At 59.8% G+C, this 55,628-nt stretch carries 55 protein-coding genes and 1 pseudogene (2 of these 56 cut by a window edge); 26 read left to right on the top strand and 30 right to left on the bottom strand.

The window, feature by feature from the left end:
* The 3 genes and pseudogenes from preA to ACXHRN_RS03295 form a co-directional block, all read left to right on the top strand.
* Positions 1 to 752, top strand: the 3' portion of a protein-coding gene (gene preA / locus ACXHRN_RS03305) for an NAD-dependent dihydropyrimidine dehydrogenase subunit PreA (protein ID WP_488639924.1). 562 nt of this gene lie to the left of the window's left edge; only the last 752 of its 1,314 coding nucleotides appear in the window; its start codon lies beyond the left edge, outside the window; the stop codon is at positions 750 to 752.
* A gap of 89 nt (positions 753 to 841) precedes the next feature.
* Positions 842 to 1,081 carry a FitA-like ribbon-helix-helix domain-containing protein gene (locus ACXHRN_RS03300; RefSeq protein ID WP_488639923.1) on the top strand — a complete coding sequence of 80 codons (240 nt, stop codon included), beginning with the start codon at positions 842 to 844 and terminating at the stop codon, positions 1,079 to 1,081.
* Positions 1,078 to 1,487 (top strand): annotated as a pseudogene (locus tag ACXHRN_RS03295) (PIN domain-containing protein). Before ACXHRN_RS03300 ends, ACXHRN_RS03295 begins: the two are co-directional and overlap by 4 nt.
* Positions 1,488 to 1,500: 13 nt before the next feature.
* On the opposite strand, the gene ACXHRN_RS03290 reads toward ACXHRN_RS03295, so the two are convergent.
* Positions 1,501 to 2,358, bottom strand: coding sequence for a haloalkane dehalogenase (locus ACXHRN_RS03290; RefSeq protein WP_488639922.1), 858 nt, complete (start codon positions 2,356 to 2,358; stop codon positions 1,501 to 1,503).
* A gap of 45 nt (positions 2,359 to 2,403) precedes the next feature.
* On the opposite strand from ACXHRN_RS03290, the gene ACXHRN_RS03285 reads away from it, so the two are divergent.
* Positions 2,404 to 2,886, top strand: a complete 483-nt coding sequence (locus ACXHRN_RS03285) for a MarR family winged helix-turn-helix transcriptional regulator (RefSeq protein ID WP_488639921.1) — start codon at positions 2,404 to 2,406, stop codon at positions 2,884 to 2,886.
* 117 nt (positions 2,887 to 3,003) lie between these two features.
* Entirely contained in the window at positions 3,004 to 3,486 is a 483-nt protein-coding gene (greA, locus tag ACXHRN_RS03280) for a transcription elongation factor GreA (protein WP_488639920.1), read from the top strand.
* Between the two features lie 8 nt (positions 3,487 to 3,494).
* Here the strand turns inward: greA and ACXHRN_RS03275 are convergent, their stop codons facing one another.
* From ACXHRN_RS03275 to ACXHRN_RS03250, 6 genes are all read right to left on the bottom strand, one after another.
* Positions 3,495 to 5,096: a cisplatin damage response ATP-dependent DNA ligase gene (locus ACXHRN_RS03275; RefSeq protein WP_488639919.1), complete on the bottom strand. Its 1,602-nt coding sequence runs from the start codon at positions 5,094 to 5,096 to the stop codon at positions 3,495 to 3,497.
* Positions 5,093 to 6,103, bottom strand: a complete 1,011-nt coding sequence (locus ACXHRN_RS03270) for a ligase-associated DNA damage response exonuclease (RefSeq protein ID WP_488639918.1) — start codon at positions 6,101 to 6,103, stop codon at positions 5,093 to 5,095. The genes ACXHRN_RS03275 and ACXHRN_RS03270 overlap by 4 nt, the downstream gene beginning before the upstream one ends.
* 86 nt (positions 6,104 to 6,189) lie before the next feature.
* On the bottom strand, positions 6,190 to 6,582 hold the full coding sequence (locus ACXHRN_RS03265; protein ID WP_488639917.1) for a PIN domain-containing protein: 393 nt from the start codon (positions 6,580 to 6,582) through the stop codon (positions 6,190 to 6,192).
* On the bottom strand, positions 6,579 to 6,821 hold the full coding sequence (locus ACXHRN_RS03260; protein ID WP_488639916.1) for an antitoxin: 243 nt from the start codon (positions 6,819 to 6,821) through the stop codon (positions 6,579 to 6,581). The genes ACXHRN_RS03265 and ACXHRN_RS03260 overlap by 4 nt, the downstream gene beginning before the upstream one ends.
* Positions 6,822 to 6,883: 62 nt before the next feature.
* Positions 6,884 to 7,495, bottom strand: a complete 612-nt coding sequence (locus ACXHRN_RS03255; RefSeq protein WP_488639915.1) for a LysE family translocator — start codon at positions 7,493 to 7,495, stop codon at positions 6,884 to 6,886.
* A 77-nt stretch (positions 7,496 to 7,572) separates the two neighbouring features.
* Positions 7,573 to 8,376: an AraC family transcriptional regulator gene (locus ACXHRN_RS03250; protein WP_488639914.1), complete on the bottom strand. Its 804-nt coding sequence runs from the start codon at positions 8,374 to 8,376 to the stop codon at positions 7,573 to 7,575.
* Positions 8,377 to 8,686: 310 nt separating this feature from the next.
* Between ACXHRN_RS03250 and ACXHRN_RS03245 the strand changes: the two genes are divergently transcribed.
* On the top strand, positions 8,687 to 9,058 hold the full coding sequence (locus ACXHRN_RS03245) for a VOC family protein (protein WP_488639913.1): 372 nt from the start codon (positions 8,687 to 8,689) through the stop codon (positions 9,056 to 9,058).
* Here ACXHRN_RS03245 and ACXHRN_RS03240 read toward each other — a convergent pair whose 3' ends face one another.
* Both ACXHRN_RS03240 and ACXHRN_RS03235 read right to left on the bottom strand, forming a co-directional pair.
* Complete coding sequence (locus ACXHRN_RS03240) at positions 9,059 to 9,850, bottom strand: TSUP family transporter (RefSeq protein ID WP_488639912.1); 792 nt, start codon at positions 9,848 to 9,850, stop codon at positions 9,059 to 9,061. It abuts the gene before it with no gap.
* 42 nt (positions 9,851 to 9,892) lie between these two features.
* Complete coding sequence (locus ACXHRN_RS03235) at positions 9,893 to 10,234, bottom strand: potassium channel family protein (RefSeq protein WP_488641812.1); 342 nt, start codon at positions 10,232 to 10,234, stop codon at positions 9,893 to 9,895.
* Between the two features lie 137 nt (positions 10,235 to 10,371).
* On the opposite strand from ACXHRN_RS03235, the gene ACXHRN_RS03230 reads away from it, so the two are divergent.
* Positions 10,372 to 10,701, top strand: coding sequence for an SMR family transporter (locus ACXHRN_RS03230; protein ID WP_488639911.1), 330 nt, complete (start codon positions 10,372 to 10,374; stop codon positions 10,699 to 10,701).
* Between the two features lie 49 nt (positions 10,702 to 10,750).
* Here ACXHRN_RS03230 and ACXHRN_RS03225 read toward each other — a convergent pair whose 3' ends face one another.
* The gene (locus ACXHRN_RS03225) at positions 10,751 to 11,050 is read right to left on the bottom strand and encodes a hypothetical protein (protein ID WP_488639910.1); all 300 of its coding nucleotides are present in this window, start codon (positions 11,048 to 11,050) and stop codon (positions 10,751 to 10,753) included.
* A 573-nt stretch (positions 11,051 to 11,623) separates the two neighbouring features.
* Between ACXHRN_RS03225 and ACXHRN_RS03220 the strand changes: the two genes are divergently transcribed.
* Positions 11,624 to 13,987 (top strand): methyl-accepting chemotaxis protein, encoded by a 2,364-nt coding sequence (locus ACXHRN_RS03220; RefSeq protein WP_488639909.1) that lies wholly within the window; start codon positions 11,624 to 11,626, stop codon positions 13,985 to 13,987.
* 47 nt (positions 13,988 to 14,034) lie between these two features.
* Here the strand turns inward: ACXHRN_RS03220 and ACXHRN_RS03215 are convergent, their stop codons facing one another.
* A complete protein-coding gene (locus ACXHRN_RS03215; protein ID WP_488639908.1) occupies positions 14,035 to 14,676 on the bottom strand; it encodes a TetR family transcriptional regulator C-terminal domain-containing protein in 642 nt (213 codons plus the stop codon).
* A gap of 252 nt (positions 14,677 to 14,928) precedes the next feature.
* Between ACXHRN_RS03215 and ACXHRN_RS03210 the strand changes: the two genes are divergently transcribed.
* From ACXHRN_RS03210 to ACXHRN_RS03195, 4 genes are read left to right on the top strand one after another with little or no spacing between them, the layout of a single operon-like run.
* A complete protein-coding gene (locus tag ACXHRN_RS03210) occupies positions 14,929 to 16,182 on the top strand; it encodes a Zn-dependent hydrolase (RefSeq protein WP_488641811.1) in 1,254 nt (417 codons plus the stop codon).
* Positions 16,183 to 16,186: 4 nt separating this feature from the next.
* Entirely contained in the window at positions 16,187 to 16,843 is a 657-nt protein-coding gene (locus ACXHRN_RS03205; protein WP_488639907.1) for an endonuclease domain-containing protein, read from the top strand.
* The gene (hydA, locus tag ACXHRN_RS03200) at positions 16,840 to 18,294 is read left to right on the top strand and encodes a dihydropyrimidinase (protein WP_488639906.1); all 1,455 of its coding nucleotides are present in this window, start codon (positions 16,840 to 16,842) and stop codon (positions 18,292 to 18,294) included. The genes ACXHRN_RS03205 and hydA overlap by 4 nt, the downstream gene beginning before the upstream one ends.
* 3 nt (positions 18,295 to 18,297) lie before the next feature.
* A complete protein-coding gene (locus ACXHRN_RS03195; protein ID WP_488639905.1) occupies positions 18,298 to 18,672 on the top strand; it encodes a hypothetical protein in 375 nt (124 codons plus the stop codon).
* 2 nt (positions 18,673 to 18,674) lie between these two features.
* On the opposite strand, the gene ACXHRN_RS03190 is transcribed toward ACXHRN_RS03195, so the two are convergent.
* A complete protein-coding gene (locus ACXHRN_RS03190) occupies positions 18,675 to 19,088 on the bottom strand; it encodes a cupin domain-containing protein (RefSeq protein ID WP_488639904.1) in 414 nt (137 codons plus the stop codon).
* 80 nt (positions 19,089 to 19,168) lie between these two features.
* On the opposite strand from ACXHRN_RS03190, the gene ACXHRN_RS03185 reads away from it, so the two are divergent.
* The 5 genes from ACXHRN_RS03185 to ACXHRN_RS03165 are packed head-to-tail and all read left to right on the top strand — an operon-like array spanning position 19,169 to position 23,330.
* Positions 19,169 to 19,966 carry an ABC transporter ATP-binding protein gene (locus ACXHRN_RS03185; RefSeq protein ID WP_488639903.1) on the top strand — a complete coding sequence of 266 codons (798 nt, stop codon included), beginning with the start codon at positions 19,169 to 19,171 and terminating at the stop codon, positions 19,964 to 19,966.
* A gap of 30 nt (positions 19,967 to 19,996) precedes the next feature.
* Positions 19,997 to 20,332: a hypothetical protein gene (locus ACXHRN_RS03180; RefSeq protein WP_488639902.1), complete on the top strand. Its 336-nt coding sequence runs from the start codon at positions 19,997 to 19,999 to the stop codon at positions 20,330 to 20,332.
* A 1-nt stretch (position 20,333) separates the two neighbouring features.
* Positions 20,334 to 21,221: an ABC transporter permease gene (locus ACXHRN_RS03175; protein WP_488639901.1), complete on the top strand. Its 888-nt coding sequence runs from the start codon at positions 20,334 to 20,336 to the stop codon at positions 21,219 to 21,221.
* Entirely contained in the window at positions 21,218 to 22,324 is a 1,107-nt protein-coding gene (locus ACXHRN_RS03170; protein ID WP_488639900.1) for an ABC transporter permease, read from the top strand. The genes ACXHRN_RS03175 and ACXHRN_RS03170 overlap by 4 nt, the downstream gene beginning before the upstream one ends.
* A gap of 46 nt (positions 22,325 to 22,370) precedes the next feature.
* Entirely contained in the window at positions 22,371 to 23,330 is a 960-nt protein-coding gene (locus ACXHRN_RS03165; RefSeq protein ID WP_488639899.1) for an ABC transporter substrate-binding protein, read from the top strand.
* A gap of 871 nt (positions 23,331 to 24,201) precedes the next feature.
* Here ACXHRN_RS03165 and ACXHRN_RS03160 read toward each other — a convergent pair.
* The 11 genes from ACXHRN_RS03160 to ACXHRN_RS03110 all read right to left on the bottom strand — a co-directional run bounded on the left by ACXHRN_RS03160 (position 24,202) and on the right by ACXHRN_RS03110 (position 37,916).
* Positions 24,202 to 25,326, bottom strand: a complete 1,125-nt coding sequence (locus ACXHRN_RS03160) for a branched-chain amino acid ABC transporter substrate-binding protein (RefSeq protein WP_488639898.1) — start codon at positions 25,324 to 25,326, stop codon at positions 24,202 to 24,204.
* 113 nt (positions 25,327 to 25,439) lie between these two features.
* On the bottom strand, positions 25,440 to 25,793 hold the full coding sequence (locus ACXHRN_RS03155) for a DUF6867 family protein (RefSeq protein ID WP_488639897.1): 354 nt from the start codon (positions 25,791 to 25,793) through the stop codon (positions 25,440 to 25,442).
* A 67-nt stretch (positions 25,794 to 25,860) separates the two neighbouring features.
* A complete protein-coding gene (locus ACXHRN_RS03150) occupies positions 25,861 to 26,586 on the bottom strand; it encodes an ABC transporter ATP-binding protein (RefSeq protein WP_488639896.1) in 726 nt (241 codons plus the stop codon).
* Entirely contained in the window at positions 26,586 to 27,422 is an 837-nt protein-coding gene (locus tag ACXHRN_RS03145) for an ABC transporter ATP-binding protein (protein WP_488639895.1), read from the bottom strand. Before ACXHRN_RS03145 ends, ACXHRN_RS03150 begins: the two co-directional genes overlap by 1 nt.
* A 19-nt stretch (positions 27,423 to 27,441) precedes the next feature.
* A complete protein-coding gene (gene livM / locus ACXHRN_RS03140; protein WP_488639894.1) occupies positions 27,442 to 29,001 on the bottom strand; it encodes a high-affinity branched-chain amino acid ABC transporter permease LivM in 1,560 nt (519 codons plus the stop codon).
* A gap of 4 nt (positions 29,002 to 29,005) precedes the next feature.
* Positions 29,006 to 29,908, bottom strand: a complete 903-nt coding sequence (locus ACXHRN_RS03135; protein ID WP_488639893.1) for a branched-chain amino acid ABC transporter permease — start codon at positions 29,906 to 29,908, stop codon at positions 29,006 to 29,008.
* A gap of 297 nt (positions 29,909 to 30,205) precedes the next feature.
* Positions 30,206 to 32,632, bottom strand: a complete 2,427-nt coding sequence (locus ACXHRN_RS03130) for a GcvT family protein (RefSeq protein WP_488639892.1) — start codon at positions 32,630 to 32,632, stop codon at positions 30,206 to 30,208.
* Positions 32,633 to 32,871: 239 nt separating this feature from the next.
* Positions 32,872 to 33,423 (bottom strand): sarcosine oxidase subunit gamma, encoded by a 552-nt coding sequence (locus tag ACXHRN_RS03125; RefSeq protein ID WP_488639891.1) that lies wholly within the window; start codon positions 33,421 to 33,423, stop codon positions 32,872 to 32,874.
* Complete coding sequence (locus ACXHRN_RS03120) at positions 33,416 to 36,376, bottom strand: sarcosine oxidase subunit alpha family protein (RefSeq protein WP_488639890.1); 2,961 nt, start codon at positions 36,374 to 36,376, stop codon at positions 33,416 to 33,418. The genes ACXHRN_RS03125 and ACXHRN_RS03120 overlap by 8 nt, the downstream gene beginning before the upstream one ends.
* Positions 36,373 to 36,651, bottom strand: coding sequence for a sarcosine oxidase subunit delta (locus tag ACXHRN_RS03115; protein ID WP_488639889.1), 279 nt, complete (start codon positions 36,649 to 36,651; stop codon positions 36,373 to 36,375). The genes ACXHRN_RS03120 and ACXHRN_RS03115 overlap by 4 nt, the downstream gene beginning before the upstream one ends.
* A gap of 14 nt (positions 36,652 to 36,665) precedes the next feature.
* A complete protein-coding gene (locus tag ACXHRN_RS03110) occupies positions 36,666 to 37,916 on the bottom strand; it encodes a sarcosine oxidase subunit beta family protein (RefSeq protein ID WP_488639888.1) in 1,251 nt (416 codons plus the stop codon).
* Positions 37,917 to 38,276: 360 nt separating this feature from the next.
* Here ACXHRN_RS03110 and cysD point away from each other — a divergent pair, with 360 nt between their 5' ends.
* Genes cysD through cysQ form a run of 3 tightly spaced genes read left to right on the top strand, consistent with a single transcriptional unit; the run spans position 38,277 to position 41,852 of the window.
* Complete coding sequence (gene cysD / locus ACXHRN_RS03105; protein ID WP_488639887.1) at positions 38,277 to 39,176, top strand: sulfate adenylyltransferase subunit CysD; 900 nt, start codon at positions 38,277 to 38,279, stop codon at positions 39,174 to 39,176.
* Complete coding sequence (gene nodQ / locus ACXHRN_RS03100; RefSeq protein ID WP_488639886.1) at positions 39,176 to 41,068, top strand: bifunctional sulfate adenylyltransferase/adenylyl-sulfate kinase NodQ; 1,893 nt, start codon at positions 39,176 to 39,178, stop codon at positions 41,066 to 41,068. The genes cysD and nodQ overlap by 1 nt, the downstream gene beginning before the upstream one ends.
* Before the next feature lie 4 nt (positions 41,069 to 41,072).
* A complete protein-coding gene (gene cysQ, locus ACXHRN_RS03095; protein WP_488639885.1) occupies positions 41,073 to 41,852 on the top strand; it encodes a 3'(2'),5'-bisphosphate nucleotidase CysQ in 780 nt (259 codons plus the stop codon).
* Between the two features lie 74 nt (positions 41,853 to 41,926).
* On the opposite strand, the gene ACXHRN_RS03090 is transcribed toward cysQ, so the two are convergent.
* The 3 genes from ACXHRN_RS03090 to ACXHRN_RS03080 all read right to left on the bottom strand — a co-directional run bounded on the left by ACXHRN_RS03090 (position 41,927) and on the right by ACXHRN_RS03080 (position 46,960).
* Entirely contained in the window at positions 41,927 to 43,360 is a 1,434-nt protein-coding gene (locus ACXHRN_RS03090; protein WP_488639884.1) for a capsular polysaccharide export protein, LipB/KpsS family, read from the bottom strand.
* A gap of 305 nt (positions 43,361 to 43,665) precedes the next feature.
* Positions 43,666 to 45,693: a capsule polysaccharide biogenesis protein gene (locus tag ACXHRN_RS03085; RefSeq protein ID WP_488639883.1), complete on the bottom strand. Its 2,028-nt coding sequence runs from the start codon at positions 45,691 to 45,693 to the stop codon at positions 43,666 to 43,668.
* A 34-nt stretch (positions 45,694 to 45,727) separates the two neighbouring features.
* Positions 45,728 to 46,960 (bottom strand): polysaccharide biosynthesis/export family protein, encoded by a 1,233-nt coding sequence (locus ACXHRN_RS03080; protein WP_488639882.1) that lies wholly within the window; start codon positions 46,958 to 46,960, stop codon positions 45,728 to 45,730.
* Positions 46,961 to 46,992: 32 nt separating this feature from the next.
* On the opposite strand from ACXHRN_RS03080, the gene ACXHRN_RS03075 reads away from it, so the two are divergent.
* Positions 46,993 to 47,226: a hypothetical protein gene (locus ACXHRN_RS03075; protein WP_488639881.1), complete on the top strand. Its 234-nt coding sequence runs from the start codon at positions 46,993 to 46,995 to the stop codon at positions 47,224 to 47,226.
* 27 nt (positions 47,227 to 47,253) lie between these two features.
* On the opposite strand, the gene ACXHRN_RS03070 is transcribed toward ACXHRN_RS03075, so the two are convergent.
* Positions 47,254 to 47,436, bottom strand: a complete 183-nt coding sequence (locus ACXHRN_RS03070; RefSeq protein ID WP_488639880.1) for a hypothetical protein — start codon at positions 47,434 to 47,436, stop codon at positions 47,254 to 47,256.
* Between the two features lie 177 nt (positions 47,437 to 47,613).
* Entirely contained in the window at positions 47,614 to 48,471 is an 858-nt protein-coding gene (locus tag ACXHRN_RS03065) for a uracil-DNA glycosylase (RefSeq protein ID WP_488639879.1), read from the bottom strand.
* A gap of 196 nt (positions 48,472 to 48,667) precedes the next feature.
* Between ACXHRN_RS03065 and galE the strand changes: the two genes are divergently transcribed.
* Positions 48,668 to 49,660: a UDP-glucose 4-epimerase GalE gene (gene galE / locus ACXHRN_RS03060; protein ID WP_488639878.1), complete on the top strand. Its 993-nt coding sequence runs from the start codon at positions 48,668 to 48,670 to the stop codon at positions 49,658 to 49,660.
* Positions 49,661 to 49,677: 17 nt separating this feature from the next.
* The gene (locus ACXHRN_RS03055; protein WP_488639877.1) at positions 49,678 to 50,061 is read left to right on the top strand and encodes an ACT domain-containing protein; all 384 of its coding nucleotides are present in this window, start codon (positions 49,678 to 49,680) and stop codon (positions 50,059 to 50,061) included.
* Here ACXHRN_RS03055 and ACXHRN_RS03050 read toward each other — a convergent pair whose 3' ends face one another.
* Positions 50,062 to 50,511 carry a paraquat-inducible protein A gene (locus ACXHRN_RS03050; RefSeq protein WP_488639876.1) on the bottom strand — a complete coding sequence of 150 codons (450 nt, stop codon included), beginning with the start codon at positions 50,509 to 50,511 and terminating at the stop codon, positions 50,062 to 50,064. It lies immediately after the preceding gene.
* Positions 50,508 to 51,392: a DMT family transporter gene (locus tag ACXHRN_RS03045; RefSeq protein WP_488639875.1), complete on the bottom strand. Its 885-nt coding sequence runs from the start codon at positions 51,390 to 51,392 to the stop codon at positions 50,508 to 50,510. Before ACXHRN_RS03045 ends, ACXHRN_RS03050 begins: the two co-directional genes overlap by 4 nt.
* A 177-nt stretch (positions 51,393 to 51,569) precedes the next feature.
* On the opposite strand from ACXHRN_RS03045, the gene ACXHRN_RS03040 reads away from it, so the two are divergent.
* The 3 genes in view from ACXHRN_RS03040 to ACXHRN_RS03030 are tightly spaced (at most 51 nt apart) and all read left to right on the top strand, a layout consistent with a single transcriptional unit that may run on beyond the window.
* Positions 51,570 to 52,868 carry an adenylosuccinate synthase gene (locus ACXHRN_RS03040; RefSeq protein WP_488639874.1) on the top strand — a complete coding sequence of 433 codons (1,299 nt, stop codon included), beginning with the start codon at positions 51,570 to 51,572 and terminating at the stop codon, positions 52,866 to 52,868.
* A gap of 51 nt (positions 52,869 to 52,919) precedes the next feature.
* Positions 52,920 to 55,049 carry a hypothetical protein gene (locus ACXHRN_RS03035; RefSeq protein ID WP_488639873.1) on the top strand — a complete coding sequence of 710 codons (2,130 nt, stop codon included), beginning with the start codon at positions 52,920 to 52,922 and terminating at the stop codon, positions 55,047 to 55,049.
* Between the two features lie 24 nt (positions 55,050 to 55,073).
* Positions 55,074 to 55,628, top strand: partial view of an HAD family hydrolase gene (locus ACXHRN_RS03030; RefSeq protein WP_488639872.1) — the 5' portion only. 114 nt of this gene lie beyond the right edge of the window; only the first 555 of its 669 coding nucleotides appear in the window; the start codon lies at positions 55,074 to 55,076; the stop codon falls past the right edge of the window.

The raw sequence follows: 55,628 nt of genomic DNA, 5'->3' as shown, positions 1-55,628 counted from the left end.
CGGCCCGCGCCGCCCACAACGGCGGCACCGATGCAGTGTCGCTGATCAACACGATCAATTCGATCACCGGCGTCGATCTCGACACCTGTTCTCCCACGCCGTCGATTGACGGCAAGGGCACCCACGGCGGCTATTGTGGCCCGGCGGTCAAGCCGATCGCCATGAACATGGTGGCGGAAATCGCTCGCGACCGCGAAACCTACGGACTGCCGATCTCGGCCATTGGCGGCGTGACCACCTGGCGCGATGCCGCCGAGTTCATGATGCTCGGCGCCGGCAATGTGCAGGTCTGCACCGCCGTGATGACCTACGGCTTCAAGATCGTCGAGGAAATGATCACCGGCCTCGAGAACTGGATGGACGAGAAGGGCTACGCCACCCTCGACGACTTCAAGGGCAAGGCAGTCCCCAATGTCACCGACTGGCAGTACCTCAACCTCAACTACATCGCCAAGGCGCAGATCGACCAGGACGCCTGCATCAAGTGCGGCCGCTGCCACATCGCCTGCGAGGACACCTCGCACCAGGCAATCACCTCGATGCTCGATGGTGTCAGACACTTCGAAGTGATCGAAGAGGAATGCGTCGCCTGCAACCTCTGCATCGACGTCTGTCCGGTCGAAAACTGCATCACCATGGTGCCGCTCGCCGCAGGCCAGATGGACAAGCGCACCGGCAAGGTGGTCTCCGACACCTACGCCAACTGGACCACGCATCCCAACAACCCGATGGCCAAGCAGGCCGCGGAGTGAAGCAAGAAAGGCGGCCGGTGGCCGCCTTTCTGTCGCATGGAGATGACTGGCACGAATTGTGATATCAGTGTCGAAACTGGAATATTCCGATGGCAGCCGTAACGATCCGCAATCTGACCGATGAGAAACACCGAGCGCTCAAGCTTCGCGCTGCCCACCATGGTCGAAGCACAGAGGCGGAAATTCGTGCAATTCTGGAAGATGCCGTACACGGTCACGACCGACTGAAGATCGGCACTGCACTTGCTGAATTTGGCAGAAAATTCGAAGGAATTGATCTCGACATGGAGCGCGACCGAACGCCAGTCGAACCAGCCAGTTTCGAATGATCCTTCTCGATACCAATGTCATCTCGGAACCTATGAGGCAGGATCCCGATCCTCGTGTCGAGCGGTGGCTGGATAATCAGGTTGCAGAGACGCTATTCACGACATCCGTTACCCTGGCAGAATTGCTGGCTGGCATCGTGGGGGAAAGCGCAAGCGCGGTCTGGAAGGCAAACTTGCAAGATTGATATCGGTGCTTTTCGGGCCGCGCATCTTATCATTCGATGTAAACGCGGCTGAAGCCTATGCGAAAATAGCGCGTAATGCGCGCGAAAGCGGCGTTTCCATCGCCTTTCCCGATGGCCAGATTGCCGCAATCGCATCCGTGCACGGCTTCACCCTCGCGACACGCGATCTGATACCCTTCACCGCGGCCGGAATTCCGACCATCAACCCATGGGATCAATGATCGGCGCACGCCCTCAACCCAGCCCCTTCCTCACCACCCATTCCAAGATCGCCGCAGCGATTGCCTCGGGCTGGTCTTCCGGCACGATGTGCTTTGCCGGCCCGCAATTCCTGATGTCCAGATTGGCGATATTCTGCCTGCACCAATCGATGATCGCAGGCCCGACAAGCAACGTCTCGGGTGCGCCCTCAAATGCCAGCAGCAGTTTCGGCACGTCGGCGCTCTCACCAAGCCAGCGGTCATAGGCTTCGATACGTTCGACGACATCGACCGGTTCGCCCTTGATTGGCATGCTGCGCGGCCATGCCAGCAGCGGCCGGCGACTGTCGCGCGTCGGGTAAGGCTGGCGATAGACGTCGAGATCGGTGTCGCTGATGCCTTTTGCGATGGTGAGCCGGATCGCCTGCTCGATGAAGAAGTTCTCGTCAAGCACCTTGGCCTCGCCGGCCGCGGACCGCAGCAGCTCGTAGCGCGCCCTAGCGCCGGGCATATCGTCCCAGGTCAGTGGCCGCATGATGGTCTCCATCAGCACCAGCCCACGGACACGGTCCGGATGGCGCGCCGCCCAATCCATTGCCAATGCGCCACCCCAATCATGCCCGACAAGCACCACGTCCCGCAAACCGAGCACGTCAAACCAGCCTTCCAGGTATCGCGCATGATCGGCGAAGCTGTAGCCAATGTCGGGTTTTCCGGATTGGCCCATGCCGATCAGGTCGGGTGCAAGGCAACGGACGCCTTCGCCAATCAGCGGCATGATATTCCGCCAGACATAAGAAGACGTCGGATTGCCATGCAGGAAGACGAACGGCATGCCCTTCCCCTGCTCCTCATAGTGAATTGTCGAATCGAGAGCCTTGATCACGGACATCGGCCTATCCTTTCCGAACGCAATATAGTAAGGTGCCTGACCAATATGTATTTTAGACAGGCACATGTCAATATGTCGATGTCGGAAAATCCTCTCCATCACGATTCGCTCGGCCTTCTGCTCAGGCTCACCTATCAGCAATGGACGCTTGCGGTGGACACCAGGTTGGCGGAGGAAGGTTTTGGCGATATCCGCCCCCATCACGCCAACGTCTTCACCTTCGTGCCGCCCGGGGGCATCCAGGTTGCCGAGCTCACCAAGCTCGCCCATATGCGCAAGCAGTCGATGACGCAGACGGTCGAGGAACTGGAAAAACTTGGCTACGTCGAACGCCTTCCCGATCCGAACGACAAGCGCGCCCGGCTGGTTTTCCTGACGGAACGCGGCAAAAAGGTTCGACCGATAGCGAGTGCGGCCGGCAAGGTGGTCGACAAGAATTGGGCCGACCTGACGAGCGCAGAGGAGATCGAGGGGCTGCGGCAGACATTGGCAGAGGTGTTGGCGGCTGTAGAGAGCAGAAAGACGTAGGCCGCCTGTACGGAATAAGAAGGGGCCATTGAAACTGTTCGGTATTGCCGATTTTCTGCTGGCATCGTATCCAGGACGATCGCGGCAGAATGCTGCGTCTGTACAAGGAGTCCGAGATTGAGCGTCGCCTTCATGAAGGAAGAGAGTGCCGAAACTGCTTCGGAAACCCTGCTTCCGGATCGCCCGATTTCACCTCACCCGAACCTTGTCACGGAAGCGGGATTGAAGGCTCTGGAATTGCAGCTTCAGCAGGCGCGCGAGGCCTACGATGCTGCGGGCGCGATCGAAGACGTCAACGAGCGGCGGCGGCAGGCAGCCATTCCCTTGCGCGATGCGCGCTACCTCTCCGAAAGGGTTCGCACGGCCCATGTCATACCGGATCCGACATCGGCTGACATTGTCGCCTTCGGCAGCACGGTCGCCTTCAGCCGTGACGATGGCCGAGTGCAGACCTATCGCGTCGTCGGTGAGGATGAGGCCGATCCCAAGGCCGGGTCGATTTCCTTCGTCTCGCCAGTGGCAAGGGCTCTCATGGGCAAGGCAGTCGGGGACGTTGTTGCCGTGGGCGACCAGGAACTCGAGATCTTGACCATCTCGTAGTAGAAAACCTATTCCTTCAACAGCGCCTCGAGATTTTCCAACGTGTCCGCCTCCGCCGCCGGCTTGTCCCAGCGAAGCCTCGATATCCGGGGAAAGCGCATCGCGACACCGGACTTGTGGCGTGTCGATCGCGCCAGCCCTTCGAAAGCCACCTCAAAAACCAGCCCTTCTTCTTCCGTCGCCTTCACCGACCGCACCGGCCCGAACCGCTCGATTGTGTTGTCGCGCACATATTTATCGATCTGGCCGAGTTCCTCGTCGCTAAAGCCGAAATAGGCTTTGCCGACTGGCACAAGCTGGCGGATTCCCGCCTGCTCCTGCCAGACGCCGAACGTGTAGTCGGAGTAAAAGCTCGATCGTTTACCGTGGCCACGCTGCGCATACATCAGCACGGCATCGATCGTGTGTGGATCGCGCTTCCACTTGAACCATGGCCCCTTGCGCCGCCCCGGCAGGTAAGGCGAGTCCTTGTGCTTCAACATTACGCCTTCGATGATCGGATGCACCGGCTGCGTGCGCATGCCATCGAGATCATCCCAGCTGGCAAAGGCAAGCTGCGGCGAAAGATCGAAGCGCTCGGGATCGAGCTTCGCGACCAGCTTCTCCAGTCTCAATCGCCGCTCATCCATGCCGAGTGTGCGCAAATCCTCGCCATCCTCCATCAGCAGATCATAGGCACGCACGAAAGCCGGATACTGCGCCGTCAGCTTGGGCGAGACGCTCTTGCGATTCAGCCGCTGCTGCAGGTCGCTAAAGGTGCCGACATGATCGGGTGGTGTGCCGACAAGCAATTCGCCATCGATGACCGCCTCGAAGTCGATCGCATTGAGGATATCGGGGAAGGTGCCTGATATGTCATCTCCGCTGCGCGAATACATCCGCCTTACGCCGCCTTCCGAACTCACCTGCACGCGTATGCCGTCCCACTTCCATTCGGCTCGATAATCGTCGACTGATAGACCATCGAGATCGCCGTCCTGCACGGGATTGGCGAGCATGACGGGCCGAAAGAGCGCGCGGGCCGCATTTTCCGGCTTGCCCGCCTTGCCTTCCAACCATTGAAAAAGATCGACATAGGGAATCTTCAGCCCATGCCACAGCTCTTCGATCTCTATGACATCCTTGCCCCCGAAATCGGCAAGCGCCTGCTTGGCAAGACCGGAGGACACGCCGATCCGCAAGCCCCCGTTGACCAGCTTGATCACCGCATAGCGTCCCGGCGCGTCGAGTTGGTCAAGGATACCAGCAAACCGCTTTGGCGCTTCGGTGCGAGATGCCGCCATCAGCGTATCGACAACCTGGGACAGCGTCAGTGGATCGGCGGATACCAGCAACTCGTTTTCCGGCCAGATCAGTGACACGGTCTCCGCGAGGTCGCCGACATAGTCGTAGCTATAGGCAAACAGCACCTCGTCAAGCCGCTCGACGGCAAGCGCTCGCAAAAGCGCCGGTTTGATCGCCGGAATGTCGAGCCCGTCTGTCAGGGCCGCGAGTGCATAGCCACGATCCGGATCCGGCGTCTCGGCAAAATAGTCCTTCAGGAGTTTCAGCTTACCGAGGCGCGACGGTGTCAGTACCAGTCGGTCGATGAGTTCGGAAAAAGCCCTCATTCTGCCTCGTCCTCATAGCCGACCAGATGCAGGGGTCGCGCGGCGATCTGGTGCAGCTCGCACCAGCGCACCAAAGCTTCCTCCCGCCCATGCGTGACCCAGATCTCCGATGCGCCGGTCTCCTGGATGGTTTCAGTCAACTCGTCCCAATCGGAATGGTCAGACAGGATCAAGGGTAGTTCCACGCCCCGCTGCTTGATACGCTGGCGGATCTGCATCCAGCCCGATGCGAAGCAGGTGACTGGATCGGCAAACCGCCGCGCCCAGCGGTCGGAAAAGGCCGACGGCGTGCAGATGATGATCTCTCCGGCAAAGTCGTTGCGATTGCCCTTTTCCAACGTTGCAGGCGCCAGTTCACCGAGGTCGATGCCCTGGCTCTGGTAATAGGCCGAGAGCTTCTCCAGCGCGCCATGCAGATAGATGGTCTTTTCATAACCGGCTTGCCTGAGCAGGCTGATCACCCGTTGCGCCTTGCCCAGCGCATAGGCGCCGACCAGATGCGTGCGTTCCGGAAATTGGGCGACGGAATGTAGCAGGCGGCGGATCTCCACATGATCATCGGGATGACGGAACACCGGCAGCCCAAAGGTCGCCTCGGTGATGAACACGTCGCAGGCGACAGGCTCGAATGGCAGGCACGTCAGGTCCGGCTTGCGCTTGTAGTCGCCCGAAGCGACGATCCTCATTCCATCCTTCTCGACGACGATCTGCGCCGAGCCTAGCACATGGCCGGCAGGCACGAACCGCACGCTGACGCCATTGATATCAATAGTCTCACCGAGCACCGCCGCCTGTGTCGATCCGGCGAAGCGTTCGCCGTAGCGCAACGCCATGATATCAAGCGTTTGCGATGTCGCTAGAACCCTGGAATGTCCGGAACGTGCATGGTCCGAATGGCCATGGGTGATCAGCGCCTTGTCGACCGGCGACACAGGATCGACATAGAAATCGCCGGGTGGGCAATAGAGGCCTTGCGGCATGGGCAGGAGAAGGTCGGATGCACGCATGGTAAAGAGATAAACCTCGGCGCTACGGTTTCAAGCGGCAGCATCTGCGCGCTGTCGCTGTCGAAACGAATCCTAGAGGGATTGGTTCAATCCTCCCAATTCTCCAGCAGCAATCCCTCGACGCGCGAAAACTCGCGAACATTGCGGCTTATCAAAGTAAGCTCCCGGCATAGCGCCTGGCCGGCGATCAAGACATCATGAGCACCAATGGGCTGCCCCAAAGATGCCAGGGCAGCACGTATCTCTCCGGCCGCCACAGCATCCTCGCGATCAAACTCGAGAACCGGAAACTGCAACTGGTCGAGGCGGGCCAGATTCTCTGTCTTCCGCTCCGATTTGCAAGCACCATAGTAGAGCTCGTGCATGACAATAGATGGCAGTGCGAAATCGACGGGGCGATGCTGCTTAAGCCGGGTGTGAACGGCCGAATTCCCCTTCATGATCGCAATGACCGCATTGCTGTCCAACAGGAACTTCATTTGAAGAAATCGAGTTCGGGTTTGTCCAGCGCGATCTCCTGGTCTTCAACGCTGACAACAAAATCGTCGTCAACAGGGCCAACGAGGTTATCAAGCCAGGTCCATCCATTCGGGATGGGCTCAAGGATAACAGCATTGCCGTGCTTCCGGACTCGGACTTCGTCGGAGGCCAATCGATATTCCTTTGGTAGACGCACCGCTTGCGATCGCCCGGTCCAGAATACTTTTGCCGTATCCATCAAAAGCTCCGCTTGATATGTATTTTTGATATATATCAAATTGGCCCCACTGTGAAGACCTCTCACCTCTCCGCCAGCGCCAGCTTCACCCCGAGCGCAACGAATGCCGCGGCAAAACTCCGCCGCATCCACCTCATGACAGCGGGCCGCGAGATCACTTGATCGCGCATCCCAGCAGCAAACAGCCCATAGAGCGCGAAGACGACGAAGGTCATGGCCATGAACACACCGCTCAAAACCAGCATCTCCACCAGCGGCTGGCTCCGGTCGCTGCCGACGAATTGCGGCAGGAAGGCGAGAAAGAACAGCGACAATTTCGGATTGAGGATGTTGATCAGCACCGCATGCACGATCACCGCCAGCACCGTCCGCTCGCGTTCTTCAGCCTCGATCTTAAGCCCTCCCGCCTCCCTCAATGAATTCCAGGCCATATAGAGCAGGTAGGCGACACCGAGATATTTGAGAATCTCGAAGGCCATCGCGCTGCTGTGCAGAATCACGGCGACGCCGCCGATCGCGGCAAGCAGATGCGGAACGATGCCGAGCGTACAACCGAAGGCAGTGATGAGGCTTGCGCGTGCGCCGCGCGTCAGCCCGGTGGCGATCGTATAGATCGCGCCGGTTCCCGGCGAGGCAACGATGATGAATGTGGTGAGAAGAAATTCCGGGCTCATGCCAAACTCCCTGTCGACTTGCTCAAAGCCATAGGAGTAAGCGGTCATGAAATCCTGGTCTTGAACAGGATTGCGGATCAGCAGAATGCCGCCGCATAGGCGCCAGGCGTTGTGCCATACTTGGTGGCAAACATCCGCGTCATATGGCTTTGGTCGGCAAACCCGCTTTCGAAAGCGGCACCCGCCAACGGCCTACCGCGTCGGATCAGCCGTCGCGCAAGGTCGGTGCGCTTCTGCATGAGATAGGCATGTGGCGTCAGCCCGGTCAGCCGGGAGAAACCGCGCAACAGCTGAAATTTGCTGAGGCCAGCCGCGATGGCGAGATCCTCAAGCGTCAGCGTTTCCGACGGCGCGTCGTCGATCAGGTTTATAGCATGTCGGATGGAGGATGGTGTTTTCGCGGTTAAAGCCGCCTTCTTTTCGACCACCAAACGCTCGATCAATTGGAAAAGAAGCTCTTCCACCTTGATTTCCCCCTCGCGTTCGTGGCCCGCAAGTGCGTCATAGAGTGTCAGAAATGCTCGTGAGGAACCCGTGTCCCTTAACACCGGGAAGCGAAACTCCGGGTCGTTCATGTCGCCGGTGATGTCAGTCACAACAGCCAGGATCGTCTGGGGATCGAAATAGGCCATGCGCCATTGGCGGCCGTGATCGCCGATCGGCATGCCGTCATGCACCTCGCCCGGATTGACGGTGATCAGATCGCCCGCACCCGCCTCGACCCTGCCGCGTCCGCTGGCAGACGCCTGCGCGCCGCGCATGATCGCGCCGATGCCGAATTGCTCATGCGTATGGCGCGCAAAGCTCTGGGCGGAATCGGCCTCGACCAGATCGATTCCGGCAAGCACTGCTTTCTGCATCAGGATGCGGCTCTTGCTCATCCGGCTTCCCTCTCAGAATAGCAAAAGGGCCGCACAATGGCGGCCCCCATGAGCTTTGGCCTCGGACGGCCTACCGCAGTTGCGGTCAGGAAGGTTTTCAGAGCGAGGGCTGCCTCGCAGTCGTCAACTCCATTCCCATGCCTGTCACGAGTACCGAAATCTCATTAGACATTGGATCACCTTCCTTTCATTACGTTGAACATACGCTGAATGTAGGCCTGTTCGCGCGAATTGCAACAGGCTCCACGTGCACAGTTTCTTACAATTTGATACGTTTCCAATAGGCAGCATCTGTAGGGGACAGAAATTGATGGAAAAAATCACCGGCATCGGCGGCTTCTTCTTTCGCGCCAAGGATCCCCACGCACTGTCGAAATGGTACGAAGACCACTTTGGCATCAACACCGTCGCCCAAAACTACGACGATCCGGCCTGGCGGCAGGAGGCGGGCCACACCGTGCTTGCGCCCTTCCAGGAAGACACCGATTACTTCGGGGCACCGGAGAAGACCTGGGCGATCAATTTTCGCGTCAGGAATCTCGACGCAATGGTTGCCCAGCTCAGGGCTGCGAGCATCGTGGTCACCATCGATCCGGAGATCTATCCCAATGGCCGCTTCGCCACGCTTTACGATCCCGAGCAGAACCGGATAGAGCTCTGGCAGCCCGACCCACCGGAATGACTATCGCAGCAGCGGATCGAGCAGCGGCAGGCTGGTCACCGCAGCGATGCCGATCAGGCTATAGGACGCCAGCCGAAAAGTGCGCTCGCTCGCCAGCCTGAACGACTTGGCACCCAGAAACAGACCGAAGGCGTAAAACGGCGCAGCAATCAGCGCCAGCAGGAAAACCTGCATGGTCAGCAGATGTGCGACGAGATAGCTGACCGCAGTGAAGAGCGAGGAAATCGCAAAGAACATCACGATGTTGGCCCGCACCGTCGATATGCTGTTCTTGCCGCCCAACCAGTAAGCAGCGACGGAAGGGCCTCCGAGTTGTGCTGCTCCGCTGAACACCCCGGTAATGGCGCCGACGATCGCAGCGGTGAGGCCCGTAGGTTCGCCCTTGAAGCGCCATCCCGACACCAGCAGCACCAGGAAGAAAATCGCACTGATCGAAATCGCCCAGCGCACGGTCTCCGGATTGAGGTAGACGAGTGCCGCAGCTCCAAGCGGCACGGTTAGAACGGCACCGCAGGACATCGCCGCAACGCCCTTCTTGTCCGCCTTGCGCACTGCGTCCGGCAGCAGCGAAGCGGCAACCACCGTGTCGATCACCAGCAGCAGGGGACTTGCCACGCCCGGTCCCGCGAGCGCGCTGCCGAGCGGGATGAAGATCAGCGCAGCACCGAACCCGGAAAATCCGCGCGCCATGCCGGCAACGAACAGCGTCACCAGCAGCGCAGCCAACTGGCCGCTCGAATGGACCGGGAGAGCCGTCTGGATGGATGCAAAAAGCAGGGAGAAGTCAGGCATGCCGTCTGCGCCTTTCAGGCGTTACAAAAGAGGTAATCGGCACTACACGTCGCCATCGGATGGAATGTTGAGGACGGCGCCGCAATGCTTGCAATACACCGCATCCGCCTCGTGCAGGAAAAGCCCACATTGCTGGCAGGTAAAACGCACCTTCGACGGGCGGAACATCGTCTGGATCAGGCGCAAGAAAAGCGATACCCCGAACACCATGATCAGGATCGAAAGCAGCCTGCCGACCTCGCCTTTCAGCGTGATATCGCCAAAGCCCATCGTCGTCAGCGTCGTCACTGTGAAATACATCGCATCGAGGAAATTGTTGACGTGTTCATTGATGACATACTGTGTGACGAACGAGCTCTGCCGTGGGAATCCCGGTGGATCGATGAGACCGCATATCCGCCTGAAGGCCCATCTAGCAAGTCCCGCCTGAAACAGCCTCGCCGCGGAGTTTGGTCAAAGTTGCGAAGATTTATGCCGGTGCAAGACTATCGTCGCGGCATCGGGGCGGATATGACCGGACCATGATCTACATTTATCTCGCCGCGGCCATCGTCGCCGAAGTCATCGCCACATCGGCTCTCGCCAAGACCGACGGCTTCACCAATCTTTGGCCAAGCCTGCTTTCCGTCGTCGGATATGGGATTGCTTTCTTCCTGCTGTCGCTGGTGACGCGGTCCATGCCGGTCGGCATCGTCTACGCGGTCTGGTCAGGTGCGGGGATCGTGCTGGTGGCGCTAGCCGGCTGGCTGATCTTCGGCCAGAAGCTGGATCTCGCCGCAATCCTCGGGCTCGCCATGATCATCGCCGGCGTGCTGGTCATCAACCTGCTATCGAAATCGGTCAGTCATTGAGATCAGCAATATGCCGCGACGACGGCCGCGGCATATCGAACTTTCGAGCCTATCGGGCCATCATCTTGTTCTTGATGAGGCCGACGATCACCTGCAGGATCACGCCACCGACGCCACCGCCCACGAGTTGCGTGATGATGTGACCGATATCCAGCGAGCCACTCGTGGCGGCGGCAGTCGCCGCTTGGCCGAGAATGGAGCTGAGAAGTGTTCCGCCGCCGAGCCCGCCGATCGCCCCCGCGACCAGGTTGCCGATCGACCCAAGATCGGAATCCTTGATAACCTTGCCACTGGCAGTGCCGCCGACAACGCCGCCGATGATCTGTGCTATGATTGCCGTAAGATCCATGATTGCCTCCACATCAAAGATGTTCCCGCTTCACGCAGAAACTGCCGACAATTGTATGCTAAAGTAGCAACTCTGGAAAGCGGCAATCCCACTTCAACAACCGTTGCGTAACGTTGCACGTGCCGATCAAAATCCATGCTCGCCTAAGAAGCCAGGGGCCTCGCGACATCATTTGCTCGCGTTCATACGCAAGGCTTGCGCACACAACCGTGGAAACTGCTAAATATTTCATAACCCTCTTATTTTACCCAATAAATGACCAGCAAGAAGTCATTGTTCAGGCTTCAGCAATTTAAAATCTTTCGATGCGAATGTCGGCGCAAGCTATCTGTGCGGCCGCCTCCATGGCTGCAACGCAGAGACGAGCATGACGCTTTTCTCCACACGGCAACCTGATCCGCCACTGACCGCGCTTCGTGTCCGGTTCCGGTGTGAATACGCCAGCGGCCCCTGAGTCGCGGCGGCGGGGAACCCGTGTCCGGCAACTGTCAGTGAACCAGAAGTCCGCATTTTCGACCACTTGGAATTCCGTGGTCTGAACCGGATGCAACCTCGGCATAGGATGTAAAATCAATGTCCATCAGAAATGTATTGCTTGGCCTCCTGCTGCTGTTCAGCGTCGCGCTGAGCTTGATGGTCGGAAACCTGACGGTGACCAACTATCAGAAACACGCAATCTATTCCGAAGTCTTCCAGTCTGCAGCCCTCGATAAGGCACTCTTCAAGGCCCTGTTGAATTTCCGCAACGAGCGCGGTGACAACACGACGGCGCTATCGCTGTCGCAGGCAGACGCAAGCCAGACTCTGGAATCGCTCGGCAAGAACCGTAAAACGGTCGATGCCGCGATGGCGGAAGCTCTTGCCATCAGGGCCGGGCTGGATGTCTCCTCCCTCGATCAGTCGACACAGGAAATGAAGGCTGCCTACTCGCAGATTTTGGAGGTGCGCAGCCGCGTCGATTCCGAGTTGGCCTTGCCGCTCGAAAAGCGTAATCCAGAGACTTCAAAGACGTCACTGGCAACGGGCGGCGAGTTTCTCATCACCCTTGAAAACGCTTCGAATGCCGTCGAGGGCCACATCCGCACGCTCGATACCGCGATGACGCCACTCATCCAGATCCGCTCCTTTGCCTGGGCAACGCGTGCATTCGGCGGCGCGGGCGCACTCGTGATCAACGGTCTGGTGGCCAGCGGCAAGCCGATGACACCGGAATTGCGCGCAACAGTCGCGGTCGCCGATGCCAATGCGGCTTTTGCCTGGAAGTCTACGGGTGTCCTCGTGGATCACCCCGATACGCTGCCCGCGATCAAGGACGCCTACGCCACAGCCAACACGACCTATTTCACCGGTCCCTTTGTTGAAACCCGCAAGTCGATGGTCACAGCGCTGGAAAGCGGCGCGAAGCCGCCATTGGCGATCGACGATTGGCGTCCGCTGACAACGTCGACACTGAAAACCGTCGCCAATGTTGCCTCGCTTGCCATGGACAAGATGAACGAACAGGCGGCGGCGGAAATGCAAAGCACCTTCACCCTGAGCATTGTCTACCTCGCCATCTTCCTCATTGCAGTCGCACTCAGCGTAATGGGCATTATCGTTGTCCTGAAACGGGTAATCCGCCCGATCGAAGCACTGACGCAGTGCATGGGCGCGCTCGCCGGCGGCAACACGGATGTCACCGTTCCCGCGGCCGAGCGCAAGGACGAGATCGGCGGCATGGCAGCTTCGGTCGAGATCTTCAGGCAAGCCGCGATCCGTAACGCCGACCTTGAGCGGCAGACCGAGGAAGGCCGCAAGCAGGCTGAACTCGATCGCGTCGAGATGCAGCGCCGCGCCGAAGCGGAAGCCGAAGAGCGCTTGACCCAGGCAACCGGCGCTTTGGCTGCGGGCCTCAAGCAACTCGCTGCCGGCAACATGGTCTGCGAGATCCACGAGAATTTCACCGCCCAGTTCGAGCCCTTGCGCCAGGATTTCAATGCCTCGGTTCAGCAGCTTCGCGAGGCGCTGAGTGCCGTGGGCCGTTCGGCGTCGTCCGTCAACTCGGGCAGCTCGGAAATCTCCAACGCCTCCAACGATCTCTCCAAGCGGACCGAGCAGCAGGCCGCTTCGCTGGAAGAGACGGCTGCAGCGCTTGAGCAGATCACCGCCAACGTCGTCTCGACTTCCAAGCGCACCAATGAAGCGCGCGAGGTTACCAAGTCTGCCCGCACGACCGCCGATGGCTCTGGTAAGATCGTCCGCGATGCCGTCCTGGCCATGGAAAAGATCGAGGAATCCTCCAAGCAGATCGGCCAGATCATCGGCGTCATCGACGATATCGCTTTCCAGACCAACCTGCTTGCGCTGAATGCCGGTGTCGAAGCGGCACGGGCCGGTGATGCCGGCAAGGGTTTTGCGGTCGTCGCCCAGGAAGTCCGCGAGCTGGCGCAGCGCTCTGCCAACGCCGCCAAGGAGATCAAGGGGTTGATTTCCAATTCGGCCTCGGCGGTCGGCCAGGGCGTCAAGCTGGTCAACGATACCGGCGAGAGCCTCAACGCCATCGAAAAGCTCGTCCAGACCATCAACGATCATATGGACGCGATCGCCACCGCCGCACAGGAGCAGTCGGTCGGTCTCGGCGAGGTCAACACCGCCGTCAACCATATGGATCAGGCAACCCAGCAGAACGCGGCAATGGTCGAGGAGATGAATGCTGCAGGCATGTCGCTGGCCGACGAAAGCAACCAGCTGCGCGCGCTGCTCGCCAACTTCCGCCTCGGCGACCAGGTGGCACAGCTGCGTGAAACCTCACGTCAGATGCGCGCTGCCACAACTCCGGCTGCACCAGCAGCAAGGCCGGCCTATTCGGCGCCAGCACGCCCGGTCGCAGCACCAAGGGCAGCCGTCGCGTCGCGTGGTTCGGCCGCTGTCGCCAAGGACAACTGGGAAGAGTTTTAAGCCTCGGTCTTAAACAGCAATTCGAGGGGCGGTTTTCCGCCCCTTTTTCATTTCGAGATTGCCAGCCCGCCCATGAACAGCTGCTCCAGATAGCGCGCCGCATCCTCGAAACGCCCGTCACCAGCCTTCTCCTGGCCGAGCACGGCGCGCACCTGCACGTCAAAGTCGGCGTAGTGCTGGGTCGTCGACCAGATCGAAAAGATCAGGTGGTAAGGGTCGCATTTGGCTATTTTGCCGGCTTTGGCCCAGGTGCGGATCACCTCGGCCTTCTCATCGACCAGTTCCTTGAGCGGCCCCTTCAGTTCATCCTCGATCAACGGTGCACCGCGCAGCACCTCGTTGGCGAACAGCCGGCTTTCGCGAGGGAAATCGCGGGCCATTTCCAGCTTGCGGCGAATATAGGAACGAATCTCGGCTTCAGGATTACCCTCGGCATCGAACTCGCGCAGCGGATCGAGCCATGTATCGAGTACACGCTCGATCAGCGCCCGGTGCATCGCCTCCTTGGTGCGGAAATAGTAGAGGACATTCGGCTTCGACATGCCGGCGACCTCGGCGATCTGGTCGATCGTCGCGCCGCGGAAGCCATGCATGGAAAATACATCGAGGGCAGCTTCGAGAATCTTCTCTTCTTTTTCTTCCTGGATGCGCGTTCGCCGCTGTGTCTGTGCTGCCCGAGGTATCGCCATTGAACTCGCTGCTCCCGGCGTCACCCAAGTCCCGAAAAATGTTGGTTTGTTTTCTTTTTCGGCTTGAGTGCGGCGTCAGAAATTGTAATGTTTACCAAACGGTCAAATTATTGGACAAAACGGCGCTCAAACGCAACTGTCCATTTCAGGTAATGGCAAAATAAACGCCCCTGACGAGACCATCGGGAACAATGAGGCGGCCGCTCGGCACGTCTCGCTTGATAAGGGCGAAGAGCCCGGCATGGGAGAATGATCGTGACTGCACCCGGCGAAAATATGCGCATCAACGGCGACCGTCTATGGGATTCGCTGATGGATATGGCCAAGATCGGCCCCGGCGTGGCCGGCGGCAACAATCGCCAGACTCTTACCGATTCCGATGGCGAGGGCCGCCACCTCTTCAAGACATGGTGCGACGCTGCAGGTCTGACCATGGGCATCGACAAGATGGGCACGATGTTCGCGACTCGTCCCGGCACCGACCCCGATGCCCTGCCCGTCTACATCGGCAGCCATCTCGATACCCAGCCGACCGGCGGCAAATATGATGGCGTGCTCGGCGTGCTCTCCGGCCTCGAGGTCGTCCGTTCGATGAACGATCTGGGCATCAAGACCAAGCACCCAATCGTCGTCACCAACTGGACCAACGAGGAAGGCGCCCGTTTCGCCCCGGCCATGCTGGCATCGGGCGTGTTCGCCGGCGTGCTTTCTATGGATTACGCCTATTCACGCCAGGACCTTGATGGCAAGTCGTTCGGCGACGAACTGAAGCGCATCGGCTGGCAGGGCGACGAAGAGGTCGGCGCCCGCAAGATGCACGCCTATTTCGAGTATCACATCGAACAGGGCCCTATCCTCGAGGCCGAGAACAAGCAGATCGGTGTCGTCACCCATTGTCAGGGCCTGTGGTGGCTGGAATTCACGCTGACCGGCCGCGAGGCCCATACCGGCTCGACGCCGATGAATCTGCGTGTCAATGCCGGCCTCGCCATGGCCCGCATCATGGAGACGGTGCAGGGCGTGGCAATGGAAAACCTGCCCGGCTGCGTCGGCGGCGTTGGCCAGGTAAAATTCTCGCCGAATTCCAGAAACGTGCTGCCCGGCACCGTGATCTTCACGGTCGATATCCGCTCGCCGGATCAGGTCAAGCTTGATCGCATGCGTGCCAAGATCGAGGCCGAGGCCGCCAAGATATGCGAAGCGCTGGGCGTTGGCTGTTCCGTCGAGGCCGTCGGCCATTTCGATCCGGTCACTTTCGATCCAGCGCTGGTTTCGGCCGTCCGCAAGGCAGCAGAAGACCTCGGCTACACCCATATGAACCTGATCTCCGGTGCCGGCCACGATGCGTGCTGGGCCGCCAAGGTCGCGCCGGCCACTATGATCATGTGCCCCTGCGTCGGCGGCCTGTCGCATAACGAAGCCGAAGACATCTCCAAGGAATGGGCCACCGCCGGCGCCGATGTGCTGCTGCGGGCGGTGGTGGAGACGGCGGGGATTGTGGAGTAGTCCAATGTCGGCTTGGCGCAAGACCGCCCCCTCATCCGGCCCTTCGGGCCACCTTCTCCCCGCTGGGGAGAAGGGGGAGATTGCCATTCCCGCCACGTTCTACTCGCTATCATCTCGCGAGACATTCAATTGGGCCAGGGAGCATGAAGCGGGCTTCCTCTTCTCCCCAGCGGGGAGAAGGTGGCCCGAAGGGTCGGATGAGGGGGCATGCCACATGCGAAACCCGGAGAAAGTCGTCACAAAGCGCAAAGCCGGATCAACCACAAAGGCGCGAGGCTTCCGCCAAAATGAAACTGAGGCAGAATACCGGCTCTGGAGCGACCTGCGAAACCGCTTGTTGAACCGCCACAAGTTCGCCCGACAGATTCCGCTAGGCCCCTACGTTGTGGATTTTCTCTGCCGGCAGAAAAACCTGATCGTCGAGCTCGACGGCTCGCAGCATGCCGAGAGTGAACGCGACGTACGACGCACCGACTGGCTGAACGCGCAAGGCTATTCTGTCCTGCGCTTTTGGAACGACGAGATTCTTCGCGAAAGACGCGCGGTGCTTGAGACGATCTTAGCGGTACTGGACGGCAAGATCTTTATTCCATGTGCCACGATCCGGTTCTCGCCGGCGCACGTGATCGCCATTTCTAGGAACGAGGGAACAAAACCATGACCACAGTCATCAAGAATGGCACCATCGTCACCGCCGACCTGACCTACAAGGCCGATGTGAAGATCGACGGTGGCAAGATCGTCGAGATCGGGCCGAACCTCTCCGGCGACGAGACGCTGGATGCGACCGGCTGTTATGTCATGCCGGGCGGCATCGATCCGCATGTGCATCTCGAAATGCCCTTCATGGGCACCTATTCCTCCGACGATTTCGAAAGCGGCACGCGCGCCGGCCTCGCTGGCGGCACGACAATGGTGGTGGATTTCTGTCTGCCCTCGCCCGGCCAGTCACTGCTTGAGGCGCTGCAGATGTGGGACAACAAGTCTACCCGCGCCAATTCGGACTATTCCTTTCACATGGCGATCACCTGGTGGGGCGAGCAGGTGTTCGACGAGATGGAGACCGTCGTCAAAGAGAAAGGTATCAATACCTTCAAGCACTTCATGGCTTACAAGGGTGCCCTGATGGTGGATGACGACGAGATGTTCTCCTCCTTCCAGCGTTGCGCCGCCCTCGGCGCCCTGCCGCTGGTGCATGCCGAGAATGGCGATGTCGTTGCCCAGATGCAGGCAAAGCTGCTCGCCGAAGGCAACAGTGGCCCCGAGGCGCACGCCTATTCCCGCCCTGCCGAACTCGAGGGTGAAGCCACCAATCGTGCCATCATCATTGCCAATGCTGTGGGCGCCCCGCTCTATGTCGTGCACACCTCCTGCGAACAGGCGCATGAAGCCATCCGGCGCGCGCGCCAGAACGGCATGCGCGTCTATGGCGAGCCGCTGATCCAGCACCTGACGCTCGACGAGAGCGAATATGCCAATCCGGATTGGGACCATGCCGCCCGCCGCGTGATGAGCCCGCCCTTCCGCAACAAGCTGCATCAGGACAGCCTCTGGGCCGGTCTGGCCGCAGGCTCGCTGCAGGTGGTGGCAACGGACCATTGTGCTTTCACGACTGCGCAGAAGCGCACCGGCGTCGGCGATTTTACCAAGATCCCCAACGGCACCGGTGGGCTCGAAGACCGCATGCCGATGCTCTGGACCTATGGTGTGGCCACCGGCCGCTTGACCATGAACGAATTCGTAGCCGTGACCTCGACCAACATCGCCAAGATCCTCAACGTCTATCCGCGCAAGGGTGCGATCCTCGTCGGTTCCGACGCCGACATCGTCGTGTGGGATCCGAAGCGTTCAAAAACCATCTCCGCCTCCAGCCAGCAGTCGGCGATCGACTATAATGTCTTCGAAGGCAAGACGGTGACCGGCCTGCCCCGCTATACGCTGACCCGCGGCCATGTCGCCATCGAGGAAACGACGATCAAGACGCGCGAAGGCCACGGCCAGTTCGTGGCCCGCGAGCCATTCCCTGCGGTCTCCTCGGCGCTCACCAAGTGGAAGGAAGTCACTGCGCCCCGCAAGGTACAGCGCTCAGGCATACCGGCAAGCGGGGTCTGAAAAATGAAAGCGCCCCGCATTCTCATCACGAGCATACTTTGCGTGGCGCCCTTCGCGGCCTCGGCGGCTTCGCTTCCGATCGATGGCAAGTATGGAAACAAACCGGGATGCCACTATGCAAAAACTGAGGAGTCCTCGGGCGAAGACGATTTCCTGCTGCTGACACCGGACGACGTCAGGTCTTCGGTGGCCTATTGCAGCTTCAAAAGCATCGACAAAACCGTGGGCGACACGATCACCGCGACCCTCACCTGTGCCGATGAGGGCGAGTCAGGCGACCAGGATTTCGTCGCCGATGTCATCCGCACTGGCAACGACAGCTACACCGTCAAATTCAAGGACGGCTCCGTTTGGGGGCCGATGACGCGATGCAGGTGATCTCACCCCACCACCGCCTCCAGCTCCGGCAACAACACCACGCTCTCCTGCTCGTTGGGATCTGTCCTGGCGATCACTGCAGAACAGCTCTCCGTCGTCGAACGATTGACCGGCAGGTGCGGCACGCCGGCCGGGATGTAGAACATGTCGCCGGCCTTGGTGATCACCCGGTGTTCGAGATTGACGCCGTAGAAGGTTTCCACCTCGCCGGACAGTACGAAAATCGCCGTCTCATGCCCCTCATGCATATGCGCCTTGGCACGACCGCCAGGCGGCACTGTCAGCAGCATCATGGCAATGCCGTGCGAGCCGGCAGACTCCTTCGATATGCCTTCCAGATAGGAAAATCCCTGCTTGCCGTCGTAGGGGATAGTGGGGCGGATGAGCTTGCATTCGGGATAAGGGGATGATGACATAACGCGATCCTCGACATAAGAAATCATCACAGGGCGGACGAACCGTTCGTGGGAACATATCAGAATGAAACTGGGTATATATGTCAAACACCAATGAAACCGTGGTCTCGGCGACCGATCTTGGACTGACCTTCCAGACCAATGATGGGCCGGTGACAGCACTCACGGATGTCAATCTCGATGTGAAGAAGGGTGACTTCGTCTCCTTCATCGGCCCCTCGGGCTGCGGCAAGACCACCTTCCTGCGCGTCATCGCCGATCTCGAAAAGCCGACCTCGGGCGCCATCCTCGTCAACGGCATGACGCCGGAACAGGCGCGCCGCAAGCGTGCTTATGGCTATGTGTTCCAGGCAGCCGCGCTCTTTCCCTGGCGCACCATCGAGAAGAACATCGCGCTGCCGCTGGAGATCATGGGCTACAATGCTGGTGAGCAGAAGCTGCGCATCGAGCGCACGCTCGACCTCGTCAATCTCAAGGGGTTCGGCAAGAAATATCCCTGGCAGCTGTCCGGTGGCATGCAGCAGCGTGCCTCGATCGCCCGCGCGCTTGCCTTCGACGCCGACCTGCTGCTGATGGACGAGCCCTTCGGCGCGCTCGACGAAATCGTCCGCGACCATCTCAACGAACAGCTGCTCGAGCTTTGGAAGCGCACGGACAAGACCATCTGTTTCGTCACCCACTCGATCCCCGAAGCGGTGTATCTCTCCACCAAGATCGTGGTGATGAGCCCGCGTCCCGGCCGCGTCACCGACGTCATCGAATCCACCCTGCCCCGCGACCGCCCCCTCGGCATTCGCGAGACGCCGGAATTCCTCGAAATCGCCCATCGCGTCCGCGAGGGCCTCAGGGCGGGACACAGCTATGAAGAACATGTCTGACACATCGAATTTGACCTGGAGCGCCCGTTCATGAAGTTTGGTTTTCTTCTCTGGCTTTCCATATCAGCCGTGATTTTCGTCAGTGCGGCCACCGCGTCCCGCCTCTACGTCACATCCAGCAACGTGCTGTGGGTGGTGCTGTCACTGTCGCTCTATATCGTCGGCAATCTGATCATGATCCGGCTGATGCGCGAGGGAGGCCTCGGCCTGGCTATCTCGATCTCGGCGATTGCCCAGCTTGTTCTCGCCAATCTCATCGCCTTCGGTTTCTTTCAGGAGCGATTGTCGTCCATCCAGATGGGCGGCGTCGGCCTCGGCCTGATTGCCGTGGTGCTGATGCTCTGGCCGACCAGCGCGAGCGTCTGAGATGAATGGAGCGACCAAAACCAGCGACAAGATCATCCCGGTTCTGACCATCTCGGCGATCATCCTCGTCATGTGGTTCATTGCCTCGGTGTTCATGAACGCGCCCTTCCAGCGCGATCAGGACAAGCGCGACGGTGTGACCTCGACATTTCCCGAACTGGTTCTGAAGACGTGGTCGCAGCCCAAGCCGACCATGCCTGCGCCGCAGCAGGTCGTGCAGAACCTCTACAAGAACATCTTCACGGTAAAGCCGTGGTCGGCGCGCAGCCTCGTCTACCATGCCTGGGTGACGCTCTCGTCGACCTTGCTCGGCTTCTTGATGGGCACGGTGCTCGGCATCGTCATCGCCGTCGGCATCGTCCACATCCCTGCACTCGACAGGTCCTTCATGCCTTGGGTCATCGCCTCGCAAACAATCCCGATCCTGGCTATCGCACCGATGATTGTCGTCGTGCTCGCCGCAATCAACATCACCGGTATCCTGCCCAAGGCGCTGATCTCCACGTACCTTTCTTTCTTCCCCGTGGTCGTCGGCATGGTAAAGGGACTGCGCTCGCCGGATGTCATTCATCTTGATCTGGTCCATACCTATTTCGCAAGCAAATCGCAGGTGTTCTGGAAGCTGCGGGTGCCCGCCTCGATCCCGTTCTTCTTCACCTCGATCAAGGTCGCCGTCGCCGCAAGCCTGGTCGGCGCGATCGTCGGCGAGTTGCCGACCGGTGCAGTGGCCGGATTGGGTTCCAAGCTGCTGGCCGGTTCCTATTACAGCCAGACCATCGATGTCTGGGCGGCACTGATCATGGGCTCCCTTGTCGCCATCATCCTGGTGACCATCGTCGACATCGCCGCGCGCTTCGTCCGGTCCGGCATGGGCGGGAGGCCGGAATGATGCATTTCAAGCTCAACTGGCAGGCAATGCTTGCTACGCTCGCCCTCGTCCTCGCCGTGCTCTTCTTGCCGCTGACCACAGTCGCCTCCGCCCTGAGCACGGTGGCGATCCTTGTGCTCATCGCGGCCGCCATCGGTGCCTCGCTCGTCAATGCGCTGACAGCCGCACCAACCGTGGTTGTCGGGCTGGCGGTCCACGTCGCGGTGCTTATCCTGATCGGCACGGTGGCGGGCGCGGAAGGCACAGCCGGAACAAGTTTCTTCGCCACCCTCGCCGCCTGCTGGCTGATTGCCTGGCGACTGGTCACCGTGCTTTCCGGGGATGGCACGAAGCGGTCGGGACAGGGTTTCTGGGGCCGGATCGCCGCCCCAAGCCTGTTTGGCATCTGGATCCTGATCCTGTGGGAGGCGATCACCCGCGGCGCGGGCGTGCCCTTCGTGCTCTTGCCACCACCGTCGGCGGTCGGCGCCCGCATCATGACGTCGCTGCCGATCCTGGCGGCGGACTTCAAGCAGACCGTGCTGAAGGCGGTGATCTTCGGCTTCGTCGTCGGCTCGGGTGCTGGCTTCCTAGTGGCGGTGCTGGCCGATCGCTTCAAGTTCCTCACCAACGGCCTGCTGCCGATCGGCAATCTCGTTTCGGCGCTGCCGATCATTGGTATCGCGCCGGTGATGGTCATCTGGTTCGGCTTCGACTGGCAGTCCAAAGCCGCTGTGGTCATCATCATGACCTTCTTCCCGATGCTGGTGAATACCATCGAGGGACTGAAGAGTGCCGGCCACATGGAGCGCGACCTGATGCGCACCTATGGCTCAAGCCACTTCCAGACGCTGCTCAAGCTGAGGCTGCCGGCCGCGATGCCATTCATCTTCAACGCCCTGAAGATCAACTCGACGCTCGCCCTGATCGGCGCGCTGGTATCCGAGTTCTTCGGCACGCCAATCGTCGGCATGGGCTTTCGAATCTCGACCGAAGTGGGTCGGATGAATCTCGACATGGTCTGGGCGGAAATTGCCCTTGCAGCCGTTGTCGGGTCGTTGTTCTATGGCGCGCTCGCACTTCTCGAACGTGCTACGACTTTCTGGCACCCGTCCTATCGCTAACAAAAGCGGTGCCGCAACAAAGGGGAACTAAAGCATGAAAAATGCAATGAAAGTTACTGTTGCTCTTGCCATGTCACTGATGGCGGGAAGCGTGCTGGCCGCCGACAAGGTGACCCTGCAGCTGAAATGGGTCGCCCAGGCACAGTTTGCAGGCTACTTCGTCGCCAAAGACAAGGGCTTCTATTCCGAGGAAGGCCTCGACGTCGACATCAAGCCGGGCGGCCCCGACATCGCACCTGAGCAGGTGATCGCCGGCGGTGGCGCAGATGTGATCGTCGACTGGGCCGGCGGCGCACTTGCCGCCCGCGAAAAGGGCGTCGGCCTCGTCAACATTGCCCAGCCTTTCGCAAAGGCCGGCATGGAGCTCGTTTGCCCGAAGGATGGCCCGGTCAAGGCCGAAGCCGATTTCAAGGGCCATACGCTCGGCGTCTGGTTCTACGGCAATGAGTATCCATTCTTCGCATGGATGAACAAGCTCGGCCTGAAGACCGAAGGCGGCGCCGATGGCGTGACCGTCCTCAAGCAATCCTTCGACGTCCAGCCGTTGATCCAGAAGCAGGCCGACTGCATCTCGGTCATGACCTACAACGAGTACTGGCAGTTGATCGACGCCGGCTACAAGCCGGACGACCTGATCGTCTTCAACTATGCCGCCATGGGCAACGACCTCATGGAGGATGGCCTCTATGCGCTCCAAGACAAGCTCAAGGACCCGGCCTTCAAGGAGAAGATGGTCAAGTTCGTCAAGGCGTCCATGAAGGGCTGGAAATACGCCATGGACAACCCGGATGAAGCCGCCGGCATCGTGATGGACAATGGCGGCCAGGACGAGAACCACCAGAAGCGGATGATGGGCGAAGTCGCCAAGCTCCTGGGCACCGGCGACGGCAAGCTCGACATGGCACTCTATGACCGCACCGAAAAGGCGCTGCTCGACCAGAAGATCATCGCCAAGAAGCCGGAAGGCGCCTACACGACCGAAATCACCGACGCAGCCTCCAAGTAAGGTTGCTGGGTTTGACACGACGAAGGCGGGTCGCAAGGCCCGCCTTTTTTGCGGGCGCTCAAGCGTGAGGTGATTGAGGATGTCAAAGAGCGTTCACGCGGCGGGATTCCGTCCGTGGCATGCGGCATTTCCATTCTCTTGGCCCGTTAGGGCCGGCCGGGGCGCAAATCGTGCCTCGTAAGTAAATAGTATATGGCGCGCTTTGCGCCCCGTTTCGGTGGTTTTTACCTGCGAACCTAGAGATCTGCTTCCCCACCGCGACAGTGTGCCCGATGGGGAGATGTGTGCCTCTGAGGCACGTCCGCGGCCAGCCACGTCCTTTCGAACGCCGCCGAAGAGGTCTCCGTTTCTCACAGGCCCCCGGCAAGAGAATTTACGTCATCCTCTCCAACCAGGCACCGGCCCCACCTCGCTGTCACGCCTGACAGTGTATCCGTGATGGGACGGGAATCAGTATAAGCGAGATTGAGAGGGCGGGGATATTGGGGGATAAACTATTGAGTATGTTGGCGTATCTCGCTTCATACGATTGACGATGATTTGCCTCATGAGCCCCTCATCTGCAATTTCTATCGTTTAGCAATTGCGCGCACCGTCCCACTTGCAGGCGCCCTTTTCGGGCGCAATCGCTAAGCCGATGAAATTGCTTCTTCTCCCACCAGGGGAGAAGTAGGCATGCGGCGCTGCTCCGATTTTGCCTCTCCCCTTGTGGGAGAGGATAGCAAGCCCGCGAGAGGCGTAGCCGATCGCCTGGGCGCGCTTGGTGAGGGGTAGAAATTGCAAGAGCGGGGGTCATCAAGATACCGCTCAACACCCACAAAAAAGCCCGGCTTTCGCCGGGCTCCTTATCTCGCTCAGACGGTGAAACGGCTTACTTGGTGCCGATTTCGAAGTAGTTGTACTTGCCGTCTTCGCCCTTTTTCCACTGGTACATGGTGTAGTCGGGGCGGGTGATGTCGCCCTTGGCGTCGAAGCCGATGTCGCCGATGACGGTCTTGAACGGACCCTTGGCCTTGGCGGTTTCAGCGACCTTCATCGGGTCGCTAGTGCCGGCGGCCTTGGCAGCGTCAGCGATGATCTGCAGAGCAGCGTAGGAGTAGAGCGTGTAGGCTTCCGGCTCGAAGCCGGCGTCACGGAACTTCTTGACGGCAGCAGCAGCGTTCGGGTTGTTGCGCGGATCCGGCGGGAAGGTCATCAGCGTGCCGTTGACGGCGTCGCCGGCGATCGAAGCCAGTTCGTTGGAGGTGATGCCGTCGCCGGACATCAGCGTAGCCTTCATGCCCTGGTCGGCCATCTGGCGCATGATGAGACCGGCTTCGGTGTGCAGACCGCCGAAATAGACGATCGAGACGCCGGCTTCCTTCATCTTGGCGATAAGGGCAGAGTAGTCCTTTTCACCAGGAGTGATGCCTTCGTAGATCACTTCAGTGATGCCGAGGCCGTTCATTGCCTTCTTGGTTTCGTCGGCAAGGCCCTGACCATAGGTGGTCTTGTCGTGAACCACGGCAACCTTGGCGTCCTTGAAGTGGTCGGCGATGTACTGGCCGGCTACCGCGCCCTGCTGGTCGTCACGACCGCAAGTACGGAAGGTGTTCCAAAGGCCCCGCTCGGTGAAGTTCGGGTTGGTGGACGCAGGGGTGATCTGCATGATGCCGTTTTCGGAGTAGACTTCAGAAGCCGGGATCGAAACGCCGGAGTTGAAGTGACCGATCACGAACTTGACGCCATCACCAACGAACTTGTTGGCAACCGAGATGCCCTGCTTCGGGTCGGAAACGTCGTCGCCGAGCACGATCTTGACCATCTCGCCATTGATGCCGCCGGCGTCGTTGATATCCTTGGCAGCCTGTTCAGCACCCTTCTGGAGCTGTGCGCCGAAGGCCGCATTCGGGCCAGTCAACGGGCCAGCTACGCCGACCAGCAGGTCAGCCCAGGCGGTGCCGCCGAATGCCACCATGGCCGAAATCGCCACGGCTGAGAGAAGCATCTTTTTCATATTTAACTCCCAATAATAGAGACGGTATGGTTCCTTATTTGCCCTTGCCGCCCGTCTTTCGCGGCCAAGGCTATTCCCCATTCGGCTATCTGTTCACAGCCGATGGAATTCTGTCAAACACTCTTTTTCTTCCAGGCAAACAGGCCCGCCTTTTCGTAGAGCCAGTAGTACTTGGTCGACATCTGCTTGGCCCGCGTGTAGCGAAAGCCGGCCAGCGAAAAAATCATCAGGCAAACCGTATCGACGATGTAGTAGTGCAGCGAAAACATCGTGCCGTTGAACAGCGCGTGGTGCACGAACCGGATGCCGATGCCGAGCAGCAGCGTGTAGATCACCACATGCGGGATGATCTGGCCCCAGCCGTCAGCGACGCCCTTGCCAGTGCGCCAGGCGGTCCAGCCGCCGATCAGGAACGATACCATCACGAACGACCAGAAGCTGGGTTCTTCGTAGAGAATACCTTGCATTTCAAAGCTCCCTCATGCGGCCTTCCCGGCAATTCTTCCGAGCCAGGATAGGCCGCCAATTCGATAATCAGTGATGTCCGCCTTCGAGATAGGCGGCGCGCACTTCCGGACTTGCCAGCAACTCCTGCCCCGTACCGCTCATCGTCACCAGGCCGTTGACCATGACATAGCCGCGATGGGCAAGGCGAAGCGCGGCAAACGCGTTCTGCTCGACGAGGAACACCGTCAGGCCCTCCGTCTTGTTGAGCTTGCCAATCGCCTCGAAGATCTGCTTGGAGATCAGCGGTGCCAGACCCAGCGACGGCTCGTCGAGAAGCAAAAGCTTGGGGCGCGCCATCAGCGCGCGACCAATCGACAGCATCTGTTGTTCGCCACCCGAAAGCGTGCCGCCACGCTGTGCCTGGCGTTCCTGAAGACGCGGGAAAAGCGCGAAAATCCGCTTCACGTCTTCATCGAAGAACTTCTGCTTATCGAGGCCGGCGCCCATCTGCAGGTTCTCGAACACCGTCATGCGCGGAAAGATTCGCCGGCCTTCCGGTGATTGCGCGATGCGAAGCCGGGCGATCTCATGCGTCGGCATATGGGTAATGTCGCGGCCTTCGAAGGTAACCGAGCCGCTGCGCGCCTGCGGGCTGCCGCAGACGGTCATCATCAGCGTCGATTTGCCGGCGCCGTTGGCGCCGATCAGGCAGACGATCTCGCCCTTGTTGACTTCGACATCGACGCCGCCAAGCGCCCGGATATTGCCGTAGTAGGTTTCAACACCCTGTACTTTGAGCAGAGGCTGGGACATCAAACATTGCCTCCGGCGATTTTAAGCGCTTCTTCTTCATCATCGACGCCGAGATAGGCCGCGATGACCTTCGGATCGTTCTTGACATGCGTCGGATTGCCGTCGGAGATCTTCTGGCCATATTCCAGCACGACGATGTGGTCGGAAATTTCCATGACCACCGACATGTCGTGCTCGATCAGCAGGATCGATGTGCCCGTTTCGGTGCGGATGCTGCGCAAGAGATCGTTGAGCGCCTGCGATTCGCGCGGATTGAGGCCGGCCGCGGGTTCGTCGAGGCACAGCAGCCGCGGCCCCGTGCACATGGCGCGGGCGATTTCGAGCCGCCGCTGGGCGCCATAGGGCAAATCGCCGGCGGGATCGTCGGCGCGATCGGTCAGATTGGCTTTCTCCAGCCAGAAGCGAGCAAGCTCGATCGAGGCCTTCGACTCCTTGGCGTAGGGGCCGAGCCCCAGAAGGCCGAGCACGGTGAAACCCGACGCCTTCATCAGCTTGTTGTGCTGGGCCACCAGCAGGTTTTCCAGCACGGTCATGCCGGAGAACAGCCGGATGTTCTGGAACGTCCGGGCGACCTTGGCATGCGCCGTGATCTTGAAATCCGGCATCTGTTCGAGCTGGAAGACTTTCTTGTCGCTGCGATTGAAACGGATCATCCCCATCGTCGGTTTGTAGAAACCGGTAATGCAGTTGAAGACCGTGGTCTTGCCGGCGCCGTTCGGACCGATCAGCGCCGTGATCTCGCCTTCATAGGCATTGAACGACAGATCGTTGATGGCCATCAGGCCGCCGAACTTCATTGAGAGATGCTCGACTTCGAGCAGAGTGTTCTTATCCATTGCTTTTCCCCTCGGCGCCTCAGCCATGGCCTTCCTTGGTGAAACTGCCCGAAACGTTCTTGCGTTCGAACAGGAATGCCGTCGGCTGGCGGCTGCCGACAAATCCACGAGGCTTCCAGACCATGATCACCACCATCGCCAGGCCGAAGATCAGCATGCGATAGAGTTCAGGTGTGAAATTCTCGCCGAAGATTTCCTTGAGGAACTCCATTTCGCGCAGCAGTTCGGTGCCGCCGATCATGGCAACTGCAGCAACCGCGATGCCCACCAGCGAGCCCATGCCGCCGAGAACCACGATCGCCAGGATGATGGCCGATTCGAGGAACACGAAGGATTCGGGCGACACGAAGCCCTGGCGGATCGAGAAGAACGAGCCGGCAAAGCCACCGAACATCGCCCCGATCGCAAATGCCGTCAGCTTGGTGTTGGTGGTGTTGATGCCAAGCGACCGGCAGGCGATTTCGTCTTCGCGCAGAGCTTCCCAGGCCCGGCCCACCGGCATGCGGCGCAGCCGGATCGTCACGAATGCCGTCAGCGCGCAGAGAGCCAGGATGAGATAGAACAGGAAGATCTTGTAATAGGCCGATGATGGCATCAGTCCGAATGTCGCGGCAAAACCGGTCGGTGAGGCATCGAATTTGATGCCGAAGAAGGTCGCCTTGGGAATGCCGGAGATGCCGGCCACGCCATTGGTCACTTCACGCCAGTTCTGGATCACCAGCCGGATGATTTCCCCGAACGCCAATGTGACGATCGCCAGGTAATCGCCCTTGAGCCTGAGCACCGGAAAACCGAGGATCACGCCCCAGAAGGCCGAGAGAATGCCCGCCATTGGCAGCAGCACCCAGAAGGACAGGCCGAACTTCTGCGACAGCAGCGCGTAGGAATAGGCGCCCACCGCGTAGAAGGCGACGTAGCCCAGATCGAGCAGACCGGCGAGGCCGACGACGATGTTCAGGCCCCAGCCCAGCATCACGTAGATGAGGATCTGGATGCCGAAATTGTCGATATACTTCAACGAACCCTGCGTGCCCGCGAAATAGAGCACGATCGGCGGATAGAGCACCAGCGCCAGCACCGCCAGAAGCGTGAAATTCCGCGAAATGAAAGCGCGGAAGTAATAGAAGACCCACGAGATGAAGTAGATGATCGCAACGGCCTCGATGACCGAGACGATCCAGTCGCGACCCGGCATGCTCGCTTTCAGCTGTGCCCCGAAAACCACCAGGATCGCAGCGATCGCTAATGCGGCGGCGGCATAAGGCAGCGCGTAGAATTTCTGCGCAGCCTTGCCCGGAACGAAGCTAGGCAACAGGCTCGCCGCCTTGCGGTCTGCCAGATGCGGCCGGATAACCGTGATCAGCAGGAAGCGAATGACCATCACCGCAACGACGACGAGGGCTAGCCTGACCCAGTGGGTCACGACAACCAGCTCGTTGTGGATGTTCTGCGTCGTCTCAAGGCCGATGAACAGGATGAACAGGCCGAGAGCGATGACACCGGCGAAGATAGATTCGCGGATGGCATAGGCGGTCAGGTTTGGTGTGGCCGCCTTTTGCGTAGGATAGGTGCTGTGCATGGGATCAGACCTTCTCGACTTCGGGTCGTCCGAGGATGCCCGAAGGCTTGAATATCAGCGCGATGGCCAGGATGGAGAACGTCGCGACATCCTTGTAGTCGATGCTGAAATAGGCCGACCAAAGCGCCTCGATCAGGCCGATCAGCAACCCGCCAAGCACAGCGCCAGGCAGAGAGCCGATGCCGCCGAGAACGGCTGCGGTGAACGCCTTGACCCCCGGCACGAAGCCGTCGGCAAAGGAGATGACGCCGTAATACATCAGGTACATCGTGCCGGCGACGGCAGCCAGTGCCGCGCCCATGACAAAGGTGATCGAGATCGTCCTGTCGACATTGATGCCCAGGAGCGCCGCCATCTTGCGATCCTGCTCGGTGGCGCGCTGCGCGCGGCCCAGCGAGGTGCGATTGACGATGTACCAGAAGCCGGTCAGCAATATCGCGGTCAGCACGATGATGACGATCTGCTTGAGCGACACCGTGATGTTACCGAAGCTGTAGACGTCGGTGATCATGCCCGGGATCGCCTTGTTGCGCGGTCCCTGCGTCACTTGCACGAAGTTCGAAATCAGGATCGACATGCCGATCGCGGTGATTAGCGGCGCGAGCCGGAAAGACCCGCGCAATGGCCGGTATGCCATCTTTTCGATCGACCAGTTCCACAAGCTGGTGACGGCCATCGCAACGACCATCATCACGAACAGTGAAACGGCGACCGGAAGGCCGGCAAACATCGCCGTCAACACCAGATATACGAGCAAGGCGGAAAATCCGCCCATCATGAAGATATCGCCATGGGCAAAATTGACCATGCCGATAATGCCGTAGACCATTGTGTAACCGATTGCGATCAGACCATAAATCGAGCCAAGCGTCAGCCCGTTTAAGAGCTGCTGGATAAAATACTCCATCCGTTTTTCCCCTAGCGCAGTTATTGTTTGCTGCGCGTATCTTTTTTGCCCCGGCCCTTTATGGGCTCTCTAGGTGAGGGGATTCCATACTGTTTTCGACATAAATGTGAAGCTAAAAAGTGCGATTTCAGAAAAAACTTTGTAACATTAGTTAAGTTCGGCGCTTTTAAAGGCGTTTGCCGTGGAAAAAATCGAACAAAGTCAAAAAAACAGACAAAGCCACTATAACCATAGACAAAAGTCTAATGCCGGCCGGAAAACATCAGTTCTCCGGCCGAAAAGTCGCCTAGCAGCAAGCTAGTTCCGCATCACGGACCCATTACCATCAAAGAGTGGCACAGCCTGCAGCCGTGCATCCAGCATATCGCCAAGCAGCTCGACCTGCCAGCCCCCTTCAACATCAGCGATTTCCTTGGGCACGTAACCAACGGCAACGGACAGTCCCGGGGTATGCGCATAGCCGCCTGATGTCACCCAGCCTCGCACCTCGCCCTTGTGCCAGATCGGCTCGTCGCCGACGACGTCGGCATCGCGCGCCTCGACGATAAAGGTTCTGAGCCGCATCGCGCCACCTTCGGCCTTCTCCTTGGCAGCAGCCGCCTTGCCGATGAAATCCGCGTCCTTCTTGAGCGCGATGAAGCGACCAAGCTCGGCCTCATAAGGTCCATAGAGCGGCCGATATTCGCGCGACCAGCTGCCATAGGCTTTTTCGAGGCGCAGCGAGTTCAGTGCCCTGAGGCCAAACATGCGAATGCCGAATTCCTCGCCCGCCTCGAGCAGCTTGTCGAAGATATGACGCTGGTATTCCGGCTTCATCCAGATCTCGTAGCCGAGATCGCCGGTATAGCTGACACGTCCGACGATCGCAGGCGCCTGGCCGATATCCATCTTGCGAATCGCCATGAACGGGAAGTTTTCCGTCGACATGTCGGTGTGGGTCAGCTTGGCCATGACCTCGCGCGCCTTGGGTCCGGCAATCGCCAGACCGGTGAGGCCGAGCCCAACCGCCTCGAATGTCACCGACCCGTCGGTCGGCAGATGGCTCTCGAACCAGCGCATGTGATAGTTTTCGGCCACGCCCGAGCCGATCAGCAGGAACTCGGTATCGCTAAAGGTGGCAAGCGTGAAATCGCCGATCAGCTTGCCGTCGTCCTTCAGCATCGGCGCCAGCGTCATCTTGCCGACGTCGGGAATGCGGCAAGCCAGCATCCTGTCGAGGAAGGCCTTGGCGCCCCTGCCCTTCACCCAATATTTGGCAAAGCCCGATGTCTCCATCATCCCGACAGAGGCGCGCACGGCCTCGACCTCTTCGCCGACCGTGTCGAAATCGGTCGACCGTCGCCAGGAGAACTTGTCCTCCACGCCTTTCGGTGCAAACCAGAGCGCCTGCTCGAGTCCGTAATAAGCCCCAAATACGCCGCCCATCTCCTTGAGCTTGTCATAGATTGGCGTCGTCTGCAGCGGGCGACCGGCCGGCAGTTCCTCGTTGGGGAAGCGGATCGAGAAGCGGCGGGAATAGGCTTCGCGCACCTTGGCATTGGTGTAGGCGAGTGTCGCGTAGTCGCCGTAGCGGGCGATATCCATGGCAAACACGTCGAAGCCGGGATCGCCGTGGATCATCCAGTTGGCGAGCGCCAGGCCAACGCCGCCGCCCTGGCTGAAGCCAGCCATGACAGCGCAGGCCGACCAGCAATTGCGAAGCCCCCGGATTGGCCCGACCAGCGGATTGGCGTCTGGCGAGAAGGTGAAGGGGCCGTTGATGACGGTCTTGATGCCGGCGTTGTTGAAGGCCGGGAAATGCCTAAAGCCGACTTCGAGTTCACCGGTGATGCGCTCCAGGTCTTCGCCGAGCAGTTCATGGCCGAAATCCCATGGCGTCGTGATTGGCGACCATGGACGGCAGTCCTTTTCGTAGGTACCCATCAGCATGCCGCCGCGTTCCTGGCGGATGTAAATCTCGCCGTCGAAATCGACGCAATGGACGATCTCGCGACCGCTCGCCTTGTTGAACGCCTCGACCTCCGGCATGTCCTCGGTAATCAGGTACATGTGTTCCATGGCCAGAACAGGCAGCTCGAGCCCGATCATCCGGCCGACTTCACGCGCCCAGAGGCCGGCACAATTGACGATGTGCTCGGCGATGATCTCGCCCTGATTGGTGATCACGCGCCACGACCCATCCTCGCGCTGCACGAGATCCTCGACCTTGGTGTGCAGGTAGATTTCGGCGCCGTTCTTCTTCGCCGATTTCGCATAGGCATGCGTGGTGCCATAGGGATCGAGATGTCCTTCGACCGGATCGTAGAGCGCGCCGACGAACTGGTCGGGATCCATCAGCGGCATGAATTCCATCGCTTCCTTCGGCGTCAGCAACTCGCTGTCCAGCCCGCCGTAGCGGCCCTTGGCCTTGATGGTCTTTAGCCAGTCGAAGCGGTCCTTGGTGGCCGCTAGCATCAGGCCAGAGGTCATGTGCAGGCCGACATCCTGGCCGGAATATTCCTGGATCTCCTTGTAGAGCTCGACGGTGTATTTCTGCAGCTTGGCGACATTGGGATCACCGTTGATCGTATGCATGCCGCCCGCCGCATGCCAGGTGGAACCCGACGTCAGTTCCGAGCGCTCCAGCAGCACGACATCGGTCCAGCCGAATTTGGTGAGGTGATAAAGCACCGAACAACCGACGACCCCGCCGCCAATGACGACCACTTTGGTATGACTTTTCATGCGCACAGCTCCGCCGCCGGAGGGATGCTAAAATCCCCCCGTTCTTGATAACCAATTGATTGGAAAAGGCATTCCGATCCGCTACACGCTTGCGCGCGAGCTCCGAACCGCCCTCGAGTTCACGAGAGCAGACTATTTTCAAAGCGGGGCAATTCTTGTCGCTCAGGCGAAAACAATTAGCCTGTTTGCGCCAAAATCGCAGTGATGGGCCGGCAAACCGCCGGCCCATCACCAGCCACTCATTGCTCGACGACGGCGAAGGACATTGCAAACTCACGGCCCGCTTGCTTCAGGTCGTGATAAAGGCTCTCCGCGAAGCTGCGCGCGCCGACGATCTCGAATTCAGTCTCACCCGTGCGAGCGAGGTTGATCGTCAGGTGACCGAAGGCCATGTTGGCCGATGTGCCAACCGGCAGCCCCTCACCTGCGATATCGACAGATACACCCTTCATCAGGATGTCGATGGCGTCGGGGCCCTTGAGACGAAACAGCGTGCGCCCATGGCTCTGGTCGACGACCAGGGCGGCTGCCGGATCGACTTTCGGTGCTGCGTCCATGCTGACCGCGACCCAGTCACCGGGACCGACGAAGCGAAGCGCGATGCCCGGCGTTGCGGCAAGTTGGTTCTTGACCTCGCCGTTCCTGCCGCGAAATGCCTGGACCGTATAGATCTTGGCTGCCTCGACCAATTCCAGGTGATTGGCACCCGGCATCTCGATGCCATGAACGGTGCTGTCGGTCAGCGGGTGGCGGGAAATCATCGTATCCGGCATCGCAGTCACCTCATCCATTGAGCTTGGTGTTTTCAGGATCGTAGAACACTGTCGAGCCGATCACGCATTCGGTTTCCATGCCGCGGATCTTGTCCCAGACGACAACGGTCTCTCCCATGCGCTCGCGGCCCGACTTGACGAAGGCGAGCGCGATCATGTGACCGAGCGCCGGCGAGAAGCAGACGGAAGACACCCAGCCCTGATCGTTGGCGGTCGAAGCGACAGCACCGGTCTTGAGGATATGCGCCCCGGACTTGATCTCCGCCTTCGGATCGACAGGCCTCAGACCCACGAGTTGGGCACGATCGGCTGCTCTCATGCCGTAGCGGTCGAGCAGGCGCTTGCCGATGAAGTCTGTCTTGGTGGCCGAGACCATCTTGCCGAGGCCGACATCGTCGGCGGTCACGCGGCCGTCGAGTTCGGCATGGGTGACATGGCCCTTCTCGATGCGCATGACGTTCAACGCCTCGACGCCATAGGCGCAGATACCATCCGCCTTGCCGGCCTCCATGACCGCATCGGCGACAGCCTCGCCGTATCCCGCAGGTACACCCAGTTCGTAGGCCAGTTCGCCCGAGAACGAGATGCGATAGAGTCGCCCGACCACGCCGCTTTTCAGCGTGATTTCCCGCGCCGCCATGAACGGAAACGCCTCGTCGCTGAGATCGTCTGATATGACCGCCTGCAGGATGTTGCGGGCCTTGGGGCCAACCACGGACATCTGCGCCCACTGGTCGGAGACCGAGATGTAGCGCACGTCGAGATCGGGCCATTTGGTCTGGTGGAAATACTCCATATGCGCCAGCACTTCGGCGGCATAGGCCGTCGTCGTGGTGATGAAGAAGTGGTTCTCCGACAGCCGGCTGACCGTACCGTCGTCGTAGACGACACCGTCCTCGCGCAGCATCAGCCCGTAGCGCGCGCGGCCCACCGGCAGCTTCAGCATCGGGTTGGAATAGAGCCGGTTGATGAACTCGGCGGCATCGGGGCCTGCGACCTCGATCTTGCCGAGCATCGACACATCGCAGATGCCCGCGGCCTGGCGGACAGTCTTCACTTCGCGGTCGACACTTTCGCGCCAGCCGGTTTCGCCGGCGCGCGGGAACCACGACGAGCGGTGCCAGAGGCCGGTCACCACCGTCACCGCGCCATTCTTCTTGGCCCAGTTATGCAGTGGCGACAGCCGGTCCGGCATCGCATGTTCGTGCTTGGAGGCACCCACGAGCGCACCAAAGGTCACCGGCGTGTAGAATGGCCGGAACGTGGTTATGCCGGTGTCGCGCGGCGTGAGGCCCTGCATCGAGGCCAGGATTGCCGACGCGTTGACATTGCCGAGCTTGCCCTGATCGGTCGCCATGCCATTGGTCGTATAGCGCTTGGCATGTTCGACATGACCGTAGCCTTCGCGGATCGACAAGCTCAGATCCTTCACATGCACGTCGTTCTGGTAGTCGACGAACGCCTTGGACTTGGCGCCGGAGACATACCACAGCGCCGAAAAACCCTGCCCCGCCTCGCCTTCGACTTCAGGCTTGTCATAGGCTGCGGCCGTCTTGCCGAGTGCCTCAACTGCCACAACACCCTTGGCCCAGCCGTCGGCGAGGCATGCACCGAGCCCATATTCGCCAGCCGCAGCGCCGGCCGGCTGGAAGGCCGGATCGCTGACCGGCGCCACAAAAGCCGCAAGCTCATCGGACCAGACCGGCTTTGCACCCCGCTGGCAGAGAAGATGGATGATCGGGCTCCAGCCGCCGGAAGATGCCAGCGCATCGCATTCGAGCGAATCGACATAACCGGACCGATCAAACACCAGGCCCTTGACCCGCAAGCTGCCCTTGGTATCGACCACCTTGCCGCCCATGAGCGTCCGCACGCCAGCCGGAGCGACATCGTCGGCCTGGGCGCGGCTGTCGATCAGCGCTGAAATCTCGATGCCTTGTGCTACCAGATCGCGGGCAGTCTCGTAGCCCGACGCACCATTGGTGAAGATTGCCACCTTCTTGCCGACAGCGACGCCATAGCGATTGGCATAGGTGCGGATGGCCGACGATGTCATGACGCCCGGACGGTCATTGCCGCCGAACACCAGGGGCCGCTCCTCGGCACCGCTGGCCAGGATCGCGCGCTTGGCCGCAATGCGCCACAGGCGTTCCACCGGCCGTTCCTGTGCCGGTATCGCGACGTGCTTCTGCACCCGTTCGACCGCGCCGAACACCATGTCGTCGTACCAGCCGAACACGGTGGTGCGAGCCATCAGCGTCACATTGTCGAGCGACTTCAGTTCCGCGACCACACCCGCGGCATAGTCCGTTGCCGACTTGCCGCCAATCGAGGCACGGGTCGAAAGCAGCGAGCCGCCGAGCCGGAAGCTTTCATCGGCAATAATGACGCGCAAGCCGGCACGACCGGCCGCAAGCGCCGCATTCAGGCCGGTCGGGCCTGCACCGACAACCAGCAGATCGCAATGTGCCCAGCACTTTTCATAGGAGTCCGGATCGGCCTCCGTGATCGCCAGCTTGCCGAGACCTGCCGCCTTGCGGATGAAGGGCTCGTAGACCTTCTCCCAGAATGCCTTCGGCCACATGAAGGTCTTGTAGTAGAAGCCCGCTGACAGGAACGGCGACAGCAGCGAATTGGCGCTGCCGATATCGTATTTCAGCGACGGCCAGCGATTCTGGCTGGCTGATATCATGCCCTGATGCAGTTCTGCCATCGTGGCGCGCGCATTCGGCTCCGAACGGCCGCCCTCGCCGATCGTCATGATCGCATTGGGTTCGGCAGAACCGGCAGTAATCACGCCACGCGGACGGTGATACTTGAAGCTGCGGCCGACGAGCAGCACGTCATTGGCGATCAGCGCCGAGGCCAGCGTGTCGCCGCCATAGCCCTTGTAGGCCTTGCCGTCGAACTTGAAGCTTATGTCGTGGTTGCGGTCGATGATACCGCCGGAGGAAAGACGATAAGCGCTCATGCCTCGCCTCCCGCATAGGTGGCCTGCGCATCGGTGACCGAAAATACCTGATGCGAAACGGTATCGCGTTCGACGATCAGCCAGCGGCGGCAGCCAGCAAGATGCTGCCAATACTCCTTGTGCAACCCCACCGGATTGTTGCGGATAAACACATAGTCCGCCCATTCCTTGTCGGATGCTTCGACAGCGGGCCGATGCACGGTCGCATCGCCCTTGATGGTGAATTCGTCTCTGGCGCGGACGCCGCAATGCGGGCAGTGGATAAGGCTAGCCATGATACTTCACGCCCTTAATGCAGATTGGGTTGAGGGCCTTTGCCGCCCTCGTCGATCGAATAGCCGCGCTCGAAGCGGTCGAGCCGCATTTCACGCGTCACCGGATGCGGCTCGTTCTTGGCAATCAGATGCGCGAACGTGAAGCCCGATGCAGGCGTCGCCTTGAAGCCGCCATAGCACCAGCCGGTATTGAGGTAGAGGTTTGGCACCGGCGTCTTGTCGATGATCGGCGAGCCGTCCATGCTCATATCCATGACGCCGCCCCAGGTACGCAGCACCTTGGCGCGCGACAGGCCGGGGATCATCGACAGGCCCGTCTCGAACACATGCTCAACGGTGTAGAGGCCGCCGCGACGCGCATAGGAATTGTAGCCGTCGATATCGCCGCCGAACACCAGGCCGCCCTTGTCGGATTGCGAGATGTAGAAATGACCCATGCCGAAGGTGATGACATTGTCGATTGCCGGCTTCAGCCCTTCGCTGACGAAGGCCTGAAGCACATGGCTCTCCACCGGCAGGCGGAGATCGACCATGTTGGCCGTGATGGTCGAATGGCCAGCCGTGGCCAGCGCCAGCCGGTTGCAGCCAATCGTGCCCTTGCTCGTCTCGACGCCGGTAACCACGCCGTTCTTGCGGACGATGCCGGTGACTTCGCAATTCTGGATGATGTCGACGCCACGCATGTCGGCGCCGCGACCATAGCCCCAGGCGACCGCATCATGGCGCGCCGTACCGCCGCGACGCTGCATCAATCCGCCGAAGATCGGGAAGCGCGCATGCTTGAAGTTCAGGAACGGAGCGATTTCCTTCAACTGCTCGGGATTGAGCAGCTCCGCATCAGCACCTTCCAGCAGCGCCGAGTTGCCACGCCGCGCATAGGTGTCGCGCTGGCCGTCGGAATGAAAGAGGTTGATCACGCCGCGTTGCGAGATCATGGCGTTGTAATTGAGATCCTGCTCGAGGCCTTCCCAAAGCTTCATGGAGAGCTCGTAGAACGGCTCGTTGCCCGCAAGCATGTAGTTGGAGCGAATGATCGTGGTGTTGCGGCCGATATTGCCGGACCCGAGCCACGATTTTTCCAGCACCGCGACATTGGTGATGCCGAATTCCTTGGCGAGGTAATAGGCGGTCGCCAGGCCGTGGCCACCGCCGCCGACGATGATGACGTCATAGTGCGGCTTGGGCGTGGGCTCGCGCCATTGCGGCGTCCAGCCCCGGTTTCCCCGAAGCGCCTCCTTGAAAATGGAAAAGGCCGAAAAGCGCATTCTTCGTTCCACTCATTTTGATTGGCGAGGCGGAAGCCGCCTCCTCAGTTGCAAAGACCATGCCGCACCGCCCACATGACTTCTATACACAATGAGACATGTAATTAGCAATTTGGGCCAGCAGGTCTTTGGCCGCATTTAGTTCGGTCACGTCGGGAAAAGATCAGAGATGTTTCTTGTGCGCCTGTCTCCTCGCGGCCGAAATATGCGGAAAAAGTCGCAATCGAGTTTCCTATTCCATCCAGTTATAAGACGCCAAAACGCCTCATTTGCAGTCAAAGAGGTTGCCTCACCGGGACAAAATCACTAAACGCACTTCAAACCTTTCGCGACAGCGATTTAGCGGAGTAAAAGCCGAACATGTCACTGACCCATCTTCAGCGCCTAGAGGCTGAGGCCATTCATATTTTCCGCGAAGTGGCCGCGACGTTTTCCAATCCCGTCATGCTCTATTCGATCGGCAAGGATTCGTCCGTCATGCTTCATCTGGCGATGAAGGCGTTCTATCCCGCCAAGCCGCCGTTCCCGTTTCTGCATGTCGATACTGGCTGGAAATTCAAGGAGATGACCGCATTCCGCGACAAGATGGCCAAGGAGCTCGGCATCGACCTTCTCGTCCATATCAATCCGGATGGCGTCGCCCAGGGCATCGGCCCGTTCACCCACGGTTCCAACACCCATACCCATGTGATGAAGACGCTGGGCCTGCGCCAGGCACTCGACAAATACGGCTTCGACGCAGCCTTCGGTGGCGCTCGCCGTGACGAAGAGAAGTCCCGCGCCAAAGAGCGAATCTTCTCCTTCCGCAACGCGCAGCATTCCTGGGATCCGAAGAATCAGCGCCCGGAGATGTGGAAAACTTACAATACCCGCGTCGGCCAGGGCGAATCGATCCGGGTTTTCCCGATCTCCAATTGGACCGAGCTGGACATCTGGCAGTATATCATGAAGGAGAACATCCCGATTGTTCCCCTGTATTTCGCTGCCAAGCGCCCGGTCGTCGAGCGCGACGGCATGCTGATCATGGTCGACGACGACCGCATGCCTATTGGCCCTGATGACGTAATCGAAAACAAGCTGGTTCGCTTCCGTACGCTCGGCTGTTATCCCCTGACAGGCGCGATCGAATCCGATGCTGCCGACCTGCAGGAAATCGTCCGCGAAATGCTGACGGCGCGCACATCGGAACGCCAGGGGCGCCTGATCGACAAGGACGAAGCGGGCTCGATGGAGAAGAAGAAGCGCGAGGGGTATTTCTGATGGACGTTTCAATCGCAAATGACGTCTCCGGCGATATGATCGAATACCTGCGCGAGCAGGAAAAGAAGTCGATGCTGCGCTTCCTGACCTGCGGCTCGGTGGACGATGGCAAGTCGACCCTGATCGGCCGCTTGCTCTATGACACCAAGCTGATCTTCGAAGACCAGTTGGCCACACTCGAGCGCGACAGCCTCAAGCATGGCACCGATGGCGAAAACATCGATTTCGCGCTCCTGGTCGACGGCCTCGAAGCCGAGCGCGAACAGGGCATCACCATCGATGTCGCCTATCGATTCTTCGCCACTTCCAAGCGCAAGTTCATCGTCGCCGACACCCCAGGCCACGAGCAATATACCCGCAACATGGCCACCGGCGCCTCGACCGCCGATCTCGCAGTCGTGCTGGTCGATTCCCGCCAGGGGATTCTTCGCCAGACGCGCCGCCATTCGTTCATCGCCTCGCTGCTCGGCATTCGCCATATCGTGCTCGCCGTCAACAAGATCGACCTGATGGACTATTCGCAGGATGTCTTCGACACGATCGTAACCGACTACATGGAATTCGCCAGGGATCTCGGTTTTGCGACGATCCAGCCGATCCCGATGTCGGCCCGCTTCGGCGACAACGTCACGATGGCCTCTCCGAAAATGCCGTGGTACAGCGGCCCGACACTGCTCGGCCATCTGGAAGACGTACCGGTTGAAAACGACTATCTCGACAAGCCGTTCCGCTTTCCCGTGCAGTATGTCGTGCGCCCGAACCTCGACTTCCGCGGCTTTGCCGGCACCATAGCGTCCGGTCGAATCGCCGCCGGCGACAAGATCACCGTTGCCAAGTCGGGCCAGGAATCGCGCATCAAGGAGATCGTCACGCATGGCGGCAATCTCGACAGCGCCGTCGAAGGCCAGGCCGTCACCATCGTGCTGGAAGACCAGATCGACATCTCGCGCGGCGACATGTTGGTCGATCCCTCAAATCGCCCGCATGTGGCCGACCAGTTCCAGGCGCGCATCGTCTGGTTTGACGCCCATCCGATGATCCCGGGCCGTTCCTACATTCTCAGGACTGAGGTCGACAGCGTCAGCGCCACCATCACCACGCTCAAGCACCATGTGAACATCAACACATTCGCGCATGAGGCGGCCAAGCACCTCAACATGAACGAAGTGGGCGAGTGCAACATCTCGACCCAGTCGCCGATCGCATTCGACGCCTATAAGTCGAACCGCGTCTCCGGCAACTTCGTGCTGATCGACCGCTTCACCAATGCGACCGTCGGCGCCGGCATGATCGATTTCCCGCTGCGCCGCGCCTCCAACGTCCATTGGCAGGCGATGGAAGTCAACAAGGATGCCCGCGCTGCGCTGAAAAGCCAGAAGCCGGCCATTGTCTGGTTCACCGGCTATTCCGGTTCCGGCAAGTCGACCGTTGCCAACAATTTGGAAAAGCTGCTCACCGCACAGGGCAAGCACACCTTCATGCTCGATGGCGACAATATCCGCCACGGCCTGAACCGCGACCTCGGCTTCACTGATGACGACCGCGTTGAAAACATTCGCCGCGTCTCGGAAGTCGCCAAGCTGATGGCCGATGCCGGCCTGATCGTCATCGTCTCGTTCATCTCGCCCTTCCGCTCGGAACGGCAGATGGCGCGTGACCTGTTCCCAGAAGGCGAATTCATCGAGGTCTTCGTCGATACGCCGCTGGAAGAGTGCATCAAGCGCGACCCCAAGGGCCTTTACAAGAAGGCGCAGGCCGGCGAGATCGAGAACTTCACCGGCATCTCATCGGCTTACGAAGCGCCGGAGAACCCGGAAGTGCATCTCCATACGCTGGGCCACGAACCCGCCGAAATGGCCGTGATCATCGAAACCTACTTGAACAAGCGGTAAGCGAATGCTCGACACACTGGAAACACTCGCCCTTGCCGCGGGCAAGGCCATCCTCGACGTCTACAGCGCCGGGCCGAACGTCACCTACAAGAATGACTGCTCGCCGGTGACCGAAGCCGACGAGCGTGCCGAAGCCATCATCCTTGAAGGTCTCGGCAAGGCGTTCCCGGATATCCCGGTCGTGGCCGAGGAAGCTGCGGCTGCCGGCCATATCCCCGACGTCTCGGGCAAGCGCTTCTTCCTCGTCGATCCGCTCGACGGCACCAAGGAATTCATCAATCGCCGCGACGACTTCACCGTCAACATCGCGCTGATCGAGAATGGCGTACCGGTGGCCGGCATCGTCTACGCGCCAGCAAAGAAGGTCGCCTATACCGGCGCGAATGGCGCCGCCGAGAAGCTCCAGATCGCCGATGATCTCAGCATCGTATCGCGCGCGCCGATCGGCTGCCGCACGAGAGGCGAAACGCTGACCGCCGTTGCCAGCCGCTCGCACAATTCACCGGAAACTGAAGCGTTTCTCGCCGAACAGGGTATTTCCTCGACCACTTCTGTGGGCTCGTCACTGAAATTCTGCCTGGTTGCGGAAGGCGTGGCGGATGTCTATCCGCGCTTCGGTCGCACGATGGAATGGGATACGGCAGCCGGTGACGCGGTTTTGCGCGCAGCCGGCGGCCTGACGGTCAATCCTGACAGCACTGCATTCCGCTATGGCAAGACCAACCAGTCCACCGACAGCGATTTTGCCAACGGCAATTTTATTGCTTGGGGTGTGAAGCCCTGAACCGGCACTGAAAAAGTGGCGAGATAATAAAAAGGCCCGGTTTTCCGGGCCTTTTTCATAAGCACGAAAGGGGTCTATCGTTCGCCGGAAATCTTGGCGTTGCCAAAGACACCGCTGATCACTTCGCCAGCCTTGGCCAGGACGCGAGCCCGACCCACAAGCGCCGCTTCGATCTTTTCGCGCATGGCGACGATCGCGCCTTCGACGCCATCTTTGGCATAGTAATCACCACCAGCCAGACACTCGTGATGGATCCAGCTGAGATAGCGTTGACGAAGATCGTTCGGCGCAACACGACCCTCATGCCAGAATCGGTCGAGATCCATGCCTCGCTCGACACAGAATGCCAGGTCCTCGTGACGATAAAGCGCCTGGCCCATCACCGCCAGCGGCACGCCGTGATGCAGCGCCGAGAGGCCCGATGTGGAATTGATGGTGATCATGCCGGCGGAATGACGGGTCAGCAGGCTGAGTGAGCCACCATCCAGCACATGCACGCGGTCTTTCACATCGTTGAGCGCGCTGACCTGGCGGATGAAGTTCCAGTCGCGTGTATGTCCACGCTCCATCGGGTGGATCTTGAAAACCAGTTGATGGTCAGAGGGTGCATTGCGCGCAAAAGAGACGATGGTCTTGAGAATGAGCTTCTGGTTGTTCCAGCTGTTGGCCGCACGGCCCAGTTGGGTGTCGTCGTGCACCTGCAGCGGCACGATGAAGAAGCGCTTGTCGTGATGCTCGAGCAGCCGCTCGGAGACGCGATAGTTGCGGCCGACATGGGCAAACTTGCGATAGTAGTTCTTGAACCAGTAAAAGCCTTCCGACACCAGTGTACGCTTGTGCTTGTGGAAAAGTTTGCGTTCGCCGGGTGTCGAGATCAGGGCGCGGATGGTGAAATACTGCAGCGCACTCCAAGCCATGGCGCTGAAGGAGCCGGAGCAAAGCACCGCTTTCGGGCCGTCAATGCGAGGCGAATTGAAGGTCTCGGGCGGAAGTTGTCCCGCAATCGGCGAACGCCAATTGTTTCCGCCGAGTTCCATCGTCACATAGCCCGGACGGATATATCCCTCTTCGAGACACAGGACAGGAATGCCGGCACTTTCGGCACATTCAAGCGCAATGCGATGCACGAGACGATCCGCCCCGAACAGCACCACCGCATCAAAACCGTTTTCCCTCAGGATTTCCGTAAACCAGCCACGCCAATTGTCCGGGGAGCCCGAGAAATTCAGCGACTTCTCGCCACGCGAGTAGAGCCGGTCGCCAGCATTGAAGCAGACGCGCCAGGCATCGAATCCATTGGCGTTCAGATGCTCTTGCGCACGGCGGAAGAAATGGCCAACAGGCCCCTGCAGCATAACAACGCGCGGGGAATTCTTGTTGGGAAACACACGTCGGGCTCGCCCGATAAAAGGCAATGTGATCAGCCCCTTGGATCGGCCAGATGCATTCCGCGGGCGTTGCCGCGAAGCCGAACCGTTCTGGCCGTTTTCATCATAGGGCAGGGTCATATGGTAATGCTTGAACCTTGATGAGGATGGATTTGCCGCCTGAACTGCTCTTTACATAATGATGATGCTTTTTCAACCGCTTGAAGAGAGGTCGAAATGACCTGATGTAACAAAGACACAGGAGTCTGTCTGACACCGATCGCAGGCTAGGAGCAATTCGTTACCAAAGTGTGAAATTGTTGCAACGCAGAAAAGATCGGTAACAACCTGAAATATAGGGCTTAATCCTGCTGGCCGCCCACAACGCCCCATTTTGGAACACATGCGGGGCCGACAAGCCCACGGAATAAGGGGCGGGATAACGGCTAGTTGCGGCCATCACGTATTTTGACGGCTGAACGATTAATTGATTGGAAAACCTGCTGCCGGACCCGCGTCAGCCATCCGACCGGCACGACACGGTTCAATGCGATCTCTTCGACAAGCTCCTCCGGCGTGCACGGCATCGCGCTCAGCGGATGTATGTAGAACGGATAGAGGATGAGAGTCGCTGCGGCGAGCATCTCCATGCTCACCTCGCGGCGACGCCGCGGCACCTTGAGTCGATCATCCGTCAGCCCCCAACCGGCATAGAACGGAATGCCATGCACCCCGACCGGTTTCCTCCGTATCAACGCCTCGAAGCCGGCAAGCGATGTCATGGTCTCCAACCGGTCGCACCAGGAGATCCAATGCTTTATGTCCCCTTCGCGGACGATGATATCGGCATCCGTGGGCGTCTCGCCCCCTGAGCGGAGCCCGGTCGTCACATCAGGGTGTTCCTTGTAGGCAAGGAAAGCATCCGGGTAGAGCTTGCGGACAGCCGCCACCAGGGCCTTGTTGGTCTTCACCTCCGGTGAGCCGAACCTGATGGATGCGTCCTTTTCGACCTGACCGGGAACAAGGATGCGAAGGTGCCCCTCGCCCACATCGGGTAACGCAATGTCGGTCCCGACATTGTATTTCGACACGCCGCGCTTAACGATCATGTCAACCAGCCTAGCCGCCCGTTCGGTGAGTTCAGCCGGAAACTCGTGATTGGCTATGAGATGTTCGAGCCGGCTTTCACCTCGCGCGTCGTAATAGACATGCTCGTCATCCATCGCCAGCGAACAGGGCAGCGCCAGGTTGGCGCCAAGTCCGCGCGAGCGGATGAACCCATCCTCGAACCGGACCGCCGCAACGCCGTGCGGGAGCGGTCGCGACGACCCCCAGACGGCGACCTCCCCGGAATTTTTCCTGGCCAGGTCGACCGCTCTGGAGAATCGCTGGCAGTGAATGGGCTTGCCCTGCGGTCCCTCGATGAATGGAGAGAGCGCCTTACGCTTCCAGGGCGAAAGACCGCCGGTATAGACGCGGGTCTCGATGCGGTTGCGCTGATCGCGCACGGTGCGCATCTGCTCAAGCGCCCGCTCGATCGCCACCGGCTGGCGGTCGTGCAGGTCGAGATAATGCGAATAGCCGATATAGGCAGCGTGGAATATCTGCGCCACCGAACGTGCCGGTCGCGCGGCCGGCGCGGCGCAATGGTCTTCGGTCAATCCCCGGTGGGAGTAGTAGGTAACACCGAAAGAATGCACCTTGCGGCCCGCCATCAGTGCCTCGAAACCGAGCTGGCTGGAGACCGTGTAGACGGCGTCGGCATTTTCCAGCAGCGGCCACGGATTCATTCGGCCCGGCGTCACGACCTCGATACCAAGCTTGCGCGCGCCGGCGAGAATCAGGCTGTTGTTGGCCGCGGGATGCGTTCGGACGACCAAAGTCGCAGTCGGATACTCCGCATGTGCATGTTCCACCATTCGGGCGAAGGCGCCCTCGTCGGCAAGTGCTGCCGCGATCGAAGCATCGCCTGCCACCTGGTCGACGAGCAGCACATAGGGCCTGCCCTGCGGCACGCCGGCATCCGACAGACCGACAAGCGGCGAATTGTTGTATTTGGAAATACGATTCTCGCAAATGAACGCCATCGAGGCCTCGGCGCGGGCAACCTGCGTCGCGTCGAGATCCGGTCGCTCGATCAGGCCAGCAAGATCGTTGCCGTGAGTGGCGTCGAAATAGATGCCGCGCCGGTCGATGATGAAACTGTGGGCGGGGTCACCCCGGCCGGGCGCGTAGCTTTTGAGAAAACCATCCTCGAATGTGAGGACGTCCTTGCCATGCAAGGCACCAAGTCTCAGCGCCCTCAACCCCGATGGCCGCCGGCCCCAGCCGATAAAGCCGTCGATGGAAGACGTCGCACAAAACGGCCAGAGCAAAATCTCGGCGCCCAGCAGGATGGAGAGATCGCCGCGCTGTTCCCAAAGGCCGCGCGATGTCACTGCATAGCGCGGCAGACCGGTGGTGGCGGATATCATTTCCATCCTCCCGGAGTTGCCGGGCCACTTGCCATCAATGGGTTTCGAGGTACTGAATATCCCGGCCGATACGGATCGGCGATGCAATCAGCGCCATGAACTTCGCGAAGTCCGTAGACGGATGATGCGACACGTATAGCACATCCCTGTTTCGGATTGGGAACGACTGGGTGACGATGTAGCTCTGTGGATCGGTCATGTCGACACGATAGACAATCGGATAACGACCGTCCTTGTTGGCCATCATGCCCTTGGCAAGCAGGTCGTTAAACCGGCTGTCGCCGACGACTTGGCGATAGACAGGCTCATATTCGTAGCGAAACACGAAATAGCCCTTGGGGTCGGCGAGATCCGAGCGCGGACCGCCGGCGAGCGCAGCCGCTTCAACCAAGCTGAGCGTGCCGGCCGCAAATGGAATCTTGCCTGCCTTGCCTGCGGTGCCGACAGAGCCGAGCGCGGTAAATGTCTGCGGATCGTAGGTCAGGAAAATCTTGTCGCGAGGACTGATAAAGACATCGTCCTTCGGGTTGTCGATGACGCTCTGCAAGAGAACCGTGCTGGATTTTCGGCCACGGGTCAGAGTGACATAGGTTTCATAAGCCTGCTGCTTGGGGCCGCCAGCCATGGCAATGGCGCTCGTGAGAGGGACGGCGGCGAGCCCGAGCTGCACCATCTGCGGAGCACCGACCGCACCCTGCACCGAAACGGCGCGGGAAAAGTTCTTGGTCATGTTGACGATGACATCGGGTTCGACTGCCTTGGCCTTCAAGGCGTTGGCTATTTCCTGGCGTGCGCCTTCCAGCGTCTTGCCTGCAAACAGGACCGAGCCGGCATAAGGGATCTGGCCGTGGCCGTCGGGCTGGACCACGACAGGCACATTGGTGGCCTTGCTGTTGGTGGTCGAGAACAGACCGTCCGGGCCTGCCTCGAAGATCGTTACCTGAAGCTCGTCGCCGACGCCGATCACCGGCGTTCCGGGGGCACCACCGACACCGAAGGTCCTGACAAGCGAGGGCTGTCCGAGCTGCGTGACCGAGTTGGAAACGCGCTGATCGACCTGCACGACATCGAATTTGGTATCGCTTTGCGGGATCGAGTAAGCCTTGTCGCCGGTCGACGACTTTTGGATTTCCGACGCGGTGGGGCCGTCGTTCGGCACGACGGTGCTACAGCCGGCTGCCACACCCACTGACAACGCCGTAACGACGCCCATCGCAAATTTTGCAAGATTAGCCAGCCGCTTGGTGGTCATTACCGCTTGACGCATTTCACTCAAATTCCCTCCGGCGGCGCATTTGCATGGCCACCCCGTTCCCGGCAGGCAATATCGGCCTGAATGTCTTTCTTTTCGAAAGTCGATTCCGGCTCCAATGTTTTTCGATCAAACGTATTTCACGCTTGAGTCCGAATTTGCAACAATTCTCTTGCACATTCGTTAAGCCAATGAAAGCGCCGACCGGCGGATTACTACGCCTATCCCTCTATAAAGCGCTGCATTTTCAACCGAGTGCGGCAAAAACAGCGCAAAATTGACGCATACTGTTTCTTACAATCGGTTGTTTATTTTGAATAGGTGCGCCCGGGAAAGTCCTGTGGACGAAGCCTTGCGGCAAAGCCTAGCGCCGTCAATTGCTCATTAGCCGGCGAAGGTTTGCGATTGAACAGCGCTTCCCGATTGCCGGGACTGGTGCGCTGTCTCAGGGTTTCATAACCCGAATGGATAGGACGGTGAATCTCACGCATCTTGGTATTCCTTTTCTATCCTCCCGGGGCGAATCTTATATTGCATTGCATCAATGTATGTTGCGACGCAGCAATATTCAATTTCAGCGCACGCTATTTGTGGAAGGTGACGGCTTTGTGTCCGCCTGCGTGGCATCTATGCCACACTTCACTTGATTATAAGAAAAGGAAATGGATTCAGCCGGTTATTTCGGCGCGGAACGCCAGCAGATCCTGCCAGACGAGGCGTTTGTTGAGTGGTGTGGAAATAATATCTTGAGGATGAAAAGTCGCCAGCATTGGCATTTTTGTACCTCCCACATCGATATCGATCCGCTTGCCACGCAGCGCATGAATGCCTTCCATCGACCCCGAAAGCATCTTGGCGGGATAATTGCCGAGCGCGAGAACCGCGGCCGGCTTGAGAATTTCCAACAGGCGCATGTTGAATGGCCGGCAGATTTCCGTCTCATGCGCTGTCGGCGCACGGTTTCCCGGCGGCCGCCATGGAATGAGATTGAACATCATCACATCATCAGGCGGAATGGCGATTCCTGCCAGCATTCGAGCGAGCATCGTCCCCGATGCTCCCGAAAACGGCGTGCCGTCGCGGTCGTCATCCGCACTCGGCACACCCCCGGCAATGGCGAAACGCGCAGTGGGACTGCCGCTCATGAAGGCGACATTGCGCGCGCCGTTGCGCAGATTGCAGCCGGTGAAGGCTGCCACAGCCTCGGCGAGCTCATCCAGCGTCATCGCCTGTGCGGCCAGTCGCTGCGCCTCCGCAATCGCCTCGGCATCAGGTATCGCCACGACCTGCGGGCGCGGCGGCGCCACTGGCTTTTCGGCCGGCCGTTGGCGTTCCATTGCCGGAGCCGCCGCGGTTCGTTCCGGCTCCCGCGCTGGCGCGGCGCGCCTGGCCTCCAGCGCCGCGAACTCGGCGAAGCGATCGACCGGCTCGGCTTCCAATACCCACTCCACGCCCGATTCCGCATAGAAATGCAGGAGTTGGGCGAGTTCATACGCATTGAGCTGATCGGCGGAAGAGACGTTCATGCCCCATCAATAAGGCTTGCAGTCGCGTTTGGAAACGCAATTCTGTGACTGCCGGCCGGAAGTCACAGCCGATCTTTCCGAGGATAGACTCTCGTATGTGGGCAATGTTGGCTCGGAGAAGATTGGCCGGCGTCATTTACTGGAAGCGATTTCCGGGCTAGAAACCGCCCACGAAAAGTTGGAACGGGATGAACATATGACAGTTTTGGTGACTGGCGGCGCAGGCTACATCGGCAGCCACATGGTATGGGCACTCCTCGATGCGGGCCAGGATGTCGCGGTGATTGACCGCCTTTCGACCGGTTTCCGCTGGGCCATCGCCCCCGAGGCAAAGTTCTATGCCGGCGATATCGCCGACGAATCGTTGCATGAGAAGGTCTTCACCGAAAACAACATCGACGCCATCATCCATTTCGCGGGCTCGATCATCGTGCCGGAATCGGTGTCCGATCCGCTTTCCTATTATGAAAACAACACCGTCAAGTCGCGGGCATTGATCGCGGCTGCGGTCAAATACAAGGTGCCGCATTTCGTCTTCTCGTCCACGGCAGCAGTCTATGGCACGCCGGACGAGCCGGAACCTGTGCTAGAAAGCGCCCGGCTCAATCCGGAATCGCCTTACGGCTCGTCCAAGCTGATGACCGAGATCATGCTGCGTGACGCCGCCAACGCCTATGACTTCACCTATACGGCACTGCGCTATTTCAACGTCGCCGGTGCCGATCCGCGCGGCCGCACCGGCCAGTCCACAGTCGGTGCAACCCATCTGATCAAGGTCGCGGGCGAGGCTGCACTCGGCAAGCGCACCCATATCGACGTGTTCGGCACCGATTACCCGACACCGGACGGCACTTGTGTGCGCGACTACATCCATGTCAGCGATCTCGCCAACGCCCATCTCAAGGCATTGGAACGCATGCGCGCCGGCGGCGGCTCGATGATTGCCAATTGCGGCTACGGCACCGGCTTCTCCGTTCTCGAAGTGCTGGAAACGGTCAAGAAAGTGCACGGCAAGGAGTTCGACGTCCGGCTTGCCGGCCGCCGTGCGGGCGATGCCGTGATGATCGTCGCAAATCCCTCGCTCGCCAAGCAGGAACTCAATTGGGTGCCGCAATACGATGATGTCGAATTCATCGTGAAGACCGCACTCGACTGGGAAGCCCATCTCGGCAAGCGCAACGACCGCTAAGCAAGGGGAGCGTAGCGTTGGCGGCGAAGGTTAAGTTGAAGCGATTGGCCGGAGAATATGCCGTCTCTCGACTGGATGCGTCGTCCCGCTTTCCCGATTGGGCCGACGGCGCAGGCTTTCTCAGTATCTGCCGCAGTGATGACGAACTGTCCATCGTTTGCCTCGCAGAGCGCGTGCCGGACGATGTCCGCAGCGACGGCGGATGGACATGCTACAAGCTTGTTGGACCATTTGCCTTCGATGAAACCGGCATCGTTTCATCGGTCATCGGTCCATTGTCAGACAGCGGTCTCGGAATTTTTGTCGTTTCGACCTTCGATGGCGATCATCTGTTGCTGAAGACCGAGAGCATCCGGCAGGCGGAAGCCACGCTGCTTGCCGCCGGTCACACATTGGTCTGATCAGACCGTGCGCCGCGATACTATCCATTGGATAATCGAGGTCATCAGTGCCGACCCCGCATAAAACCACAGGCCAGCCTCGGTAAACGCATTGGCGAGGCCGGATGTCTTGGCTGCCGCGATGACGATCGCCACCAGCATCACATCCATCATCGACCATTTGCTGAGAAACGGCACCAGCTTGGCAAACCAGCCTTTTTCAACACCGACACCTTCAAGTGCCTCGGCCGCGATCGCCACCATCTTTGCCAATGGAAAGACAATCGAGAACAGACCGACCAGGCCAGCAAGCGCATAGTCTCCATTGTCGTAAAGCGAGCCGACGATGCCGAGCAGCGACGGATTGTCTTCAAAGAAATACAGCTTTTCGAATGTTACCAGCGGCAGCGTGATGCCCAGCGCAAACGACAGCGGCGCCAGCACGAACAGCAGCGGCAGCAACAGTTTCATCGGCGTCCCCATTCGGCAATCCAGATACCGGCCATGACCATTACCATGGCGACGAGATGGAATGACTGCAACGGCTCACCCAGGAAAACCAGCGAGAGCAGGATACCGAAGATCGGAATGGCGTTTATGAACAACCCGGCACGGTTGGAACCGATCAGTTCTACGCCCTTGACCCAGAGAATCTGCGACATCAGCGATGGAATGGTTCCAGTGTAGAGGATTGCCAGCCAGCCGATGGCGTCAGGCCTGATGAAACGGCCGGCGACCACTTCGCTTGCAAGCAGTGGCAGGCAAGCGAGCGCGGCCCCGAGCGCCGAGACCGCCATCAAGGTCTTCCAATGCACGGGCGGCTTCCAACGCAGGGCGACACTGTAGCCGGCATAGAGAATCGCCGCGACCAGCATCAGTCCGTCGCCGACATTGAGATGGATGCCGCTGATCGATGACAGGGAACCGTTCGTCGCCGTCAGCGCCACGCCAAGCAGCGTCAGCGTAAAGCCGACGAACTGCGCCAACCCCACCCTGATGCGGAACAGCACGAAATTGGCGAGGAAAATGATACCCGGAATGCCGGCCTGTTCGATGACGCAATTGATTGCCGAAGTGGTTTTCAGCGCGGTATAGAGCAATGCGTTGAAGCCGGCAAAGCCCACCGCGCCATAGCCGAGCATCAGCAGCCAATGCTTGCGGATCTCCGGCCAGTCCTTGCGGATCTGCGGAACGGAAATGGCCACGATCAGGACAAGGGCAAGCGTCCAGCGCGCCGCCGACAGCGTGAAAGGTGCGATATGGCCAACCGAAAACTTGCCCATCACCGCATTGCCGCCCCAGCCTAGCGTGGTAAGCAACAGGAAAATATAGGCTTTCACGTATGTCGGCATGGAATCACTGATCAGGAGGGCGAGGCAGCCCGTCCAATATCGTCGCGACGCCGCCCGTGTCACGCAAAAAGCCGAATCCCGTGCAAATACAGGGTCGCTTTCCTGATTTGAACGAAGTATATGTGCGCGGGTTTGTGAGGGCGGCCTTCCGTCCGGGTCTTTGACAGGAAATATCAGATGGCGAATGTGGTTGTAGTCGGTTCACAATGGGGCGACGAGGGCAAGGGCAAGATTGTCGATTGGCTCTCCGAGCGCGCGGACATCGTCGTCCGTTTCCAGGGTGGACACAATGCCGGCCATACGCTGGTGATCGATGGAACCAGCTACAAGCTGTCGTTGCTGCCGTCGGGTGTCGTGCGTCCGGGCAAGCTTGCCATCATCGGCAACGGCGTCGTCATCGACCCACATGCACTGATTGCCGAGATCGCCAAGCTTGGCGCCCAGGGCGTCAAGATCACCCCTGAAAATCTCCGCATCGCCGACAATGCCACGCTGATCCTGTCGCTGCATCGCGAACTCGACGGCATCCGCGAGGACGCGGCCTCCAATTCCGGCACCAAGATCGGCACCACCCGCCGCGGCATCGGCCCGGCTTACGAGGACAAGGTTGGCCGTCGCGCCATCCGCGTCACCGATCTCGCCGATCCCGACTCGCTCGGCCTCAAGGTCGATCGCCTGCTGACCCACCACAATGCGCTGCGCCGCGGCTTGGGCGAAAAGGAAATCAGCCACGATGCCATCATGACCGAACTGACATCGGTTTCCGCGCAGATCCTGCCGTTCTCGGAAACTGTCTGGGCGCTGCTCGATCGCGAACGCCGCAAGGGTGCGCGCATCCTGTTCGAAGGCGCACAGGGCACATTGCTCGATGTCGACCACGGCACCTATCCCTTCGTGACCTCCTCCAACACGGTCGCGGGCCAGGCTGCCGCCGGATCCGGTATGGGTCCTTCTGCCCTCAATTACGTCCTCGGAATCACCAAGGCCTACACGACCCGCGTCGGCGAAGGCCCCTTCCCCACCGAGCTCAAAGACGAGGTCGGCCAGTTTTTAGGTGAGCGTGGTCATGAATTTGGCACAGTTACCGGTAGAAAGAGACGGTGCGGCTGGTTCGATGCCGCGCTCGTGCGCCAGTCGGTTGCCACGAACGGCGTCACCGGCATCGCGCTCACCAAGCTCGATGTGCTCGACGGGCTGGATGAATTGAAGATCTGCACCGGCTACATGCTCGATGGTGTGGAGATCGACCATCTTCCCGCAGGTCAGGCAGCGCAAGCCCGGATCCAGCCGGTCTATATAACACTGGAAGGCTGGAAAGAATCGACCGTCGGCGCACGCAAATGGGCCGATCTTCCGGCACAGGCGATCAAATATGTTCGCCAGGTGGAGGAATTGATTGGTGCGCCGGTGTCGCTGCTGTCGACCAGCCCGGAGCGCGACGACACGATTCTCGTCACCGACCCGTTTGAAGATTGATCCGACGCGCTGGGCTTCTAGAACCCGGCGCGGAGATTAGAGAAAGACCATATGGCGGATTTTATTGCAGTCATCCGACGCGCCGTTGACGGCCTGAGCGACAATACGCCCGAAATGCGGGCCAAGGTCTACGAACGTGCGCGCTCGGCCGTTGTCCGGCAGCTCGAAAACATGAAGCCCCGGCCCCCCGAGGTCATGTTCCAGAAGCAGCTCGACAAGCTGGATGCCGCCATCCGCGAAGTCGAGCAAGAACACGCCGAAGCTTTGCCGGCAGAAACCGCCGTCGTCGAAGAAGCTTCCGTCGATGAAACACCTGTCGAACAGGCCCCTGAGCCCGAACAGGTTCAGACAGCTCCGGCCGAAGTTGCCGCCGAACAGCCAGCCGCAACGGAACCGGAGCCCGCCCGTCAGGAAAGCGTCGATGACTTCCTCGAGCCCGCTCAAGAGGTAGCACCTGTCCCCGATCAGGCACCCGTAGAGCAGGAACTGCAGGCAGACGAACAGCCGGTTGAAAAGGCCGAGCCCGAAGCTGAGACCCAGGCAGCGGTGTCCTATGGCGACGACACGATCTCGTCGGCGCCGGTCGTTGAAGACCATCACGAAGACCAGGTCATCGCGGCCGATCCCTTCCATGCCGAGGTTCAGGCCGAGAGCGCGCAGACCCAGGAGGCCGCCGCAGCGCCTACGAACTGGGCTGTCGATATCGACGAGGAGCCTCAAGTCGTTCCGCCAGACGAAGACGAGTCTGCCGTGCCGATGCCGAAGGTGTCCTACGACGAAAACGATGTCGTTTCCGGGTTCAACGAATTCGTTCAGCAGGAAATGAACCGCTCCGTCGTGCCGCCTCCGCCGAAAAAGGCGGAGAAGGAAGAGTTTTCCTGGGACGCACCTTTTGACGATCTTCCTGAGGTCACCAAGCCGGCCGCGTTCGAGGAAGCGCTGGAAGCCAAGCAGAAGGAGCTTGCCTCTCAGGCTGCGGCGCGCGAAGCGGCGGCCAAAGCTCAGCCCAGTGCTCGCGAAGAGCTTGAAGACATCATCGGTTTCGACCGCGGTCCGATCGCCGTACCAAAATCGGCATCTGCAACGGCCACCAGTGATTTGCCGCCCGACGTCGCGCGCGCGGTCAACAAGCTGGAAGGCAAGTCCTTCCGGCACCAGAAGAAGAAAAAGAAGAATCGCTTCAACCCGATGGTTATCGGCCTGGGTGTGGTCGGCGCGCTCGTGCTCGGTGGCGGCGCCTATGCGCTCTGGCACTACAAGGACAATGTGTCCGCTATGGTCGCCAACATCATGCCGGCCAGCGACACGACCAAGCCGGCGGATAAATCCACGACCGATGCAAAGGCCGTCGACACCGCAGCCGAAAAGACGGCAACCGACAAACCCGCCGACGCCGCCAAGAATACCGAAGTCGCTTCGCTCGATACCGGTCCGCAGAAATTCACCCAGCGGCTGATGCCGGATGGATCGGAAGCCGACACCAGCAAGTCCAAGCTGCCGGTCGACCAGGCTCTGAAGGAAGGCAAGAACGTCTTCGGCCAGACCGAGCCGGGCAAGGATGTCGCCTCTGCCGACGGCAAGACAACAACGGATGCCGGCAAGGCAGCGGCCAACGCTCCGGCACTTGCCGCGACCCAGAAGATGTTCCTCTATGAGGAGCGCCTCGGCCAGACATCGCCGGTCGCAGTACCCGGCACCATCGTCTGGAGCGAGAAGAACGAGACTGTCGAGGGCAAGCCCGAGCCGACGATCGAGGCGCAGCTCGATATTCCCGAGCGCAAGATTACAGCGCTGATGACCTTCAAGCGCAACACCGACCCGTCGCTGCCGGCCAGCCACATCATCGAGATCGTCTTCGCCATGCCCAAGGATTTTGCCGAAGGCAATGTCGAGAGCATCCAGCGCGTCGCCTTCAAGCCGACGGAGCAGGATCGCGGCGACGCATTGGTCGCAGTTCCGGCCAAGATCACCGACGATTTCCACATGGTGGCGCTCAACGACGACGCCGAGGCACGCAAGGCCAATCTCGAGCTTATGAAGCGGCCCTGGATCGACATTCCGATCACCTATCGCAATGGCCGCCGCGCACTGATCACGCTGGAAAAGGGCGCCACCGGCACCGCTGTGTTCGACAAGGTGCTCTCCGAATGGAACGCTCTGGGCGACCAGTCGGCCAACTAATCCCTCTTCTGACATCGGACGATCATGCTGCAAAAAGTGACCCAGAAATCCTACGCTGCCCTGTTGTTCGACATGGACGGCACGCTCCTCAGTTCTATCGAGGCGGCAGAACGCGTCTGGGGTAGCTGGGCCGAGCGTCACGGCCTGGATGTCGCGGCCTTCCTGCCGACCATCCACGGCGTCCGCGCCGAGGACACAATCCGCAAGCAGAACATTCCGAACATCAATATCGATGCCGAGGTGCAGTGGGTCACCGAAGCGGAATACAATGATGTCGGCGGTATCATCCCGATCGATGGCATCGCTGCCTTTCTGCAATCCTTGCCGGCAGACCGCTGGGCGATCGTCACATCAGCCTCGCTCGATCTCGCCAGCCGCCGGCTGAAGGCCGCCGGTATCGCAACGCCCGATGTCGTGGTGACGGCCGAGGATGTGGCGAAGGGCAAGCCCCATCCCGATCCGTTCCTGCTGGCCGCTGAAAAGCTTGGCGTATCTGCCGCCGATTGCCTGGTGTTCGAAGATGCACCTGCGGGCATCCAGGCGGCAGAAGCCGCCGGCGCCGATGTCATGGTTATCAAG

The sequence above is a fragment of the Shinella sp. OV683 genome (assembly GCF_057787725.1).
Note: the sequence above shows the minus strand (reverse complement) of the source record. Positions and strands in the feature narration are given on the sequence as shown.

What these genes read in the sequence shown, in the direction of transcription:
- ACXHRN_RS03300 (WP_488639923.1), top strand. Translation starts at nt 842, where the DNA reads ATGGCAGCCGTAACGATCCGCAATCTGACCGATGAGAAACACCGAGCG.
- ACXHRN_RS03290 (WP_488639922.1), bottom strand. Translation starts at nt 2,358, where the DNA reads ATGTCCGTGATCAAGGCTCTCGATTCGACAATTCACTATGAGGAGCAG.
- ACXHRN_RS03285 (WP_488639921.1), top strand. Translation starts at nt 2,404, where the DNA reads ATGTATTTTAGACAGGCACATGTCAATATGTCGATGTCGGAAAATCCT.
- ACXHRN_RS03275 (WP_488639919.1), bottom strand. Translation starts at nt 5,096, where the DNA reads ATGAGGGCTTTTTCCGAACTCATCGACCGACTGGTACTGACACCGTCG.
- ACXHRN_RS03270 (WP_488639918.1), bottom strand. Translation starts at nt 6,103, where the DNA reads ATGCGTGCATCCGACCTTCTCCTGCCCATGCCGCAAGGCCTCTATTGC.
- ACXHRN_RS03265 (WP_488639917.1), bottom strand. Translation starts at nt 6,582, where the DNA reads ATGAAGTTCCTGTTGGACAGCAATGCGGTCATTGCGATCATGAAGGGG.
- ACXHRN_RS03260 (WP_488639916.1), bottom strand. Translation starts at nt 6,821, where the DNA reads ATGGATACGGCAAAAGTATTCTGGACCGGGCGATCGCAAGCGGTGCGT.
- ACXHRN_RS03255 (WP_488639915.1), bottom strand. Translation starts at nt 7,495, where the DNA reads ATGAGCCCGGAATTTCTTCTCACCACATTCATCATCGTTGCCTCGCCG.
- ACXHRN_RS03250 (WP_488639914.1), bottom strand. Translation starts at nt 8,376, where the DNA reads ATGAGCAAGAGCCGCATCCTGATGCAGAAAGCAGTGCTTGCCGGAATC.
- ACXHRN_RS03245 (WP_488639913.1), top strand. Translation starts at nt 8,687, where the DNA reads ATGGAAAAAATCACCGGCATCGGCGGCTTCTTCTTTCGCGCCAAGGAT.
- ACXHRN_RS03240 (WP_488639912.1), bottom strand. Translation starts at nt 9,850, where the DNA reads ATGCCTGACTTCTCCCTGCTTTTTGCATCCATCCAGACGGCTCTCCCG.
- ACXHRN_RS03230 (WP_488639911.1), top strand. Translation starts at nt 10,372, where the DNA reads ATGATCTACATTTATCTCGCCGCGGCCATCGTCGCCGAAGTCATCGCC.
- ACXHRN_RS03225 (WP_488639910.1), bottom strand. Translation starts at nt 11,050, where the DNA reads ATGGATCTTACGGCAATCATAGCACAGATCATCGGCGGCGTTGTCGGC.
- ACXHRN_RS03220 (WP_488639909.1), top strand. Translation starts at nt 11,624, where the DNA reads ATGTCCATCAGAAATGTATTGCTTGGCCTCCTGCTGCTGTTCAGCGTC.
- ACXHRN_RS03215 (WP_488639908.1), bottom strand. Translation starts at nt 14,676, where the DNA reads ATGGCGATACCTCGGGCAGCACAGACACAGCGGCGAACGCGCATCCAG.
- ACXHRN_RS03205 (WP_488639907.1), top strand. Translation starts at nt 16,187, where the DNA reads ATGTCGGCTTGGCGCAAGACCGCCCCCTCATCCGGCCCTTCGGGCCAC.
- hydA (WP_488639906.1), top strand. Translation starts at nt 16,840, where the DNA reads ATGACCACAGTCATCAAGAATGGCACCATCGTCACCGCCGACCTGACC.
- ACXHRN_RS03195 (WP_488639905.1), top strand. Translation starts at nt 18,298, where the DNA reads ATGAAAGCGCCCCGCATTCTCATCACGAGCATACTTTGCGTGGCGCCC.
- ACXHRN_RS03190 (WP_488639904.1), bottom strand. Translation starts at nt 19,088, where the DNA reads ATGTCATCATCCCCTTATCCCGAATGCAAGCTCATCCGCCCCACTATC.
- ACXHRN_RS03185 (WP_488639903.1), top strand. Translation starts at nt 19,169, where the DNA reads ATGTCAAACACCAATGAAACCGTGGTCTCGGCGACCGATCTTGGACTG.
- ACXHRN_RS03180 (WP_488639902.1), top strand. Translation starts at nt 19,997, where the DNA reads ATGAAGTTTGGTTTTCTTCTCTGGCTTTCCATATCAGCCGTGATTTTC.
- ACXHRN_RS03175 (WP_488639901.1), top strand. Translation starts at nt 20,334, where the DNA reads ATGAATGGAGCGACCAAAACCAGCGACAAGATCATCCCGGTTCTGACC.
- ACXHRN_RS03170 (WP_488639900.1), top strand. Translation starts at nt 21,218, where the DNA reads ATGATGCATTTCAAGCTCAACTGGCAGGCAATGCTTGCTACGCTCGCC.
- ACXHRN_RS03165 (WP_488639899.1), top strand. Translation starts at nt 22,371, where the DNA reads ATGAAAGTTACTGTTGCTCTTGCCATGTCACTGATGGCGGGAAGCGTG.
- ACXHRN_RS03160 (WP_488639898.1), bottom strand. Translation starts at nt 25,326, where the DNA reads ATGAAAAAGATGCTTCTCTCAGCCGTGGCGATTTCGGCCATGGTGGCA.
- ACXHRN_RS03155 (WP_488639897.1), bottom strand. Translation starts at nt 25,793, where the DNA reads ATGCAAGGTATTCTCTACGAAGAACCCAGCTTCTGGTCGTTCGTGATG.
- ACXHRN_RS03150 (WP_488639896.1), bottom strand. Translation starts at nt 26,586, where the DNA reads ATGTCCCAGCCTCTGCTCAAAGTACAGGGTGTTGAAACCTACTACGGC.
- ACXHRN_RS03145 (WP_488639895.1), bottom strand. Translation starts at nt 27,422, where the DNA reads ATGGATAAGAACACTCTGCTCGAAGTCGAGCATCTCTCAATGAAGTTC.
- livM (WP_488639894.1), bottom strand. Translation starts at nt 29,001, where the DNA reads ATGCACAGCACCTATCCTACGCAAAAGGCGGCCACACCAAACCTGACC.
- ACXHRN_RS03135 (WP_488639893.1), bottom strand. Translation starts at nt 29,908, where the DNA reads ATGGAGTATTTTATCCAGCAGCTCTTAAACGGGCTGACGCTTGGCTCG.
- ACXHRN_RS03130 (WP_488639892.1), bottom strand. Translation starts at nt 32,632, where the DNA reads ATGAAAAGTCATACCAAAGTGGTCGTCATTGGCGGCGGGGTCGTCGGT.
- ACXHRN_RS03125 (WP_488639891.1), bottom strand. Translation starts at nt 33,423, where the DNA reads ATGGATGAGGTGACTGCGATGCCGGATACGATGATTTCCCGCCACCCG.
- ACXHRN_RS03120 (WP_488639890.1), bottom strand. Translation starts at nt 36,376, where the DNA reads ATGAGCGCTTATCGTCTTTCCTCCGGCGGTATCATCGACCGCAACCAC.
- ACXHRN_RS03115 (WP_488639889.1), bottom strand. Translation starts at nt 36,651, where the DNA reads ATGGCTAGCCTTATCCACTGCCCGCATTGCGGCGTCCGCGCCAGAGAC.
- ACXHRN_RS03110 (WP_488639888.1), bottom strand. Translation starts at nt 37,916, where the DNA reads ATGCGCTTTTCGGCCTTTTCCATTTTCAAGGAGGCGCTTCGGGGAAAC.
- cysD (WP_488639887.1), top strand. Translation starts at nt 38,277, where the DNA reads ATGTCACTGACCCATCTTCAGCGCCTAGAGGCTGAGGCCATTCATATT.
- nodQ (WP_488639886.1), top strand. Translation starts at nt 39,176, where the DNA reads ATGGACGTTTCAATCGCAAATGACGTCTCCGGCGATATGATCGAATAC.
- cysQ (WP_488639885.1), top strand. Translation starts at nt 41,073, where the DNA reads ATGCTCGACACACTGGAAACACTCGCCCTTGCCGCGGGCAAGGCCATC.
- ACXHRN_RS03090 (WP_488639884.1), bottom strand. Translation starts at nt 43,360, where the DNA reads ATGACCCTGCCCTATGATGAAAACGGCCAGAACGGTTCGGCTTCGCGG.
- ACXHRN_RS03085 (WP_488639883.1), bottom strand. Translation starts at nt 45,693, where the DNA reads ATGATATCCGCCACCACCGGTCTGCCGCGCTATGCAGTGACATCGCGC.
- ACXHRN_RS03080 (WP_488639882.1), bottom strand. Translation starts at nt 46,960, where the DNA reads ATGCGTCAAGCGGTAATGACCACCAAGCGGCTGGCTAATCTTGCAAAA.
- ACXHRN_RS03075 (WP_488639881.1), top strand. Translation starts at nt 46,993, where the DNA reads ATGGCCACCCCGTTCCCGGCAGGCAATATCGGCCTGAATGTCTTTCTT.
- ACXHRN_RS03070 (WP_488639880.1), bottom strand. Translation starts at nt 47,436, where the DNA reads ATGCGTGAGATTCACCGTCCTATCCATTCGGGTTATGAAACCCTGAGA.
- ACXHRN_RS03065 (WP_488639879.1), bottom strand. Translation starts at nt 48,471, where the DNA reads ATGAACGTCTCTTCCGCCGATCAGCTCAATGCGTATGAACTCGCCCAA.
- galE (WP_488639878.1), top strand. Translation starts at nt 48,668, where the DNA reads ATGACAGTTTTGGTGACTGGCGGCGCAGGCTACATCGGCAGCCACATG.
- ACXHRN_RS03050 (WP_488639876.1), bottom strand. Translation starts at nt 50,511, where the DNA reads ATGAAACTGTTGCTGCCGCTGCTGTTCGTGCTGGCGCCGCTGTCGTTT.
- ACXHRN_RS03045 (WP_488639875.1), bottom strand. Translation starts at nt 51,392, where the DNA reads ATGCCGACATACGTGAAAGCCTATATTTTCCTGTTGCTTACCACGCTA.
- ACXHRN_RS03040 (WP_488639874.1), top strand. Translation starts at nt 51,570, where the DNA reads ATGGCGAATGTGGTTGTAGTCGGTTCACAATGGGGCGACGAGGGCAAG.
- ACXHRN_RS03035 (WP_488639873.1), top strand. Translation starts at nt 52,920, where the DNA reads ATGGCGGATTTTATTGCAGTCATCCGACGCGCCGTTGACGGCCTGAGC.